The sequence below is a fragment of the Cupriavidus sp. BIS7 genome, assembly GCF_000292345.1.
Taxonomy (GTDB): domain Bacteria; phylum Pseudomonadota; class Gammaproteobacteria; order Burkholderiales; family Burkholderiaceae; genus Cupriavidus.
Window position 1 is genome coordinate 57672 of the sequence record NZ_ALOU01000010.1, and the last position, 57008, is coordinate 114679.

The following is a 57008-nucleotide window of genomic DNA, read 5'->3' on the forward strand; positions in this document are numbered from 1 at the left end:
ACGCATGGGCAGCAGCCAGAATCCGGGCGATCTTCTGATGGCTCTGCCACTTTGGGATCTCATCCTGGTTGCGCCGGCGGAATGCCTGGTCCCAGACAACGGGTGCCGGCACCGGCAGCAGCGACTGCGTGGCCGGCGTGCCAGCCATGCGCGCGGTGGCCTCGCACAGCCAGACCGGTGCCGCAGGATTTCCCTGCATGCCGGCATAGGAAGCAAGGAATGCGTCCAGGCTTGGTCGAGCATCGGCAGCCGGAGCCGCGCGATCCGCCTCCCCGGTTGACGCCGATCCCATGAACGCGGGGTGCTGGCCCCAATTCGCACTACCATCCACTGCACTGACTCCCTGACTTCCTGCTACTGCTTAGTTGAAACCGTTATAAAAAGTATAACGGTCAGACTGGCAAGGTGTCTTGCATGGTTGCATCGCCGTGCCCGATGTCGGCTGCCTGCAACAGGCGCTGGTGCGTGCCACTGGCCGCTGATGGCCGCTGCTGCGGTATATTCCGACGACCACACCTGCGCCTGCATGCACCAACGCTCATGATCACGCGGCCTCAACTGCATTGGTTCCGCATGCTGTTCGTCCTGCGCGGATCCGTTCTACCTGCGATCGCGCCGCAACTGCTCGGCGTCACGGCCTTCTCCGCCATCATCACCGCCCTGCATGGACGGATATGGGAGTGGAAGGTGTCGCTGAACTTCGTCCCGTTCTCGCTGATCGGGCTGACGCTGGCAATCTTCCTGGGCTTCCGCAACAGCACCAGCTACGCGCGCTACTGGGAAGCCAGGACGCTCTGGGGCAGCGTGCTCATAGAGTCACGCTCGCTAGTACGGCAGGCGCTGACGCTGGTTGCCGACGCAGACGCCGCCCGGCAACTTGCCCACCGGCTCTGCGTGTTCGCACATACGCTTCGTCATCAGTTGCGCGGGACCGATCCTGCGTCCGATATCGCGCCGTTCGTGGACGCCGCCACCGCCCGGCGCCTTGCGGCCGCCAGGTTCAAGCCGGCCATCGCGCTGCTGATCGCCAGCGAATGGGTGGGCGATCAGCTACGCCTAGGGAAACTGTCACCGTCACTGGCATTACCGATGGAATCCGCACTGAGCCATCTCGGCAGTGCGCTGGGCGGGTGCGAACGCATCGCCAGCACGCCGATCCCGTTCACCTACTCGGTCATCATTCACCGCTGCATCTATCTGTACTGCGTGCTGCTGCCGTTCGGCCTGCTCGACACGATCGGCCTGATGACACCGGTGATCGTCTGCTTCATCGCCTACACGTTCTTCGCGCTTGAAGCGCTCAGCGCGGAGATCGAGGAGCCGTTCGGCGAAGAACCCAACGACCTGGCGCTGACCGCCATGTCCTACACGATCGAATCGACCCTGCTGGAAATGGTCGGCGAGCAGCCGTTGAGCCCCCGCCCCGCCGATAACGGCTATATCCAGACGTAAGTGGGTGGCACCCGGGGGCGACTGCCCTTAGCGTGCGTCCTTGGGCTTGTCGCCCTTCGGCCAGTCCTTGGCGCGCGCCGCGTAGTCCGGGCGCGGTTGCGCGGTGAAATAGGCCGCCACGTCCACCGATTCCTGCGCCGACAGCGTGCCGCCCTGTCCCAGCGGCATGTTGTGCTTCACGAAAGCGGCGGCGGTGTAAGTGCGCGCCATGCCCGCGCCGATGTTGAAGGAGTCCTTGCCCCAGACCGGCGGGAACACGTAGCCGCCTTGCGGATTCTTCATGCCCTGCCCGTCGGCGCCATGGCAGGACGCACACTTGGATGCGTAGACGGCCTTGCCGTTATCGCGGTTCGGCACGAGCGCGGTATCGATCTTCTCGAAGCCCCGGCCGGTCACGTTGCTGCCGGTAGGCACGCCGGTGGACAGCCACTTCATGTAGGCCATGATGGCGTTCATTTCCGCCGAGTCGAACGCCAGCGGCTTGCCATTCATCGATCGCTGGAAGCAGTCGTTGACACGCTCCTGCAGCGAAATCAGCTTGCCGCTGCGCGACCGGTACTCGGGAAACGCAGCCGTAAGCCCAACCCACGGCGACGCAAACGGCGTGGTGCCGCCGCTGAGGTGGCAGTTCGTGCAGTTCAGGCCATTGCCGACGTTGCGCGGCAACTGGTTATGGGTGTCCGTCAGCAACTGCTTGCCACGGCGAATGGCATCGCCCATGGGCCCGCCTGGAATCGACGCCTCGTTGGGCACTGTCATGGCCACGCCCTGTGCATGACCCAGTGCCGGCATGCAGGCTGCTGCCACGAATGCCAGGGCGCTCAGTTTTGTCCGGTTCACGTTTTTCTCCTAGGTTTATGTGTGAACGATGTGAAATGACTTGTTGGCTTGGGCTTGCCTATGTCGACGTCATGCCAGCGCAACCTTCGCCACCATCCCGATGGCGATCAGGCCCGCGACCAGCGCAAAGCCTTGCTGAAGTTTCTGGCCGCTCAGGCGGCTGGCGAAAACCCGCCCGCCGAGCATGCCGAGCATCGCGCCCACCGCGAACGGCGCGGCAACATGCCAGTTCATATGGCCGGCAATTGCGGTCGAAATGACGCCGGACGCGGATACCAGCGTGATCACGGCCAGCGAGGTGGCGACGATGGTCTTAACGGGCGCATCCGTGGCCTTGCGCAACGCGGGAACGATGACGAAGCCACCGCCCACGCCAAGCAAACCCGAGAGAAAGCCCGCGCCAACACCCGCCGCGGCCAGCGCACGCGTGCATGACGCTGTCCAGACAAAGCGTCCTGTCGCGTTATCGAGCTGGCACGGCGCCAGCGTGCCCTGCTGCGTCGGCGCTGCGGCAGCAGCCTGCGGCGCATGGGCCTGCCTGTACATCCGCACGGCCACCCAGGCCAGCACGATTGCAAACAGCACGGTCAGCGGCCCGTTGGGCACCCGATGCGCGAGCCACAGGCCAGCAGGCGACGCGAGCACGCCGGTAGTGGCCATCATCGCGGCCGCGCGATAGCGCACGATCCCTGCCCGCAGGCCGATCAGTGCGCCAACGGCTGCCGATACGCCCACAGCCAGCAGCGCGATAGGCGCGGCTTCGGCCATGCGCAGGTGCAGGCCGAATACCAGCAGCGGCACGGCAAGAATGGCGCCGCCGGCACCGGTCAGGGCCAGGATCAGACCTACGATGGCGCCAAGCGAGGCGCCGACGGCATATATCGAATCGATCACGAAAAAGAAGGTACGGTGACCTGAAAGAGATTCAAAAGGCGCAAAGACGTACAAGTTCCGTGCCACCCCGGCCAACAACCGGAAAACATAGGCGGAACAAGGCTTTGCGAGGAATGACCTGCCAGCATCGGCAGGTTTGGCGCTGCCAGCGCGCGGCAGCGCTGCCATGACTGGCAGCACATGGCAGTCCGCTGGCAGCCCGGGTCATGCGATGCCGAGCGCCTTCAGCCGACGGTAGAGCGTACGCTCACTCATGCCCAGCGACTGCGCGAGCGCGCGTCGTGTGCCATGAAAATTGCGCACCTGGGCGCGCAAGGTTTCATCGTCGGGCGGCGGTGCCGACGCGGGATGAATGGCGATCGACCCGATCGCCCCGATCGCCCCAATCGACTGGAAGGCCGGCGCCCCGCCAGCTTCGCCCATCCCCGGAGGCAGGTCCTTCGCGCGGATCACACCGTCATCGGCATACAGGCGGGCGCGCTCGAGCACGTTACGCAGTTCACGGATATTGCCCGGCCAGTGGTAGGCGCGCATCCGTGCCAGCGCTTCCGCGCTCAGGTGAAGCGGATGCCTGGCGCGGCCGCCTCTTGCCAGGATGGACTCGGCCAGCAGCGCAATGTCGTCCAGCCGGTTGCGCAGCGGCGGCAGATGAATTGGAAACGCCGCAATGCGGAAATACAGGTCCTGGCGGAACAATCCCTGCCCGACCATCTGTTCGAGTGGCTTGTGCGTGGCGGCCACCAGCCGGAAGTTTGCCTGCCGCGTTTCCACACTGCCCACGCGACGGTAGGTGCCGGACTCGATCAGGCGCAGCAGCTTGACCTGCATGGCCAGCGGCACGTCGCCCATCTCATCCAGGAACAGCGTCCCGCCTTCGGCCGTCTCCACAAGGCCGGGCTTGCGCGCCAGCGCGCCCGTGAACGCGCCCTTCTCATAGCCAAACAGCTCGCTCTCGAACAGGCTTTCCGTCAGGCCCGAGCAATCGACCACCACGAACGGCCCGCTGGCGCGATCGCTAGCCTCGTGCACGGCGCGCGCAAACATCTCCTTGCCCGTGCCCGATTCTCCAAGCAGCAGCACCGGCAACGAGGACGGCGCCACGCGCTGCACGGCCTCAAGCGCATGGTTGAAGGACTCCGAGCGCCCTACCAGCCCTTCCGCGCTGGGCCGCGCCGACGCACTGCGCACGGTGCTCAGGCGCTCGACGTAGGCAACCACCTGTTGGTTGTCATCGAGGATCGGGCGCAATTCCACGTTCACATGCTCCGGACCGCGCGGCGTGTGATGGATATGGAGAACGCGATCGGGGCCGCGCGTCTCGAACGCCTTGCGCATCGGGCAATGCTCGCCGGCCTGGTCGCACGGCACGTCATAGCCGTGCGAGATGCGATAGCACGGCTGCCCCAGATAGGGCCGCTCCACGGCGCCGAACTGGCGTCTGTAGGCGGTATTGGCGGCAAGGATGTGGTAGTCGATATCCAGCACGATCATCGGCTGGCTTTCCTGTTCCAGATAGGACAACAGGCCCTGGAGTGTTTCGGGGGGATTCATGCGGGGGCGCGGTAAGTCGGATTGGGGCGGGTAAATCTTTGGGCGCCATTCTGCCAAGTTCTGCCAACACTGCCAAGGTGGCAGTGCCCGGGAGCGGCTGACAGTCCGCCTGACAGCGCACCTGCGCCGCCCACTGCGCGAAATCCCTTGCGAAACATGGCCTTGTCGGTGCGAAGCCAACATGGCACGGGTTTTGAGTCACAGGCCCGATCAACGACGCCAAACATGCCTACGCCCATGACGCAGATGGAAATCGAATCCTTTTTTGACCCCGACACGTGGACCCTCAGTTACCTGGTGCTGGACCGCGCCAGCCTGCAGTGCGCGCTGATCGATAGCGTGCTGGACTATGACCCGAAGTCGGGCCGCACCCGCACCACCAGCGCAGACCGCATGATCGAGCGCGTGCAGGCGCTGGGCGCCACCGTGCAATGGATCCTGGAGACCCACGTGCACGCCGATCACCTGTCCGCTGCGCCCTATCTCAAGGCCCGGCTCGGCGGACAGACCGCCATCGGCAGCCATATCACCACGGTGCAAAAGGTATTCGGCACGCTATTCAACAGCGGTGCCGAGTTTGCGCACGATGGCCGCCAGTTCGACCGCCTGCTGCACGACGGCGACACGATCGAGATCGGTGGCCTGCAGGCGCGTGCGATGCACACGCCCGGGCACACGCCGGCCTGCATGACCTACGTCATCGCCGATGGCAAGGACACCGCCGCGTTTGTCGGCGATACGCTGTTCATGCCTGACTACGGCACCGCACGATGCGACTTCCCCGGTGGCGATGCACGCACGCTGTACCGATCGATCAACAAGGTGCTGAGCCTGCCCGCCGACACGCGCCTGTACATGTGCCACGACTACCAGCCCGGTGGGCGGGAACTGCAGTTCATGTCCACCGTGGCGGACGAGCGCGCGAGCAACATCCATGTTCGCGACGGCATCAGCGAAGAAGAATTCGTGGCGATGCGCCAGGCGCGCGACGCCACGCTGGCCATGCCCACGCTGATCCTGCCTTCCGTTCAGGTCAATATGCGCGCGGGGGACATGCCGCCGCCGGAGGCCAACGGCACGCGCTATCTGAAGATCCCCATCAACGCCCTCTGATTCCCCAAAAAAAACATCATGCAACCGCGCCCCTTCCCTAACGAAACCCTTCAGGCCCAGGCCGACGCCAGCCACGCCGTCGTCATCATCGGCGGCGGTGCCGCGGGCATTGCCGTTGCGTCCAGCCTGCTGGCGCGCAAGCCCGGCCTGGACATCGCCATCATCGATCCGGCCGATATCCACTACTACCAGCCCGGCTGGACGCTGGTGGGCGGCGGCGTGTTCGAACCCGCGCACACCGCGCGCACCATGGCATCGGTGCTGCCGCGCGGTGTGTCGTGGATCAAGGCCGCGGTCAAGTCGTTCGAGCCCGAACAGAATGCCGTGATCGTCGATGGCGGTCGCGTGGTGCAGTACGAGCATCTGGTGGTGTGCCCCGGGCTCAAGCTGGACTGGGATGCCATCGACGGACTGCCGCAGACGCTGGGCCGCAACGGTGTCACGTCGAACTATCGTTATGACCTTGCGCCCTATACCTGGAAGCTCGTGCAGGAACTGGAGCACAAGCAGGGCGGCCGCGCGCTGTTCTCGCAGCCGCCAATGCCGATCAAGTGCGCTGGCGCGCCGCAGAAGGCCATGTACCTGTCTGCGGATGCGTGGCGCCGTGCCGGTGTGCTCGATCGCGTGGACATCCAGTTCTGCAACGCGGGCAATGTGCTGTTTGGCGTTGCCGACTATGTGCCCGCGCTGATGGAGTATGTCGAGCGCTACGCCATCGACCTGAACTTCGGCGAGACGCTGATTGCCGTGGATGGCCCCGCACGCCAGGCCACGTTCCGGCGCACAAGCGCAAACGGCGCCACGGAACTGGTGGTTCGCGAATTCGACATGCTGCATGCGGTGCCGCCGCAGAAGGCGCCCGACTTCATTCGCGAGAGCCCGCTGGCCGACGCCGCCGGCTGGATCGACGTGGACCCGGCCACGCTGCGCCACAAGCGCTTTGCCAATGTCTTTGGCCTTGGGGACGCCGGCAATACCACCAACGCCAAGACCGCTGCGGCCGCACGCAAGCAGGCGCCCGTGGTTGCGCACAACGTGCTTGCCGAGCGCGGTGCGGCACGTGGAGAAGCCCGCTATGACGGCTATGGTTCGTGCCCGCTGACCGTCGAGCGCGGCAAGATCGTGCTGGCCGAGTTCACGTATGGCGGCAAGGTTGCCCCGAGCTTCCCGAGCTGGTTCATCGACGGCACGCGGCCCTCGCGGCTGGCCTGGTGGCTCAAGGAACGGATTCTGCCGCCGCTTTACTGGCAAGGCATGCTCAAGGGCCGCGAATGGCTTGCGAATCCGCAATTGCAGGGCCAGTAATCACACCATCGCGCACGATCGTTGGCGGGCCGGATGCGTGCCCGCCGACACGCCGATGCAGCGGCTTTCCTCCAATAACCTTCTCCTGCCTGTAGCCGCCTTCTAGTATGAATGCGGGCATTGCGTGCGCCCAACGTCGCCATCCACAACGACCATGGCCATGAACGTCCCCGCCAGCACCCTGCGGCAAATCCCCTCCGGCATCTGGATGCTCGGCTGTGTCAGCCTGCTGATGGATATCTCCTCGGAGATCATTCACAGCCTGCTGCCGGTCTTCCTGGTCACCACGCTGGGCGCCAGCGCGCTGGCGGTCGGGCTGATCGAAGGCGCGGCGGAGGCCACCGCGCTGATCGTGAAGGTGTTCTCCGGTGTCGTCAGCGACTACCTTGGCAAGCGCAAGGCGCTGGCCGTGCTTGGCTACTCGCTCGGTGCGCTGTCGAAGCCGCTGTTTGCGATCGCGCCGGGCGTCGGCATGGTGATGACCGCGCGACTGTCCGACCGTATCGGCAAGGGCATACGCGGCGCGCCGCGCGATGCGCTGGTGGCCGATATCGCGCCCGCGCACCTTCGCGGCGCCGCCTTCGGGCTGCGGCAGGCGCTGGACACGGTTGGCGCATTCCTCGGTCCGCTGATCGCCATCGCGTTGATGTACCTCTGGGCAAATGACTTCCGGGCAATCTTCTGGGTGGCCGTCATACCGGGCATCCTGTCGGTTGCGGTGCTCGTGTTCGGCGTACAGGAACCGGAACCGCAAGCCGTGGCAAAACGCGCAAACCCGATCCGGCGCGCCAGCCTTGCTCGATTGAGCCCGGCCTATTGGAGCGTGGTTGCCGTGGGTACCGCGTTCGCGCTGGCAAGGTTCAGCGAAGCGTTCCTGATCCTGCGCGTGCAGCAGACCGGCCTGCCTGTGTTCATGGCGCCATTGGTACTGGTGGCGATGAACGTGGTCTACGCGATTGCGGCCTACCCCTTCGGGAAGCTGGCGGACAACCACAGCCACGCCAGGCTGCTGGTAGCGGGGCTGGTGGTACTGATCGCCGCGGACATCGTGCTGGCGGTGGGCACGCATTGGGCAGTCTCGCTTGCGGGCGTGGCGCTCTGGGGGCTGCATATGGGCATGACCCAGGGCCTGCTGGCCACGATGGTTGCAGACACCGCACCGCCCGACCTCCGAGGCACCGCGTTCGGCGTATTCAACCTGGCCAGCGGCGTGGCACTGCTGGTTGCCAGCGCCATGGCGGGCTGGTTATGGGACCGCTTCGGCGCCGCTGCCACGTTCCAGGCGGGCGCGGGCTTCTGCGCGCTGACGATTGCGCTGCTGCTTTACCGTCTTCGCGCGGGCCGGCGATAGCACCGATCGTACCGAGGGACCGGGCGCGCCCGCCCCGTCATGTTGCACAACTTACGGATTGTCACGACTTCCGCGTCAACTGCGACGCCTTGCCTGCCGTTTTTTCCGGTAAGCACGACGCATCGTCGAGCCCAAAAAATCTCCCAGGAGTTGACATCATGAAGAAGCTGTTCGCTGCTCTCGCATCCGTAGCCCTCGTTGGCACCGCTCTGGCCCAGACTGGCGTGCCGGCTTCCGCAACCCCGTCGAAGAGCGAGCCGACGCAGGAAAAGGCCCAGGCAAGCGCCCACAAGGACAAGACCGACGTCCACGCCGGCGCGCACAAGTCCGCTGCCAAGGGCACCGCCCACAAGGCAAAGACCACGCCGGATACCGCGAAGCCGGAAGCCGCCAAGCCAGACGCCGCCAAGACCACGAAGGCGTCGACCGTAGACAACACGAAGAAGCAGTAAGCCCGTCCATCGAGCCGCCCGGGGGTCCGCCGCACGGCCAAGGCGAAGGCCGACGCGGCGGCGCTCGAATCATGGGCCTTGCGGAGAGCGCAAGCAGGCTGAAAAGGCCTGTACTTGCCTCTCCGCCTTGTCATAATCGGGGAGTCATCGTCACGCTGTGAGGACCCGCCCATGCATGCCGATATCAACCTTCAGGTCTGGCTTGACGTCAATGCCGCCGGCGGCCAGACAATGGTGGCGCCCTACGTTTCCACCGCCATCGACGTGGATCTGCAGTACGAACTCCGGCTGGAGAACGCCGGATCGATGGGAAGCTCCTCGGTGGCGCAGAGCGGCAGCCTGCATGTTTTCGCGCACAGCCCGAAGCGCATCTCGACCATCCGCGTGACGCCGCAGCCGGGAGGCATCTGCAAGGTGGGCCTGATCCTGCGCGATCACGGCCAGGAAGTTGGCAGCTATGCGCTGGATTGCAGCGTGAAATAACATATCGCTGCTCTCTTCGCCATGGCACAGGGTCATGATGCTCACCGAACAAGCCATCCATCTGCTGCACGAAGCCGCCTTCGGCACGCTGGCCACCCACTCGGCAACGCTGCCCGGGTACCCATATGCAACCGTGGTGCCGTACGTGCCGGACCACAACCACCATCCAGTCATCTGCATCAGCGCACTGGCCGAACACACGCGGAACCTGCTTGCGGATGCGCGGACTAGCCTGTCCGTGCTGCAGCCCGGCGTCACCGACGTACAGTCCTTCAGCCGCATGACGCTGGTGGCCGATGCGGAACGGTTCGAACCGGATGCCGCGCTGCTCGATCGCTACCTGCGCTATGAACCGGGCGCCGAGCGGCTTCTGGCGCTGGACTTCGCGTTCTTCCGCCTGAAGCCGGTGAAGATCCGCTTTATCGCCGGGGTTGGCCGCATGGGCTGGGTGGAACGCGCGGATCTCGACGCCGCGCCCCCGCTGCCCGCGCAGCAGGAATCCAGACTGGTCAACGATATGTCACGTATGGTCCCCACGGGCGTGCGTGTACTGGGCATCGACCGGCTCGGCGTCGACTACGAGACCGAAGGAACCCGAAGACGGCAGCGCTTTGCGGGTTCGGCCATGCCCGAGGAAGCTGCCGGAATCACCGAAGCCGTCGAAATGGCCGCGCAGGCCATTGCACGCGAGCACGGCTGACGACGTAGCGCTCGGCCGCGACTGTGCGACGACTGTGCGCAGTTCTGGCAACGTGCCCGTGCCAAATGCACTGGCAGGCACCCGCGCATTTCCGTGCTTGGACTTTTCGCCCATGTGCTCTATGACATAGCAGCGAGGGTGATCGATACGGCCATCAATCGGTATCAATCGGGACTGCCAGACCATGATCCAGCACTGGGTTAAACGCTTGCCTCACACTTTCGGTGCCGCACTGCTGACGGGGCTGTTCTCGGGACTGCTTCTTGTGGCACAGGGTGCGATGGCCCAGGACAAGCCGCCTGCGCCCGCGCCATACAAGGCCGAGGAAATCGAGGCGATGGTGGCACCGATCGCGCTTTATCCCGACGACGTGCTGTCGCAGGTGCTGATGGCATCGACCTATCCGCTGGAAATTGTCTTTGCGGCGCGCTGGTCGAAGGCGCACCCGGACCTCAAGGGCGATGCGGCGGTAAAGGCCGTGCAGAACGAGTCGTGGGATGTCAGCGTGAAGTCGCTGGTGGCGTTTCCGCAGATCCTTGAGCCGATGAATGACAAGATCGACTGGACACAGAAGCTCGGCGATGCGTTCCTGGCGCAGGAAAAGGATGTGCTTGCGGCGATACAGCGGCTGCGTGCGCGCGCCAAGGATACCGGCCATCTGGAATCGAATGAGCAACAGCATGTGATCGTCGAGCAGGCCACCTCGCCGCAGGCGGTGTCACAGCAGATCGTGCGCATCGAGCCGGCCAACCCGCAGGTCATCTACGTGCCCGCCTACGACCCGGCGGTGGTCTACGGCGGCTGGGCCTATCCCGCATACCCGTATTACTCATGGCCACCGTATCCGGCGTATTACCCCGGCTATGCGTTCTTCAGCGGCATGGCCTGGGGATTCGGGCTTGCCGCCGCCGGGGCCATTTTTGGCAACTGCAACTGGGGCGGCGGCGACGTCAATATCAACGTGGACCGCGCCGCCAATATCGACCGGAACTTCGACCGCAACCGAAACCAGGGCGGGCGCTGGCAACATAACGTGGACCACCGCAAGGGCGTGGCCTACCGCGACAACGCCACGCGCGAGCGCTTTGGCCGCGAGCAGGCTGGCGCCGCCGACAGGCGTTCGAACTTCCGTGGCCGCGAACCGGGCGGCGCTGGGGATCGCGCAGGGGTCTCGAACCGGATGTCGAACGGCAATCTGTCCGCTTCGGACAGGATGAACGCCGGCAATCGCGCCGAAAATCGCGCCGGCACATCCGACCGGCCCGGCGCATCGAACCGCGCAAACAACGCGAACGCCGGCAACCGGGTGGGCACTACAGATCGCGCTCGCGCCGCGGATCGCTACAGCGCGGGTTTTGGCGGGCGCGACAACGGCTTTCAGGGCGTCGGGAACGGCAGCGGCACGCAGCGTAACTACAGCCGTGGCAGTTCCAGCATGCAGTCGTCGGGGTTCAACCGTGGCGGAGGCGGATTCTCGGGCGGCGGACGCGGTGGTGGCGGCGGTGGACGTGGCGGCGGCGGGCGCCGCTGAGTGGGGACGATCATGACACTGACGATGCGAACCCGCGTGGCGGCACGGCACATGGTGCTGCCATTGCTGCTGATGCTGCTGCTTCCGGGCATCGGCCTGATTTCGGCCGCGCATGCCAACGAGCTGTTCGCCACGCCCGATGCCGCCATGTCGGCATTCGGCAACGCCGTCATCAATGACGACGAGGCCGAACTGCAGAAGCTGTTCGGCGGCAAGTTCCGCGACATCATTCCGCCGGTGGGCGCCGAGGTCCGCGACAAGTTCCTGACCGCCTGGGGCAAGACCCACACCGTGCAACAGAAGGAAGATCGCGCCTATATCGACGTGGGCGACGACGGATGGACGTTCCCCATCCCGCTGGTGAAGGGTCAGAAAGGCTGGCAGTTCGATACACATGCCGGCGTGGAGGAAATGCGCGTGCGGCGCGTGGGCCGCAACGAGCTTTCCGTGATCCAGACCATGCTGGCCATCACCGATGCGCAGGCGGAGTACGCGCGGTCCCTCCATGACGGCGGCACGGCGCTGGTCTACGCGTCGAAGCTGTCGAGCACCCCCGGCAAGCAGGACGGCCTCTTCTGGCCCACGGCGGCCGGCCAACCGCCGAGCCCGCTCGGCCCGGCATTCAGCGGCGCGGGCACCACCCACGCCAGCAAGGATGGCTACTACGGGTACCACTACAAGCTGCTCGATGCACAGGGGCCCAATGCGCCCGGTGGCGCCTACAGCTATGTGGTCAACGGCAGGCTGTTTGGCGGCTTTGCCGTGCTGGCCTGGCCAGTGCGCTACCAGGATACGGGCGTCATGAGCTTCATGGTCAGCCACGACGGCCAGGTCTACGAACGCGACCTTGGCGCCGACAGCGCGGTCAAGGCACGCGAGATCAAGCTTTTCGATCCGGACCCTGGCTGGCGGAAGGTTTCTCCGTAAGCGACGGCCGATCCACACTTTCCCTCGCACGAATATTTTGCGCGGGCTGTAACCGCCCGCCGCACCCTGGCGAATTAACTGACACGACCACGATGCAAGGCTACGGCCCGGGACGGGCAACGGCAAACCAGCAGACTGGCCGACTGTAGTTGTCACCAGGAGATGGAAAATGCTGAAGAAGATCTTGCTGCTCGCCGTAGCAGGCGCTGCCATCGGTAGCGCAGCGGCACATGCTGGCGTCATGGGTACGCGCGACGCCTTTACCGATGGCGCGAAAATCGCCGCAACCGCTGACGCTTCGATTCATTCCGCCGGCGCAAGAGCCGCGGAGCGGCGCGATGTGTTCACCGATGGCGCGCGGATCACCAACCGCGACGGACTCGTCGACGACAGCGCGCAACGGTAACTGACGATCTGCCCGATCGGATGGTGGGCGTCCCGCGCTGGCGCCCCCCGCCGTAACACACCGGTCCGGTGCATTGCGCGCGGCACAACATGCCGGATGCGGTGAAGCGATTCCTGTGGCAAGATCGCCGGCATCGCCGCAAAAGCGTTGCACACCGGGGTGTCAGTCGAAATGATCGAGCGTTTGGCCGAGGAAGCAGTGCTCACGCTGGCAAACAGCTTGCCGGAGATGGTTTTCCTGGTCGACAAGACCGGGAAGATCCGATACGCCAATGCCGTGTGCAACGATACGCTGGGCCTCTCCCAGCGCGACATCATTGGTCAGGCGATGCTCGAACTCGTCGTGCCGCGTGACCGCGACAGAACCATCAGCGAAGCCACGATGGTCATGGCCGGAAACAAGCGGGCGGGGTTCGAGAACCGGTACCAGCACCGCGATGGCAGCGACATCCACCTGTCTTGGTCGGCGCATTGGCTCGGGCGGCATCAGTTGCGCCTTGGCGTCGCGCGCGACGTCACGGCCCTGCGGCAACCGGCCTGCAACCACCTCATTCCGGCCGCGCTGCTGGACCTGCTCGATCCCATCGAACAGCAGGTACTGCTGTTGCTGCTGACCACTGCCTCCGAGAACCAGATCGCCGGACGCCTGGGCCTGTCCGCGCCCACCACGCATGCCTGCATCGCCAGCATCTTTCGCAAGCTTGGCGTGCGCGGGCGATTCGGGCTGATGAGCCTGTGCCTGGGCAGCATTGAGACGATATAAGCACTCTGCCGCGACCCACGAACTGCGCCCCGGTTCCTTGCATTCCTACGCGGCGATCATCTACAACGAGACAAGATTGGCGATCCGACTCAAGACACGAGCGTCGCAGCAATGCGCGCTCTCACGAACGGAGGAACGCGATGACCACTCGGCGAACTTTCTTGCGCGGGGGCGTATCGGGCGTGGTGGCGATTGCCATCGCACGATATGACAGTCCAGCGCATGCCCAGGGGGCAAAGGTCAGTGAAACCGACCCGCAAGCTCAGGCACTTGGATACAGGCAGGACACCACCAAGGTAGACAAGGCCAAATACCCGAACCATGATGCCGCCCAGAAGTGCGCCACTTGCCAACTGTTCCAGGGCAAGGCCGGCGATGCGTGGGGCGGGTGCCCGCTCTTCGCAGGAAAGCAGGTTTCGGCCAACGGCTGGTGCAGCTCCTATGTGAAGAAGGCCTGACGGGCTTGGGGGCCTGAGGGCCCTGCCTGGAAACGGCCTCTAATGCATGTGGATACCTGCGCGGTGCGCCGCAGCCTGAACGCCATAGACCGCGGCCGCCGTCACGAGTCCCGTAATCAGGACGCCCTGGAACCCAAGCAACACCGCGATGAGGCGGCCCACGTCCGTGGTGGGTACCACATCGCCGTACCCGATCGTCAACGCGGTGATCGCGCAAAAATAGGCCACTTGCCCTGGTGTGGCCGGCGCGCGCGAGGCGGCATCCACGGCACCGCCCAAGTAGTACATGACGATCGAAAACACGATGAAGATCGTCAACAGAATGAACAGCAGGCCTCGCAAATGTGAAAGCACTCTTGCGAATTCGCCAATCGCGTGGCGTGGCTGGATACGTGCGTTGGGATTAGGGGCACCAGGGGCATTGGGGTCTTGGCTGGAATTTTCCATATCGGCCTCCTCGGAAGGTTCTTTTTCTTGAGTTCTGACAGTGATCTGGGAAGACTGACCGGGCCCACCGTCAGTTTCCGCCAGCGCTGGCAGCACTGGCAGTACTGATCGCACGCGTGCGGTATCTCAGCAGGTGATCGGTGCCCGATTCGGACAGCCAGACCTCCCCCGGACGGCCCATCATCTGGCGTACGTTCGCATGTGCGCGCGGCAGTGCAAGCACTTCGAACCGCTCGGTGCGCGGATCGAACCGTACCAGCGCGTTGGCGCTCCATTCGCTGAGCCAGACGATGTCCTGATCGTCGACGAATATCGCGTACGCGTGCGGTTCGCGGCCGGGCAGGCGCCATTCTCGCCATTGGCGCGTTGCCGGGTCGAACACGCCAACCTTCCCTGCGCTCCACTCGCTGACCCAGACGCGCCCTTTCGAATCGCCCCAGACGCGCCGTGCACCCTGATCGCGTGTTGGCGGCTCGATGACCTGCGCCGCGCCGCTGGCGGGATCGATGCGGCCAAGATAGTTGCCGGCCAGCGACGCGAAGTACAGGCTGCCGTCAGGCGTCACGCAGATGCCATAGGGGCCGGGGCCGCGCGGTGCGTCGAATACGCGGATGCTGGATCGCGCCGGGTCAAGCTCGCCGTAGATGCCGCCTTGTCCGGTAAACCACAGGTGCCCGCGCTTGTCGAAGACCGCTGTATTCAGATTGGTGTTTGGCCGGTCCTTGGGCAGTGGAAAGCGCGTCACCGCAAGTGTCTTTGGATCGACACGCACGATTGCATTCTGGCCGCCGTCCGTGATCCACGCGGCGCCATCGGGGCCGACGATCACGCCATGCGGCGCCGACCCCGCGCCAAGTGGAACCCTGTCAGCCTTGCCGCTGCGCGGGTCCAGGCGTCCCACCGCGCCCTGCGCCTGCGCGGTGTACCAGACGGTTCCGTCGGGCGCCGGCGCGACGTCGTGCGGCGCGCTGCCAGCGGGAACGGTGAACGTGTCGAACGACGGCGGCTGTGCCTGCGCCGCACTGATGGCGAGTAGGACACTCGCAGCCGTCGCGGCGGCCAACGAAAATGACCGGGCCAGCATCGATGCCTGCATGTCCGTCTCCTGCGATCCACACCTTAGGCATGATAGACACGGAAGACACGGAAGACGCCGATGATGCCGAAGACGCCGAAGACGCAAGCGGCCCGGCAGGCTGCTACTGCCGTCGGCACATACATCAGGAAGCGATCCATTGGCGCTTCGGGCAATGGATAGGCTCCTCCAGTTCGATCGGGTTCTGCATCGTCATGACGCGCCACTGGCGCCGCACCACGCTCTGCCAGCACTCGATCATGTGGGCGCCTTGCCGCCTACCCTCACCACGGCTCAAGCCGCCAGCCCTGCCCTGTCACCAGCAGGCGGTTCGTCAACGCAAGGTTGTCCATGAACACATCGTCGTGCGACACGACAACCAGAACACCCTGGTAGCTCAGCAGCATGCCCTCCAGTGCCTCCAGCGATGGAAGGTCGAGGTGATTGCCCGGTTCGTCGAGCAACAGCAGGTGCGGCGCCGGATCGGCGTAAAGCACGCAGGCCAGCGCCGCTTTCAGGCGCTCCCCGCCGCTGAGCGAGCCGCTCGGCATCACGACCTTCCGCGCATCGAGCCCGAGTTGTGCAAGGCGCATGCGCAGGTCGGCTTCCGGGGCGATGCGGTTGGCCGCCTGCATCTGCTCAAGCACCGTGCGCTCGGGGTCCAGGTTTGTCAGCCTCTGGTCCAGGTAGACGTTCGCGCCCGTGGCCTTGCAGGTTCCCGCAAGCGGCTGTAGCTGCCCGGCCAGCACCTTGAGCAAGGTGGACTTGCCACACCCGTTGGGGCCGACCACGCCTACGCGTTGCTGCCTGGTCAGCGTCAGGCTGATGTCACGCGTGGCCGCTGGCACAAACGGCAATGCCACGGCATCGAGCTCCGCCACGCGTTGCGCGGCATTGGCCACCGGCATTGCGGCAAAGGCGATCGGCGCGTCGTTTGCCACCTGGCTGGCGGCCTCTCGCACTAGTTGGTCGAGTTCCACCTTGGCGGCGGCATGCTGCTGGCGCAGCTTGCCTGCCGTATTCTCGGCGCGCGCCTTCTGCCCGCCCAGCAGGATCTTTGCCTGGTTCGCTTCGTGGCCATGCCGCCTGCCGCGCGCCTGGCGCCGGGCCTGCTGCTCGTTCTGCTCGCGCATGGCCTGTTCCTTGCGCTTGCGTTCCAGCTTGCGCTGTTCGAGCTGATCGATGGCATTCTGCCGGTCCTGCGCCCTGCTGTGCGCGTAGAACGTGTAGTCACCGCCGTAGCTGCGCAGGCCCAGCGAGGAAAGCTCGACAATGCGCTCCATTGCCTCCAGCAATTGCCGGTCATGACTGATCACGAGCAACCCTCGCGGCCAACGCCGCAGTTGCTCTATCAGTGCCTGCCGGCCTGGCCGGTCCAGATGGTTGCTGGGTTCGTCCAGGATCAGGAAATCCACGTCCGCAAGCATCGCGCCGATCAGCGCGACGCGCATGGCTTCGCCGCCGCTCAGTCTGCTTGCCGGCGTCGAGGCATCGACATGAGCGAGCCCATTGCTTTCCAGCGCCTGACGCAGCCGCTGACCGATGTCCCATCTATCGCCCAGCGTGTTGAAGTCCTCAATGTCGACGCTGCCTGCCTCGATGCGTGCCAGTGCATCCAGGATGTGCTGCACGCCCGCCAGACTGGCCACTGATGCACCCGCTGGCGGCGCCACCTGCTGGGCCAGATAGTGCACGCTGCCCGGGCGTACGCAGCGTCCGGCAGTCGGCTGCAATTGCCCGGCCAGAATCTGGGCCAGCAGCGTCTTTCCGGCGCCATTGCGCCCCACCAGCCCTGTGCGCCGCTGGTCAAACTGCTCGTCGAGATTGGAGAAAAGTGTTCTGCCGTCCGGCAGTACGAAAGACACGCCTTCCAGCGCGATGTAAGGATTCGTCATAGGTATTCCAAAGATGCCCGGACCTCCCCCTTGGCTCATGGGGAACTGGTGGAGACTGGCCGTCATGCAGACGGCGGCATCAATGGCGCATGGGACGAATACCTCGGGGATGTGATGAAGAAGCCGTAGTGTAGTCGCTTGCGGCGCGAATGAACATGGACCAACGTCCCCAAATTGCCACAGACGGGCCGCACCACCTTGTATCCACATATTCGGCAATCGAGGGCAGATACACGGCGATACAAAACCCCCTGAAGTCGGACACATGCCACTTGCCAGCGGCTCCTAGACTCGCTCCCAGGTTGATCACACACACGGGAGTGGAACATGTCGGAAACAGTGAGTTTGCCTCGTCGAGGCTTTCTGGGCGTGGCAGCAGCAACGCTGGCCGCATCGCAATTTGGCCTGTCGCAGACCGCACGGGCCCAGACCGCGCGGCCGAAAGCGGCGTCCGTGCCCTCGACCACGCCGGGCACCCATACAACCTTTGCACCGATCAAGCACATCAACGCCGGTGCGCTCAACGTCGGCTATGCCGAGGCCGGCCCCGCCAACGGGCCCGTCGCGCTGCTGCTGCACGGCTGGCCTTACGACATCTACAGCTTTGTTGACGTAGCACCGCTGCTGGCGGCTCGCGGCTATCGCGTGATCATTCCCTACCTGCGTGGCTACGGATCGACGACGTTCCTGTCCCCCGACGCCATGCGCAACGGCCAGCCCTCGGCCATTGCCGCGGACATGATTGCGCTAATGGACGCGCTGCATATCCAGAACGCCGTGGTGGCCGGCTTTGACTGGGGCGCACGCACCGCCGACATCATGGCCGCGTTGTGGCCAGACCGCTGCAAGGGGCTGGTCTCCGTCAGCGGCTACCTGATCGGCAGCCAGGCGGCCGGCAAGCAGCCACTGCCGCCCGAAGCCGAACTCCAGTGGTGGTACCAGTTCTATTTCGCCACGGACCGTGGCCGCGCCGGCTATCAGAAGTACACGCATGACTTTGCGAAGCTGATCTGGAAACTGGCGTCGCCGAAATGGAATTTTGACGATGCAACGTTCAACCGCAGCGCCGCCGCGTTCGACAACCCTGACCACGTGGAGATCACGGTCCACAACTACCGCTGGCGGCAAGGCCTGGCCACCGGCGACGCCCGGTTCGACGATATCGAAAAGCGGCTCGCCACCGCGCCCACCATCAGCGTGCCCACCATCACGATGGAAGGCGACGCCAACGGCGCGCCGCACCCCGCGCCAAGCGCCTACGCCAGCAAGTTCACTGGCTGGTATGAGCACCGGGACGTGACCGGCGGGATCGGCCACAACCTGCCGCAGGAAGCGCCAGCGGCGTTCGCACAGGCCGTGCTCGACGTCGACAGGCACTGACGCGCGGGAGGCACACGATGAGCAGGCTTCTGGTCCTGGTTGCCATGACGCTCTCGGCGCTTGCGTCGGAGCTCGGCAGCCAGGTGCATCGATGCGTATGGAATGGCATGCCCAGGCAGGTGCGCATGGAGAAGAAGGAGGGGGAGAAGCGGTGATTGGGCTGCCGGCGCGTTGATATTCCCTTGCGCGCGGGTGAAGGCACCAACCCGCCTTGCCTTGCGTGCCGCGCCGATCGCGCGTCTAATGAATCGACGCGGGTGATGCGGACAGGAGGCGGTATGCATTGCACCGAATGCGGCTTCGAGAACCTCGCGGGGGCCAAATTTTGCGAGGCGTGCGGAGCCCGGCTTGGACGACGGTGCCCGCAGTGTGGCGAAGAAGCCAGCCCCACCGCGAAGTTCTGCCGCGCTTGCGGCGCCCCGCTGGCTGACGCCGATGCAGCGCCCGCCACACCTGCCACTGCCACCACGCCCGCCGGTGCCGCCACGCTTGCCAGTGCCGCCAGTACCGCTGGCCTGACCCCCATTCACTACACGCCGCCTCATCTGGCGGAGCGCATCCTTGCCGAGCAGGCGGCCATGGAGGCCAGGGGCGGAACCGGCGGGGAACGCAAGACCATCACCGCGCTGTTTGCCGACATGGCCGGCTCCACGGCGTTGATTCAAGACCTGGACCCCGAGGAGGCGCGCCGGCTGATCGACCCCGTGGTGTCGCTGATGATGGAAGCCGTGCACCACTACGAAGGCTACGTGGCCAAATTTCTTGGCGACGGCATCCTGGCATTGTTCGGTGCACCTATTGCGCATGAGGACCATGCGCTGCGTGCCTTGTACGCAGCACTGCGCATGCAGCAGGCAGTGCGCCAGCACAGCGATCGGGTGCGGCTTGAACAGGGTGTTCCGCTGCAGATTCGCGTAGGGATTCACACTGGCGAGGTGGTGGTGCGCTCGATCCGCAAGGACAGCCTGCATACCGACTACGACCCCGTGGGGCATACGATTCATATCGCGTCGCGGATGGAAGGCATCGCCACGCCGGCTTCGATTTTGATCAGCGCGTCCACGTACAAGCTCGCGGAAGGGTATTTCGAGTTCAAGGCGCTTGGCACCACGCAGGTCAAGGGCGTACGCACACCGCTTGGCGTCTACGAAGTGCAGGGTCTTGGCGCACTGCGCACGCGGCTGCAGGTTGCGGCGCACCGTGGCCTGGCGCGGTTTGTCGGCCGTGAGGACGAGATCCGGCAACTGCACGAAGCGCTTGAACTGGGCAAGTCCGGGCGCGGGCAGATCGTCGGCGTGCGCGGCGAGGCCGGGGTTGGAAAATCACGCCTGTTCTATGAGTTCAAGGCGCGGTCGCAGCAGGGCTGCCGTGTGCTGGAGACGTTCTCGGTCTCGCACGGCAAGGCGTTCGCCTATCTGCCGCTGATCGAACTCCTGAAGAACTACTTCCAGATCACCGCGCAGGACGGCGAGCGAAGCTGCCGCGAGAAAGTGACCGGCAGGCTGCTCACGCTGGATCGCTCGCTGGAACAGCATCTGCCCTACCTGCTCTATCTGCTCGGCGGGAGCGACCAGGAGTCCGCGCTGCCCACCATGGACCCGGCGATCCGGCGCCAGCGAACGTTTGAAGCCATTGCGCACCTGCTGGTCCGCGAAAGCGTCAACGAGCCGCTTCTGCTTCTTTTCGAAGACCTGCAGTGGCTGGACAGCGAAACCGAGACCTTCCTTAATCTGCTGATCGATCATGTGCCCGGTGCAAAGATCGTACTTCTGGTCAACTACCGCCCCGAGTACGCGCATGACTGGGGCACCAGACCGTTCTACACGCAGCTGCATCTGGAACCACTGGGCCCGGCTGAAGCCCAGGGGCTGCTCACCGCGCTGCTGGGGGACGACCGCAGCCTTGAGCCGCTGAAGCGACTTGTTCTCGACAAGACCGAAGGGAACCCGTTCTTCATGGAGGAGGTGGTCCAGACCCTGGTCGAGGAAGGTACCTTGCTTGGCCACCCTGGCTGCTATCACATCGAGCAGGCCCCCACGCTGTTGCATATTCCAACCACAGTCCAGGGCGTGCTTGCCGCCCGTATCGACAGGCTCCCCATCGCCCAGAAGGAACTGCTGCAGATGCTGGCGATCATCGGCAAGGAGTTTCCGCTGAGTCTCGTCAGGCTCGTCAGCGGGTTCGACGAAGACAAGCTGCGCCCGCTGCTGGCGGACTTGCAGGCTGCGGACTTCATCCACGAGCGCCCGGCCCTCCCGGAGGTGGAGTTCGTCTTCAAGCACGGCCTTACGCAGGAAGTTGCCGCCAACTCGCTGCTGATCGAGCGACGTAGCGAACTGCACGAGCGCACGGCCCGCGCGATCGAGACGCTGTTCCCTGAGCGGCTCAAAGACTACTGTGGCGAACTGGCCCACCACTACAGCCTCAGCGGCAATGTTCCAAAGGCTGTCGAATACCTGCACAGTGCCGGCCAGCAAGCGCTGCAACGTTGCGCCCAGCTTGAGGCGATCCGCCATCTCAAGGCCGCGCTCGACTTGCTCAAGCAACTGCCCGATACACCCGAGCGGACCCGTCAGGAACTCACGCTGCTGCTCACGTTGGGCCCCACCCTGATGGCGACCCGTGGCCAGGCATCCCAGGAGGTTGAAGCCACCTACCGTCGCGCGCTGGCGTTGTGCGAGCAGGGCGAGCAGACGTCGTACTTTTTCTCGGCGCAGCTTGGGCTGTGGGCGTTCTATCAGCTTGGCGCGCAGTACAGGGTGTCGTCGCCGCTGGGCAAGCGGCTGCTTGGCATGGCGCTGCGATCGCAGGACCCGGATCAGTTGGCGGAAGCGCATCGCGTCTCTGGCGCCACCACGTTCCGGCTGGGCCAGCTCGAAGTTGCGCATTCCCACATGGAACGGGTGCTGGCATTGAAGCGCCTGGACCCGCCCCGGTACGACTATCTGATGGGTTACGGACGAGATCCGGCCGTCCATGCAATGAGTACGCTGGGCTGGATCATGTGGTACGAGGGCCTGCCCGATTCTGCGCGCGCACGCTGCCACGAGGCACTGGCCATGGCACGGCAGCGCCCCGACACCGTGAATCTTGCGGTGTGCCTGGTCTTTGCGGCGGAAGTCCATCGGCGCCGCCGTGAGCCACAGGAAGCCAGCGAGTACGCCAAGGCCGCCATCGCCGTATCGGGCGAACAGGAATTACCAATCTATCTGGCATGGGGAACCGTGCTGCAGGGATGGGTATTGGCCGAACAGGGCAATGCCGAAGAGGGGATCGTCTGGATACGCCAGGGCTTGGCGGCCTACGCCGCAACCGGCGCATCGCTGGGCCGACCGAATCTTCTGGCCATCCTGGCCGAAACGTGTGGCAAGGCAAGGCAGATCGACGAGGGCCTGGCTACGCTGGCCGAGGCACTGGCCCTGGTGGCAGACACCGGAGAGCTGCTCGATGAATCCACGCTGCACCGCCTGAACGGTGAACTGCTGCTCCAGTTGCCGGACAGGGAGGCCGAAGCCGAAGCGTGTTTCAAGACGGCGATTGCGGTGGCACACGGTCAGGGCGCCAGGGCGCTGGAGTTGCAAGCCGCACTGTGCCTGGCTCAACTGTTGCGGCAGCAGGGCAAGCCGGACGCTGCACGTGAAATCCTGGCCCCGATCCACGGCACATTTACCGAAGGCTTCGGCCTTGCCGACTGGAAGCAGGGCAAGATCGAGCTTGATCTGCTGGACGCATAGCAACATGCCACAGCCCACCGGCCCGGCGCCGGAAAACCCCAAGGCAAACCCCGAGTCAGACGCGACAGCGAACGCTTTGCGCGCCCGGTTTCTGGCGCTGTGGTCGCGCTGCGGTGGCACCTGCGCCGAGCAGGTCTATTCGGCCCTGGCCAACCGCTATGCAGAGCCGGCGCGGCACTATCACACGTTGCAGCATGTCCGGCGCTGCCTGCGCGATCTGGACTGGGCGCGCAGGGCCATCCCCGACAGCGATGCCGACGTGGTGGAGCTGGCGCTGTGGTGCCACGACGTGGTCTACACGCCCGGTGCCAAGGACAACGAACAACGCAGCGCCGAGTGGTTTCGGAACTGGGCTGGGGCCGGGAACGACGGCATTGCGGCCGTGGAGCGCGTCACCGGCCTGATCCTGGACACGTCGCACACCGGCCCTCCTGCCGATGGCGCAGGCTGCTTCGCCGTCGACATCGACCTTGCGGTCCTGGGGTATCCGCGCACGTGGTTTTGCGGCGACGCCGTGCATCTGCGCGCCGAGCGGCCCGATCTTGACGATCCCACCTATGACAGCGCCGAACGGGCTTTCCTCGGCACGCTTCTGGCCCGCCCGCATATCTATCTCACCGAGCCATTCCAGACTCGCTACGAAGCCCGTGCGCGCCGCAACCTGGCATGGCGGCTCGCGCAACCGACACCACCGTGGCTATCGCCGCTCAGAGAAACTCCGCCTTGATATCGACGCTCGATCTCTCCCCGACGTTCTCGTAGTTCCGCGCGAGCCAGGCTTCGGCCTGCGCCCTGCCCTGATCGCGCAGATGGCAAAGGAACGACCAGTCCGCGTTGTACTTGCTCGATACATCCAGCGCGGCCATCGTATCGTCGGAGCGGACCGAGTGGATCAGCATCTCCTTCATGTCGCCGCGCTCCACCCTGCCCTGCTGAATCAACGCGGTCACGAAGGCAATCGCGCGCATCTCGCGCATCAGGGACGAATTAAAGCTGACTTCATTGAGGCGGTTGAGGATATCCGCAGCCGTGGTGGGCACCCCCCGCCGTACGATCGGATTGATATGCACGATCACGACATCACGCGTGGCGCATTCATAGATCAGCGGGAAGATGGCCGGATTGCCGACATAGCCGCCATCCCAGTAGTACTGCCCTTCGATTGCCACCGCCTGGAACAGCGTTGGCAGGCACGCTGACGCCAGCACCGCCTCCGCGCACAGGTCCGCGCCCGAGAAGAGACGAATCCTGCCGGTCTCGACATTCGTCGCACACAGGAACAGGCGGATCGGGCACTGCTTGCGCAATGCGTCGAAATCGACCTGCCGCTCCAGTACGTCCCGCAGCGGGTTCATGTTGTAGGGATTGAACTGGTACGGGGAAAGCACGCGCAGGGCCATGTCGGCCATCGCATACAACGGCGAATAGTTCAGGCCGAAGCTATGCGTCCCCTTCAGCCATGGCATCCAGCGGAAAGGGCTGTACCGCTCCGCCGACTGGGCGATGGCAAACCAGAAGTCGTGCAGCGCCTGCCGCGCGCCTGCCTCTCCGCCCCGCAACAGGCCATTGGCCAGCACGACAGCGTTCATGGCACCCGCGCTTGTGGCGCTGACGCCTTCGATGGCGAGCCTGCCGTCTTCCAGCAGGCGGTCTATGACACCCCACGTGAAGGCGCCGTGCATGCCGCCACCCTGCAACGCCAGGGCCACGGGCTTCGCATTCTTGTCGTCCATAGCTGCCTCCCGCCGGGGGGCGCGTCATGCCCACACCCGCCTTCGCCCGCCCTCACCCGCTATTGCGCCCCGGCGTTGCATCTTGTACTGCACTTGCCGAATCCTTGCCGACCATGCACCGGGCGCGCTACTTGGCAGTGTAGTGAAGAAGCGGCACGCAAGCGCAGGCCATTCGGTCCATTCGGCGCCTGCCATCTCCAAATCAACCGAACGTAAAGGCGTAGGCGTGGGTGCCGGCGTCCAGGAAGCGGATCTCGAACGTGTGTTCGCCAATCGTGCCGGCCTGCCTCACCAGCTGGTAGAGCCGCGTCTGGGTAACGGCACCATTGCCGGCGGCGTCGGTATCCGCACCGTGGCTGTCGCCAGGGGCCTTGCCGTCGACCTTCACCACGAAGCGCACGGCGCGGCCATCGGCGGCGGGCCCGAGCACAAGGTGCAGGTCGCGTGCGTGGAAGCGATACACGATGCTGCCATCGGCACGGTCAAGCGTGGCCTGCTCGGCGCCCACGGTCCACTGGCCTTGCAGGCCCCAGCCGTTCAGATGCAGCGCGCCAACGGCGTAGGCGCGCGACCCATCCTCCTGGATACCGCCCGGCGACGCGAAGTTGGTCGCCTGGTCGTAGCCAATGTAGGTCTCGCCGGAGCGCACGTTACGCAGGTCCGGAGCCGCTTGCGCGCCCTGTGCGTCCGGTACCACCACATCGTGCGATGCGGATGGACGGCCCGCTTCGGCCAGCAGCGTCTGAATCACGCGCTCCGAGTTCGCATAGTCGCCTTCGCCGAACTGGTGATGGCGGATATTGCCGCGCGCATCCACGAAATACGCGGCGGGCCAGTAATTGTTGTTGAATGCGCGCCAGATGTGGTAATCGCTATCGACAGCCACCGGGAAGCCGATCTTGAAGTCGCCGACTGCGCGGCGCACGTTCTCCGGATTCTTCTCGAATGCGAACTCGGGCGTGTGCACGCCAACCACGGTCAGCCCCTGGTCCTTGTACTTGTCTGCCCATGCGCGCAGGTACGGCAGCGTGCGGATGCAGTTGATGCACGAATATGTCCAGAAATAGACCAGCGTGACCTTGCCCTGCAGCTGGTCGCGCGAAACCGGGGCGGCGTTGGGGCCCGTGTTGAACCACTTCACGGCGCCGTCCAGCGGCGGCAACTGGCCTTCCACGGGCAAGCGGATCGGAAAGCCGACGCTGGTGTCATTGGCTGCCAGCAGCATCGGCGCCTCGGCCGGTTGAGCATTGTTGGCGGCCTGCATGGCGGGCGCGGGCTTGTGCAGCCGATCGATCAGCGCCTGTTCCAGCCGCGCCGGGCCGCCCGTGGACAGGCGTGCCAGCAAGCCGACGTCGGCGCCGACGGCGATTGCAGCCGCGCCGCCGAGCACGCCCACCCCCAGTCCGCGGCGCAGCCATTCGCCCGCGCCCATCGAACGCTTCATCGCCGCGAACACGCGGCCGCCGATACCCAGCGCCGCCGCCAGAGACGTGGCCGCGCCCGCGGCATAGGCCACCAGCAGCAGCGAGCCCTGCACACTGGCGCCTTGCAGTGCGGCCGTGGTCAGCACGATACCGAGGATCGGGCCCGCGCACGGGGCCCACAACATGCCAGTGGCCACCCCCAGCAACAGCGATGCCCACGGCGAAGCGTCCGCGCCGCCGCCGTTTCCGTTTCCAGCCAGCCGGTTGCCCAGCGCCACCACCGGGCGCGTCAGCGTATCGGCCAGCTTTGGCACCAGCAGCGACAACCCGAACACCGCCAGCAGCGCCAGTGCGGCGTAGCGGCCATATTCATTGGCGCGCACGGCCCAGGCGCCGCCGACGGACGCCAGCGTGGCCACGACGGCAAATGTCAGCGCCATGCCGGCCAGCATCGGCAGCCGGCCGCGCAGGAATGGCTGGCCGCTGCGGCTGAGCACGAACGGCAGCACGGGCAGGATGCAGGGGCTCAGGATGGTGAGTGCGCCACCCAGGTAGGCGAGGATCAGCAGTGTCATGATCGGGGTCCTTTTGGTCGTCTTTTGGTCGACAGGCTGGCCAACAGGCTGGCCAGCGTTCTTGGATGCCCCCGATTTGGCGCCCGGCATCTACCGTGAATATGTCGTAGAGGCGGTAGAGTTGTACCGCTCTGTCGGCCAGACGCGGCCAGATACATTGCGATACACGGAGACGCGCCAACCCCCATACAATCCCATCAACAGCCGGATCATCCACTTTCCGACAACTACTATTTTCCAGGGGTGACACTGATGGAAGCGCATGTAGACCATGTCCTGATCGTCGACGACGACCGGGAGATCCGAGAGCTTGTCTCGTCATACCTGACCAAGAACGGTCTGCGCGTGACCATGGCACCCGACGGCCGCCATATGCGCCAGTTCCTGGAAGCCAATACCGTTGACCTGATCGTGCTGGACATCATGATGCCCGGCGACGACGGCCTGGTACTGTGCCGCGAACTGCGCGCCGGCAAGCACAAGGCCACGCCTGTCCTGATGCTGACCGCGCGCGACGACGAGACCGACCGCATCATCGGCCTGGAAATGGGTGCCGACGACTACCTGACCAAGCCGTTCGCCGCCCGCGAGTTGCTGGCTCGCATCAAGGCCGTGCTGCGCCGCACGCGCATGCTCCCGCCCAATCTGCAGATCACCGAAGCGGGCCAGATCCTGGCGTTTGGCGACTGGCAACTGGACACCACCGCGCGCCACCTGATCGACCGGGAAGGCACCATCTCCGCGCTGAGCGGCGCGGAATACCGGCTGCTTCGCGTGTTTGTCGATCATCCGCAACGCGTGCTTAATCGCGACCAGTTGCTCAACCTGACACAAGGCCGCGAGGCGGAAATATTCGAGCGCTCGGTCGATCTGCTGGTCAGCCGCCTGCGCCAGCGCCTGAATGACGATGCGCGCGAGCCAGCGTATATCAAGACCGTGCGCAATGAGGGGTATGTGTTCGCAATGCCCGTGGAGATCAGGGAGGCGCGGTTGTGAGCACTCGGCACTGGCGCTGGCAATGGCCGCACACGCTCGGGTCAAGGCTGTTGCTGATCCTGCTGGGCGGCATGATCGTCGCCCATCTGATGTCGTTCGCGGTGCTGTTCTCGGAACGCTATATGTCGGCCCGGCAGGTGATGCTGGGTACGCTGGAAACGGACGTGTCCACCTCGGTGGCGATCCTGGACCGGGTGCCCGCCGCCGAACGGCCGCAGTGGCTGCCGCGCGTGAATCGCGGCAACTACCAGTACATCCTGGGGCCGGGCTTGCCGGGCGTGCCTGAAATGAGCGAGCGCGGCAGGGACATCGCGGACCGCATCATGGAAGCCAGTGGCGGCCGGTTTCCAGTCACGGTGGAGTCGATCCCCGGCGACGGCAAGCGCGTGCAGGCCCACCTGACGCTGAGCGACGGCAGCCCGCTGACCATCGACGTGCATCCACGCATGACGCCAATCGCACAGTGGCTGCCCTATGTGCTCGTACTGCAGTTGCTGATGCTGATCGTGTGCTGCTGGCTTGCCGTGCGGCTGGCCATCCGTCCGCTGGTGGCGCTTGCCGATGCTGCCGAAGCGCTCAACCCGAACGCCAAATCGCCGCCGCTCGACGAAAACGGGCCGACCGAACTGGCACGCGCGGCACGGGCCTTCAATGCAATGAGCGACCGGATCGCGCATTTCGTCGCGGAGCGCGTGCAGATCCTGGCGGCCATCTCCCACGACTTGCAGACGCCGATCACGCGGATGAAGCTGCGCGCCGAGCTGGCCGAGGATTCCGAGGAAAGGCGCAAGATGGTGAGCGACCTGACCGAAATCCAGACACTGGTGAAGGAAGGGTTGGCCTACGCGCGCACCGCGAGCGGAGAGGGCGAGAAGGCATCCCGGATCGACCTCGGGTCTTTGATCGAAAGCCTGGTCTACGACTACCAGGACACCGGCAAGAACGTATCGATCGTGGAGAACGCCGGCGGCGCGCTTGTCACGCAGCCCAATGCGTTACGGCGCGTACTGACCAACCTGATCGACAACGCCATCAAGTACGGCGGAGGCGCCGCCGAGCTGAGCGTGCGCCGCGATCGGAACGTCGTGGTCATCGATGTGATGGACCGTGGCGCCGGCATCCCAGAAGACAAGCTCGAAGCCGTACTGCAGCCGTTTGTCAGGCTGGAAGAGTCGCGCAACCGCGAAACCGGCGGCACGGGCCTGGGCCTGGCCATCGCACATCAGCTTGCCCTGACCGTGGGTGGCACGCTGAAGCTGCGAAATCGCGAAGGCGGCGGGCTGGTGGCCGAGATCCGCATCGGCTGACCACCCGATATCCTCCCGGCCACATTTGGCCGCTGCGGCTCCTGCTGATCGGTCTCTGCTGACCGGTCCTTGATGTTGTTCCCCTGATGGCCGCGCCGCTTCTGGTGCGGCCATTTCGTTTTTGGCGCCGCCGCGCGCTGCCCTTCCCGCACTCCCTGACCTCCGGCCCCAAAGCGGCTTCGCCGCCACCTCCTTCCCCTTTTTGTATGCCTGTGTATCAGGCCATCGCGCCGATACGTGGCCTGACATAAGCACCCCAAACGTGCTACGGGCGCGATACGTCGGACGCCTTAAATACGTTCCGTGGCAGCGCAACGCACAACAGACAACGCGAAAACGCTGCTTCAGCTTCCTGGCAACACAAACCGCAAACCACGCAACGTCATTCAACGCAAAGGAAATCGATCATGTCCAAGACCTTCACCACCCGCCTCGTCCTCGCCGTCGCCCTCGCTGCCGCCGCTGTTGGCGCGCAAGCTTCCGTGCTCGGTGCCCGTGACCCGTATGCGGATGGCGCCCGCACCGTCCAGGACTCCCGCGACGTATTCAGCGAAGGTGCCCGCTCGGTTCAGGATTCCCGCGATGTGTTCAGCGAAGCCGCCCGTTCCGTACAGGACCAGCGCAGCTCGTACCTCGATGGCGCCCACACCGTCGCAGGCATGGACCGCACCGGCGTGTCGGCCGAACCGTCCCGCTCGGTCGATCCGTACCTCGATGGCGCCTACGCCTGAGAACGGAGCCTCGCCCAGGCATCGCAATTCTGCAGTCGAACACCAATCGTCAAACACCAATCAAACTTGAAAAGAAAAGCATCATGACCCGCATCGAAAAAGTCCTCTACACCGGCAAGGTCCATATCACGTCTGGCGGCCGTAATGGCTCGGCGCGCAGCGACGACGGCAGGCTCGATATCGCGCTGTCGTCACCGGGCAGCAACGGGCAAGGTACCAACCCGGAACAGCTGCTGGCCGCTGGCTGGTCCGCCTGTTTCATCGGCGCCATCGGGCTGGCCGCGGGCAAGCAGAAAATCAAGCTGCCGGACGACCTGTCGGTGAATGCGGAAGTGGACCTTGGCACGGCCGGCATCGAGTACTTCCTGCAGGCACGGCTGCGCGTGCATATCCCTGGCATCGACCGTGAAGTGGCCCAGTCGCTGGTGGACAGCGCGCACCGTACGTGTCCGTATTCGAAGGCACTGCACGGCAACATCGATATCGAAACCGTGCTGGTCTGAACCCGACGTCCCTCGTCCGCCATGGCGAACGAGGGACACTTCCTCCAACTTCGCTTCCTCGCTGACTCTCCATCATGCGCTACCTCATTCGCGGCGTCCTGGCGGCCGCAGGCATCGCTGCCATCTATACCTTCGGCACGGGTGCCTTCGCCGATAGCTCCAAGGTGGGCGATCAGGGCAAGGCACCGGAATTCACGAACATCGAACGCTGGCTGAACTCCGAGCCGCTTACGATGCAGCAACTGCGCGGCAAGGTGGTGTTGGTGGATTTCTGGACGTACTCGTGCATCAATTGCGTGAACACGCTGCCGTACGTAAAGCAGTGGTACGAAAAATACAAGGACCAGGGCCTTGTAGTGGTAGGCGTGCATACACCCGAATTCCCGTTCGAGAAATCGACGGCCAATGTGCAGGCCGCGCTCAAGCGGTTCGATATCCGGTATCCGGTGGCGCAGGACAACATGTACGGCACATGGTCAGCGTTTCGAAACCAGTACTGGCCCGCCACATACCTGATCGACGCCGACGGCCGCATCGTCTACCAGCACTATGGCGAGGGTCGGTACGAGGAAACGGAAGCCGAAATCCAGAAGTTGCTGGCGGCACGCAAGGCCGCGCCTGCGCAGTAGCTTCCGACCCAAGTGTCACGTCCCCACGACAGACCTGCTCCAGCGCCACTACGTCCTGATTCCACGGCAGCCATATGAACACTGGGGGATAGCTGTACCGCTTCGGGCCCTCGCCAACCCCTGCCGAGGGCCCGCTCTTCGCTCGCCTTGCTCACGTTGCCCGCCGCAGAACACGGTGTGACCAGTTCGCAGGATCGTTCGCACGAAGGTAGGAGGCTGCCCGACATCGCAATTGAATGCCGTCGCCTAGACTATGGTTCTCTTCATTGGACCCCTGCCACGTACGTCCGGCAACCCCGATGCCGGTAAGGAGAAGCGGCCATGCGTGGATTCCATCACAAGGTATGTGCGGCAGTTTCCGCCGTGCTGATTGCGTTGCTTTCCGCATGCGGCGGTGGTGGCGGCGGCGGCGAGGGTAGCGGAGGCGGCACACCCGCACCCGCAGGCGGCATCCATCTGCAAGTGGTCTCGTTTGGCGACAGCCTGTCTGACGTCGGAACCTTCGCGCCGATTGCGAGTGCAGTGGGCGGCGGACGTTTCACGACCAATCCCGGGCAGGTGTGGACGCAGGACGTCGCCCAGTACTACGGCGATACGCTAAGTGCGGCGTTCACAATCGACATCACACACAAGTTGAGCGCGCAAGGCGGCCTTGGCTATGCCGAGGGCGGCGCCACGGTCGCGACACCGGCCAACCTGTACGACTTCCTTACCGATGTGATCGGCAATGTCGAAATGCCCGTCAATCAGCAGGTATCCAGCTACCTGGGCACTCACGGGAGCTTCAACGCCGGTCAACTGGTATTGGTCTGGGCGGGCGCCAACGACGTGCTTCGCGCCGGTGCCCTGCCTGCCGCCGCGCCGATCGTGCAGACCGCTGCAACCACCTTGGCGCAGATCGTCGCACAAATTGTGCAGAACGGCGCCACCCATGTCGTGCTGGTCAACGTTCCGAATATCGGCTTGTCGCCCAAGGGCATCAACTCGTCCGATGGCGGGGCAAACCTGACCCAGCTATCGCAGCTGTTCAACAATAGTCTTAACGCCGCCTTGCAGGCCAACGGCGTGCAAGGCAAGGTCATCCAGATCGATTCCTACACCTGGGAGAACCAGATCATCGCCAACTTTGGCGCCAATGGCTTCGTCGTGTCCAACACTGCCGCGGCGTGTGATCCCGCGAAAACGCCCGATGACACGGCATTGCTATGCTCGCCGCCTACCTATGTGACGAGCAATGCCGACCAGACGTACATCTTTGCTGACGATCTTCATCCAACCACGCGTCTGCACGCGCTATTCGCCCAGTTCGTGGAGCAGCAGATCGCCAAAAGTGGCCTCGGTCAATGACGTGACGTGAGAATTACTTGCGCCTTGCTCATCCAAATGGTGGATGTGCATTCGCCGGGCGGCATGGCAGAAAGCGAATAACTGGTGGCACATGCCAGAAAATTCCAATTGACGGGTCAAAACACGGAAATTCGGGCATTCAAACGGGGGCAGGAAAATGACAACAGCACGGGCTACGACCAAAGGCGAAGCAATTCATCTTCTCAAGGCCGCCGGCGTTGGACTGATAGAGCTCGACTACGAAACCGCCTGGCAGGACGCCCCCGAGCTAGGGCGCCTTGGCGAAGAGGCTGGCGTCCGGGTGGCGTATCGCGGACATGAAAGCATTGCCGTCAGATCGCCTGCCGCGCTCGCTGCCGGTTTGAAGCGGCAGAAGATGACGACCCGCCAGCGCAACCTGTTCTGCCAGTTTGAATTGGGCAACATGCCGGCACGCGAACTTGAGGCGCTCGAAGCGAAAGCCGCCAGGCTCGGTGACTACATCCTCAGTGGTCATCTGCTGCGGGAAGTCGACTCTACCTGGTCGGAATAAATCGGACGATAGAGCGCCCTGCCAACGGACATTTGCGGTGGGCGCGATCCGCACGCGCCCACCGCCTGAAGTACGTCTTCGGTCCACTCCGTTTCCCCGCAAGCAGTTCCTCTTGCGACTTCATTCGCGCCTCCACCCACGCGCGTCCATTCTGTGAATCTACTGCCCGCCGCCCCAAGAATAGGAAAACGTCCTACATCGCACTCGCCTGATCGCGCATAGAACAGAGGCATACATCCTCGCTCACTCGCTGCGTAAGTCACCAGTGAGACACCAGGACACAGGGGATAAGACGAAAATCAAGTGGACTCCTTTCGTATATCCCCCCATTCGCCGCGACCATCAGGCCGCGGCTCTTTTTCGCAGGTACCTATCGGTTAAGACTGCGCATGGCTTCGCAGAATAGGAGATCGTCCGACATCTGGATCAATGCCGTCGACCTACAACACAAGAAGAACGACTCCATAGAGGAGAGTGGGAGAGCGCCATGCGAACGACCCGCAAGACCTTGCATGCTGTCCGGAAGGCCTTCCTGGCTGCAACGCTGACAGTGGCAACCGGCGGAGTGCTTGCACTGGGTGGCGGAGGCGTTGTGCGCGTTGCCGCGAACGACAACCCGACCAACGCGCCGGCAAAATCGGCCACGAGCATGCGTGCTGAGAACGCTACAGAAGCCGTGAGCGATAGCGCCATCACCACCACGATCAAGACCAAGTTGCTGCTGTCCATGAAGGACTTGAAGTCCACGGAAGACGTCCACGTCAAGACCAGGGACGGCATTGTCAATGTCAGTGGCACAGTGCCCAGCAAGCAGCAACACGACGTTGCGCTCGAGACGATACGCAGTGTGGACGGCGTGCGCTCGATCCATGACAGTCTGAAGGTCTCCTCGCGCTGACGCGTGCCGCGGCCCGCCTGCACGCCCATGACGCATAGGGGGCGAATGCGCCCCCTTCCCTCGCATCATCCAGCTCCGCCATAGCAGAAATCTTCATTGCCAAACGCACAACAGTTCTGCCGTTGTGTGTTCTAGCGCACGATGCGAATTTGCACTTTTTGGCGACTCTCGCAAAATCTTGCCAAAGGCGTGGCTTTGATGAAGATGCGCGCCTGCAGCAATCCAGCAATCCAGCAATCCAGCAATCGCAGATCCGTCCGAATGTCTTTCAGGGAGACAACGCGATGTTCCTTCGCACACTCAAGAAGGCATTTGGTGCCATTGCTGCGGCAGGGCTGATGAGCCTTGCGCTGGCCGGCCCGGCACAGGCCGCGGACTTCAAGATGGCCATGAGTACGGCGCCGACCTCCATGGACCCGCACTTCTACCTCGCTTATGCGAACTACAACGTGGCCCAGCATATGTTCGATACGCTGACGATGCGGGACGCGGACAGCCGCGTCATCCCGGGTCTTGCCGAGTCCTGGAAGCAGGTCAACGACCTGACATGGGAATTCAGGCTCCGCAAGGGCGTGAAGTTCCATGATGGCTCGGAGCTGACTACCGAGGACGTTGTCTGGTCGCTGGACCGACCCGCCACCATCCAGAACAGCCCCGGCAAGTACGACGTCTATACCAAGTCGATTGTCAGCAAGAAGGTGATCGACAAATACACCATCCAGCTCACCACCGCCCAGCCGTACCCGCTGATGTTGAGCGACCTCGCAGCGATCTTTATTGTGGAGAAGAAGGCCACACAAGGACTTGCCTCTGACGATTTTGCACAGGGCAAGGGGATGATCGGCACGGGACCGTACAAGTTCGTCAGCTATGCACGCGACGACCGGGTCGAGATGGTGCGCAACAACGACTACTGGGGGCCCAAGCCGCCGTGGGAAAAAGTCACGATACGCTTCATTCCGAATCCGGCCACGCGGCTGGCCGCGCTGCTCTCTGGCGACGTGCAGGCCATCGAGAACGTGCCTCCGCCCGACCTGCCCAAGGTGCGCAGCGATCCCAGGCTGTCGTTCTTCTCCAAGATCTCGCACCGCGTGATCTATCTGTTCTTCGATGCCAAGCGTGACAAGTCGCCCTACGTGACCACCCGGGACGGCCAGCCGATGGACAAGAACCCGCTGAAGGACCCGCGCGTGCGCAATGCCATCAGCATGGCCATCAACCGGGAGGGCATCAAGGACCGCCTGATGGACGGTTTGTCGGAGCCGACCAACAACCTGGTGCCGTCCACGCTGTTCGGCTATGACCCGAACCTGAAAACGGTCAAGTATGACCCGGAGGGAGCCAGGAAACTGCTGGCCGAGGCGGGGTACCCCAACGGCTTCGGCCTGACGCTCCATACGCCGAACAACCGCTATATCAACGACGAGAAGATTGCCGAGACCATTGCGCAGAACCTCACGCGTGTCGGCCTGGCCACCAAGGTCGTGGCGCTGCCGATGGCCACCTATTCGTCCAAGGGCATCAAGCACGAATGGTCGTTCGGGCTATCCGGCTGGGGCGCGCAGACCGGAGAAGTCAGCTCGCCGCTGCGCGCGTTGCTGGCCTGCGAAGACAACAAGAAAGGCTTCGGGACCTACAACTGGGGCGAATACTGCAATCCCAAGATGGATGTGGTGCTGGAGAAAGCGCTCGGCACCGTGGATGACAACGAGCGCTCCAGGCTGCTTCAGGAGGCGACCGAGATTGCCGTCAACGATGGCGGCGTGGTCCCGATCCATATGCAGGTGACCACCTGGGCCACGCAGAAGGGCATTGTCTATGTGCCCCGCACTGACGAGCGCACCCTCGCCATGTTCTTCAAGCCGCAGTAGTGGCCGCTAGATCAGTTCGCGGTACAGCGCCGACAGCGAATCGCTGCCGGAAGTACCGTCGCGCCACATGCGCGCGGCAAACGCGTCCTCGAACTCCTCGCTGCCTTCCTCGAACATGTCATACACGTTGTCGTGCGACAGCCGCCCCTCCAGAACCATCAGCGCGGCGTCAATTGCCTGACGGGCGCGCAGCGGGAGTTTTGGTTGCAGTTCCTTCAACGCGTTGATCTCGGCCTGCACCTCTTCATCGGTCTTCATGGTCATGAACGCACTTCCATTCCGTTGGATTCGAGGAGGATTATGCAACGTCGCGAGGCTCTGGAGATGAAACGGCTCGCCGGGGACTGACGGCGAGCCGTTTCAGAGTGATTCTCCCGGCCCCCGGCCGGGATAGGTGACGGCAAGGTGACAGCGTGGAAGCCACACCGCAGCGGCGGTCAGTCGGTTTGGCGAAGCGAGCGCCGAAGGATCTTGCCGACGGCAGACTTTGGCAGCGCATCGACGAAGCTGATGATCCTGGGCACCTTGTAGGCTGCCATGCCGGCTCGACAGTGAGCCATCAGCGCTTCCTCGGTCACGTCGGCGCCGGGTACCTTGACCACATACAGCCTGACCGCTTCGCCGGTCCGTTCATCTGGCACCCCAACGCACGCGCACTCGGCCACACCGGGGCAGGTGCTGGCAAACGCCTCCACCTCATTCGGGTAGACGTTGAAGCCGGAGACGATGATCATGTCCTTCTTGCGGTCGACGATCCGCAACAAGCCTTGCGCGTCGAAGACGCCGACATCGCCAGTGCGGAAGTAGCCGTCCGCGGTGAACGCCTTCGCATTGGCCTCCGGCTTGTTCCAGTATCCGACCATCACCTGCGGCCCCTTGACGCAGATTTCACCGGACGCCCCGATGCCGACTTCGTTGTCCTGATCGTCAAGCAGTTTCACATCGGTCGACGGCACGGGCAGGCCGGTGGTCCCGGTAAAGACGCTGGTGAACTGCGGGTTGAACGACACGACGGGGGACGTTTCCGACAACCCGTAGCCCTCGCGAATAAAACTGCCCGTCACGGCCTTCCATCGCTCGGAGACCACGTCGATCACTGCCGCGCCGCCGCCGGCCGACAGCTTCAGCCGCGACCAGTCCACCTCCGTCAGGCGGGGGTGCGCGGCCAGGCCGGCGTACAGCGTGTTGACGCCAGCGAAGATCGTCGGCCGTGCCGCCTTCAGTGTGTCAATGAGTCCGTCCATGTCCCGCGGATTCGCTACCAGCCAGTTCTCGGCGCCGGCGGAAAATCCGGTGAGGAAGTTCACCATCAGCGCAAAGATGTGATACAGCGGGATCGCGGTAACGATGACATCCTCACCCGGCCGCAGTGCGTCCGGCATGAAGGCCTTGAACTGCTCGACATTGGCGACAAGATTGCGGTGTGTCAGCGCGGCGCCCTTGGAGAGGCCAGTTGTTCCACCCGTGTATTGCAGGCACAGCAGGTCCGTGCCGCTCACGGCCACGGGATCGAAGGTGAGCGTCGCGCCTTGCGCGATGGCCGCCGGCAGCGTCGTTGCATGACGCAGCGACTCACAGACTGCGGGCCCCGGGAGCGTTTCGCCACCGCCATCGCCAACGTTGACCGTGATCACCGTCCTGACGCTCGTCTTGCCCAGCACCTCCGCCAGCGTGGGCGTAGCGCCGTTGTAGACCACGATTGTCTCGACACCCGCGTCGTTAAGCTGGTGCTCAAGTTCCCGGGCGGTGTACTGTGGATTGACGTTCACCAGCACGCCGCCGGCTTTCGTGGCGGCGATGAAGGCAAGCGGAAACGCCAGCAGGTTGGGCAGCATTACCGCGACACGGTCGCCTTTCCTGACGCCTGCCACCTGCTGCAGATAGGCCGCCAGCGCGGACGACTGGCGATCGACATCGGCGTACGTCAGCGTCTGCCCGAAAGAATGGAAGGCTGGCTTGTCTGCGAACTGCCGCATGGCGGCTTCCAGTATCGCGTTCACGGACGGGTAGCGATCGGCATCGATCTCTACCGGGATCGAGCCATACGATAGTGTCCAGTGCCTGTTGCTCATTTGGGGTCTCCGATAACGAATGGCGTCAGGGCACAGGCAACCTCCCAGGACGGCTCGGCGACACGTGCTGACGCAGATTTTGTCGCGAGACTATGAATGACAGGCCCGGGCTTGCAAATGATCGGCGCGGTCGAAACCATGATCAAAACGGACAAGTGATTCCTGAGACAGCGGGTATATAAGACCCGTTGCCAAGGTTCGATCCGCGCGGCGCCGCGCGCGTGACCGAGTATCGCCAGCCTGGCGCCAGGCTTGATATGGGTGGCGGCAACCGGGCGTCCGGGGCAAAATCGGTATCTTTTCGGACAAAGGGCAGTGCCATGCGGCAGGGCGATATGACGGAAGAATCATCGGCCCGACACCTGGGCAATCGGCTCGCGCACGCCTCGGCAGCCATCGACTTGCAGGAAAGGCGCTTTTCACCGGCCAAGCTGGCCGCCCTGCTGGCGGTAAGTTCCGAAGCGGGGCTGGAGCCTGCCGCAGTACTGGCGGGGACCGGCCTTGACGTTGCTGCCATTGCCAACCCCTTTACCCTGACATCGCCGCATCAGTTCCTGACCGCAGCGCGCAACGTGATCCAGCTGCGCGGCAAGCCGGACCTCGGCGTAAAGGTCGGGAGCCGGCTGCATGTGTCGAGCTATGGCATGTACGGCTACGCGCTGCTGTGTTCGGAGGCCATGGCGCAAGCGTTCGACGCGGCGGTCAAGTACCACCAGCTTGCCAATGGCATGCTCGAAATCCGCTGGATCGAGCAGGACGGCATGGCTTCATGGGTATTTCCGGGCCATGCTGCGAGTTCGCGGCCAGGCGTGGACGAATCGCTGTACCACTTTCTGATCGAGATGCAGTTCGCCGTGCACGTCACCATGATCAAGGATGTGATGGGCGCCTGGTGTGTACCGGCCAGCGCCATGTTCACGCGGGCCGAGCCGCCTCACGCGGCTGCACTGGCGGAGGCGCTTGAATGCCCGCTCGCGTTCGGGCAGCCGCAGAACGCGTTGAGCTACCCCGCAGCCTGGCTGTCTCGGGCGCCGCAACTGGCCAATCCGATCACGGCAGCGCAAATGTCCGCGCATTGCTCTCGCCTGCTGGAGTCGTTCCGCTGGCAGGCGGGAATCACCCGCCGGGTCTTTCAGGAACTCACCCGCACGCCCGGGCGATTCCCCGAGATCGAGCAGATTGCCGAAAGCCTGGGCATGACCTCCCGCACGCTTCGTCGCAAGCTGGAGGGCGAAGGCACTTCGTATAGCGATTTGCTGACCAGCGTCAGAAAGGCGCTCGCCGTTGATTACCTGACCACCACTTCGCTCAGCACCGAGGACATTGGCCTGGCGTTGGGCTTCAGTGACGCGGTGGGATTCCGGCACGCGTTCAAACGCTGGACCGGGCGAACGCCCAATGAGGTTCGACGCGATGGAGGCTTCCCGCCGTTGGCCACGTGATGGCGATTCACTGGCAGGGGAATGCCGACTGCAATTCCTTCAGGAGGATGATGCCAATGTCATCAGACTCCTTGGCACTCCCATTTTTAAGTGCGGTTTTTACAGCATTTCGCGCATTGTCGCCGCCCAGTGTGATCGTGCCTGGCGGGCAAAAGAAAGCCGCCTGCCCCCGGAAACGCAGGGTCCCGTTTGCCACGGTAAGGGCCTGCATGTAGGCGTCGATGTACAGGGCAGCGTATGGCCTGGATTGCGGGTCTTTCTCCATTTCCAGGAAGTCGCCAACCTTCATCGAGGCGTTGGCAGATCCGGCCCATGACAAGGCCGCCGCAATGGCGATGTATCGGAGCTTGATGGACATGCGCCTACCCCCCGGTGGTTATTGTGGAGTGCACGAAGATTGTGGCACGCGCCGGCGTTGGTGTTGGCCAATTCATCCGGGGAACTGAGACCTATCGCACCAGCAGATGGGGCGATGGCTCGGCCGGCGCCAACCGACGCCGGCGTCCGTTAGCCGACACCTCACGGGCTCGTCGCCAGTGCGGCGGCTTCTGCGGCGCAGTCCCGATTCGGCGGCAGCCCTTGGGCGCGAACCTTGGCCAACTCGTCGCGTGCTGCCGCCAGATCGGCCTCGAAAACCGTGTCGGCATGCAGCCGGGCCACAGTGGCCGCCGCCACCATGCGGCCTTCATTGACGTCGCTCTGCCAGTGCACGTTGCAGGCCACGCGGCTTTGCCCGAAGGCACGGCCGCGTTTCAGGATGGCGTCTGTGCGATCGGGAGCGATCTCGGTCAACACCAGTGCCCATGCCCACCCGGCGGCGCTATGGCCGGACGGGTAGGACCCGTCCTTGGCCAGCTTGGCTTCTTCGGCCGGCGTGCACGACGACGTGTGCGTGACTACAAACGGGCGAGTGCGGTTGTAGCGGTCCTTTGCGCGGTAGGTCGCCAGGCCCGCATCTACCAGCGTCCGCCGCAGCAGCATGTACAAACGCGGCGTCTGCGCTTCGTTGATGGGTGCATTCAGCGCGCAGGAGAAGGTGCCTGCCGCTGCCGGGAAGCTAAGGTCCGCGTCCAATTGCGCCTGCTTCCAGCGCGCCGAGCCGGACTTCGCCCACTGCGTCTGGGCCAGCTTTGCCGTGTCCTTGTCCAACGCGAAGGCCGCCGAATCGGCCGCCGGCGGTTGCGGCAACAGCGCCAGGCTGTCGGGGCGGGCTTCCGGGGACAGGTAGCCAGCGGGAACGCCGGGGCGCAGTTCAGGCACCTTGGCCGACTGGCCGGGCGGGTTGGCTGCGCAAGCCACGAGCAAACCTGTCGTGACGGAGATCGCCAGAGCAAGCACGGCGGGGTGTGACAAGCGTGGTGATTTCAGAAGACGGTCAGGCATTGGGGATTTTCTCGCGTGTGGTGTATCAAAAGCTTAGCGCCCGTGCGGACATTGGAGAAGCAGGCACAACCCCAACTCATGATGAGTTCGCCTGGTTTTCACCTATTCTTAGGCGTCATCCCGCTCGTCGGTCCTTTGGGAGGCGGGGGCGCCGGCCGACGATGCGCAGCGCCCATTCGCAAGTCGAGCCGAGCGAACGACTTGACTGGAGAATCGTCATGCGAATCCCGCTTCGTACCTTGCCGCCAATCCTGACCATCGTCACAGCGAGTTCGGCGCTTTGCTTTTCGCCCGTCCTGGCTGCGGGTTCGCAAACCGCCGTTGCCGACGAAGGGCCATTCATGGCGGAGAACGACGCCGCCATGACAAAGATGATGAAGGGCATGTCCGTGAAGCCAACGGGCGATGTCGATCGCGATTTCGTTGCGATGATGGTGCCTCATCATCAAGGCGCGATCGACATGGCACTGGCTGAACTGCGCTATGGACACGACGAACGATTGCGCCGCATCGCACAAGAGATCGTGGTTGAACAGCAGCAGGAAATCGCTGCCATGCGTCTCGCGCTTGGGCAGCCTTTGCCGCCGCCAACGCCCGCTCCCACCCAGCAACAGCCGGGAATGCAGATGGATATGCGCCACCACACGCAGGAGAACCAGCGATGACACGCACAACGGCTTTGATCCTCGCGTTATCAACGGCTACGCTGGCCGCAGCGCAACTTGCCTGGGCCGGACAGGCACCGGGATCGCTATCCGACCCCGATGTCCCGGTTAGCCACCACGATCGAGTCTACGCTGCCGAGCAGTTCTCGAACACGGTGTCGGTGATCGATCCCGCCGACAACAAGCTGGTTGGCCTGATTCGTCTTGGCGACCCGACACCGGCCAATTTCAGTCCGCTATACAAGGGCCAGTTGCTCGTGCACGGCATGGGCTTCTCGCCGGATCATCGCACCATGGCGGTCGTTTCTATCGGATCGAACTCCGTCACGTTTATCGATACCCAGACGAACACCGTCAAGCATGTCAGCTACGTGGGCCGCTCGCCTCACGAGGCTTTCTTCACGCCTGATGGCAAGGAAGTCTGGGTAACCGTGCGCGGCGAAAACTACGTTGCCGTACTCGACGCGAAGACGTATGAGGAGAAAACTCGCATGACAGTCCCGGCCGGTCCGGGCATGCAGATCTTCTCGCCGGACGGGAAATACGGCTACGTATGCTCGTCCTTCAACCCGGAGACCGAGGTGATTTCCGTGGCCGACCACAAGATCGTCGGCACGGTCAAGCAGGCCAGCCCGTTCTGTCCGGACCTTGCCGCAACGCCGGACGGCAAGCAAGTCTGGTTCACGCTCAAGGACGTAGGCAAGGTCCAGGTGTTCGATGCAAGACCGCCATTCGCGTTGCTCAAGACGCTGGACACGGGCCCGATCACCAACCATGTCAACATCGCGCATAACGCCAAGGGCACGTTCGCGTACGTGACAATCGGAGGTCTTAACGTAGTCAAGGTCTTCCGCACCGATGACTTTTCGCAGGTCGCAACGATTCCTGTGGGCAACCTGCCGCACGGACTCTGGCCGTCGGGGGATGGAAGCCGCATCTATGTCGGCCTTGAGAATGCCGATGCAATGGCCGCGATCGATACGATGACCAACACCGTCATCGCCACCGTGCCCATTGGCCAGGCGCCACAGGCTGTCGCCTATGTACCGAATGCCGTGCCGCAGGGCGACGGCACGCAGAACCTGCAGCCGCTCGGCCTGGCAGGACAGAGTGCCCATGTAGCACTCTTGCCTGTGGGATCGGGCAGGTCGACGGACGCCGCAAATGCGCCTACCAATGTCGCGTTGTTCGACCAGGGACTGGTTCAGGTTCTTCAGGCCTCAGTGACCGGCCTGCAACCAAAACAGGCATACGTGCTTGGACTGGCCGATAACGCAGACGGCACTGGCAACGTGCAAGTCCTCGCAAACTTCATGTCAAACCCGGCCGGCGCTGCGATCGTCAATGCACTAGGCCAGATTCGTCAACTGGTCACTCCGGGTGCGAGCATGGCGGGAGACAAGCGTCGGTATCTCGTTGTCGCCCCGCAGGTGTCAGGCAAGCCGGGAGCCCCGGTGCAGGTGCAGTCGCCTTAAGCCAGTGAAGGCCGCGGCTACTTAGCTACCTTTTCCGCTACGAAAATCGGATGGGCTAACGCCGTTGGCCTGCCGAAATGCCCGGCAGAAGTTTGCAACGTCGGTGAAGCCAAGCCGGTAGGCGATCTGCGATATCGGAAGCGTTCCTTCGAGCAGCAGCTTGCTTGCGCGGCTGTTGCGTACTTGAATGGCAAGGTCGCGGAAACTGCTTTCCTCCTTCTTCAGGTAGCGGTCAAGCGTACGCGAGGAAATGCCAAGGATTCGGGCCAGTTCTTCCAGCGTCGGCTGGCAGTCCTCTGCCTCGTTCAGCATCATGACCACCCATTCGGTCCAGTTTCCTTGCTCGCTGTGCCGCAGCAGCAGCGCCCTGCAGCGCTCCTCCGCCACCCGCACCGCGTGCTTGTCGGCCATCGGCAGTGGTGCGTCCAGGCTCCAGGTCTCTGCCACCATGCGGACTTCCGGCAACGACGACGCTCCAAAATGCACGCGTGCGGGCGCGAGTTCCCGGTAGCGGGCCGCATGCGGCGGCGCCTCCATCGACATGTAGATGTCGTAGACCGATGACGAATGCTGCAGCAACGATTTGCATTGCAGATGCGTCGATACAGTAATCACCTCCTGAAGCAGATCCAGCGTTCCCGGGGACATCGGTAGTGCCGGCCGGTAGATGATTTCCGCGCGATTGCCGGTCCGTTGGTACTGCATCCTGAACATGGGGGTCAGGAGCCGGTAGTAGCGGGAACACAGTCGCAGCAGTTGATCGATGTTTGGGCACGAGAGCATTGCGTACCCGAGGATATCGTGCGAATTCAGTTTGAAGCGCCGCCCCCACTCGAACCCGATATCGCTACGCCCCGTCAGGCGTAGCGCCTCCGCCAGCAGGCGATCCACCTGCTGCGTGTTGAGGCCGAAATCCGTCTCGTTGATCCGGTCCGACGCAATCCCCGCGGCATCGAACAGCTCGTTCAGCGACGTGCCGGCCGACTTCAGGTAGTCGCCCAGCAGCAGGAAATAGCGTGCCGGCACGTGCGGACTGATGGCTGCTTTCAATGGTTGACCTTGGGAAATGGGGCTGTGCGGAAGCGAGAGATCGTTGTCGGAAAATGATAGCGCGCTGTCCGAAAATGACAAGCCTTGCGCAAGCACACCCAACAGAATGGCAACCAGCAAGAGCCCATCCATCCCGGGTGAGGCAACACAAAAGGAGACAGGCCATGCTGTTCGAATCCATCAACACCGGTTGCCTGGATGGCAACGACACCCCGTGGATGCCGTTTGCGCCATACAGCAACGATGTGATGATCAAGTACTTCAAGATCGACCCGGTAAAAGGGGAAACCATTACGCTGCTGAAGGCGCCCTGCAACATGGAGATGCCGCGTCACCATCACAGCGGCACGGTCATCGTCTACACCGTGCAGGGTAGCTGGCGGTACAAGGAACACGACTGGGTTGCCCATGCCGGTAGCGTCGTCTACGAGACCGCATCCACTCGACACACGCCCCAGGCCGCGTATGCGGAAGGCCCGGACATCATCACCTTCAACATCGTCGTGGGCGAACTGCTGTACCTCGACGACAAGGACAACATCATCGCGGTCGAGAACTGGAAGACTTCGATGGATCGTTACCTGAACTACTGCAAGGCCAACGGCATCACGCCGAAGGACCTGTCTTCGTTCGGGGGCTGATTCAACCTCGTGCATGTTCGCGGCGCACGACCGGGCGCAGCGAACACGGGCATGACCACATGTGAGGGAGACAGCCAGTGGCAGTTCCACATTTGAAAGGCAAGCAGGTGCTGGTGACCGGCGCAGCCTCCGGCATTGGCCGTGCAACGGCGCTGGCGTTCGCGCGCCAGGGCGCCAACCTGGTGATATCCGACATCAATCCTGCCTTGCTGGAAAGCACGGCGGACGCGGCACGCGCGCTTGGCGTGCAATGCCTGACCTATGCCGTCGATGTCGCCGATGAAGCCGCAATGCGTGACTTTGCCGCTTCGGTGCACGCGAAAACCGGCCCCGTCGATGTGCTGGTCAACAACGCTGGAATCGGCTACATCGGGCCATTCCTGCGGAGTCCGGTGAATTCGTGGCGACGCGTTCTAGACATCAACGTGATGGGTGTCGTGCATGGTTGCCACTTCTTTGGCGAACGGATGGTAGAAGCGGGTGGTGCTCGCCAGATCATCAATGTCGCATCGCTGGCCGGCATTGCGCCGGCACCGAACATGAGTGCCTACGCAGCATCGAAGCATGCCGTAATGGGGCTGTGCGATGTGCTGGCGATGGAACTGGCTGACACGGATGTTGGTGTCACAGCCATATGCCCAGGCATCATCAATACGCCCATCACGAATGCAAGAGGGTCCGTGTCCGAAGCCATCACGCCGACGCAAATCGAAAGACTGCGCGCCTACTACGAAGCGAATGGCGTTTCCCCGGACGTTGTGGCGGCAGCCATTGTCGATGCGACGCGGCACGGACGACCGTTGGTGCTGGTTGGCCCTTATGCCAGGCCCATGTATCACCTGAAGCGGATCTCCCGCAAGCTGGTGAAATCCATGACGCTTAGCGACGCCAGGAAGAACGGTTATCTCGAAACAATGAAGTAGTACCAAAATCGAGAATATAAAAAGGAGTAGACATGATTGGACTGATTCGCTCACCGTGGCTTCGGCGCGTCCTGGTAGGGATGCTCGGTGCGACCGCATTGCAGGCAGGGGCCGCGCCATCAGCGCTCAGCCCCGCGGATGCACAGGAGATTGCGGCGGAAGCCTACATCTATGCGTATCCGATGGTGTTGATGGAGGTGACACGGCGCGTGTCGACCAATGTCGCGTCAGGAGGTCCAGGCAGCGACTTTCGTGCGCCGATGAATCAGTTTGCGCATGCACCCGTGTTCCCTGACGACAAATTCGACCGGGTGGTCCGCCCGAACGCTGACACGCTGTATTCGTCCCTGTGGTTCGACGTGAGCCGGGAGCCGATCGTCATTTCCGTGCCGGATTCCGGCGGACGCTACTACTTGCTGCCCGCGCTCGATATGTGGACTGACGTCTTCATGTCGCCGGGCACGCGCACTTCCGGCAATGGCGCCCAGCAGTTCGCCATCGTCGGCCCGAACTGGCGGGGCAAGCTTCCTGCTGGAATGCGCGCCTACGTCTCGCCGACCTCGGTGGGCTGGATGATTGGCCGGACGCAGACCAACGGCGTCGCCGACTATGCATCGGTTCGAAAATTCCAGTCCGGGCTCAAGGCCGTCCCCCTCAGCGCCTTGGGAAATCCGTCATACGTGCCGCCGAAGGCTGCGTTCGACCCCAAGCTGGACATGAGCGCGCCGGTGGAGCAGGTTGCACGGATGGATGCGGCGACTTACTTTGCAACGTTTGCACGCTTCCTGAAGGACAATCCGCCGCATGCCAACGACTATCCGATCCTCGACCGTATCGCCCGAATCGGACTGGTGCCAGGAGAGCCGTTTGAAATGAGCCGCTTGCCCGCAGAGGTGCAGGCTGCAGTCCGCGCAGCCCCTGCTGCCGGTCAGAAGCAGATTGGCAAAGCGCTGTCACATTCCGGCTCAGTGGCCAACGGCTGGCGAATGATCAGCAATCCAATCGGCACCTATGGCACCGACTACCTGCGTCGGGCCGTGATCGCCTACGCGGGCCTGGGCGCCAATACCGTGGAGGATGCGTTCTATCCTCTGGCCCTGACCGACGCAGACGGCAAGCCGCTGGACAGCGCCGCAAAGTACGTGATTCATTTCGACAAGGAACAGTTGCCTCCGGCGCGTGCATTCTGGTCCCTGACGATGTACAACGACCGCCAGTTCTTTGCCGCCAACTCGATCCACCGCTTCGCCATCGGCGATCGGGATGCACTGAAGTTCAATCCCGATGGATCGCTGGATCTGACCATTCAACGCGATCCGCCCAACGACGCCGCCGTCAACTGGTTGCCGGCGCCTGCCGCGGGTATTTTCACGATGAACCTTCGCCTGTACCTGCCGGGGACCACCGTGCTGGATGGCACGTGGAAGCCGCCTGTGATCCGGCGCGTGGCGGCTTGATAGCTGAGCGCCCGCGCCAGCTATCGGACCTGCGGGACCTGCGCCCATTGGGCCTTGCGTTGCGTGGGGCACCCACGTTTGGAGCCCACGTTACGCAAGGCGATTGACCCTGACATCGGCGCTCCTGAGCGGAAGCCACTGGCATCGATTTGTGTCGCGGCGCACCATTCCCCGTGGCCGGCCGGCACTAAGATCCAGTTATGACGCCCGGACGAGAAGGAGAGTCGCCATGGACCAGGAAGCCTTCAATATGAGCATCCGCAAGTTCCTCAAGGTAGTGGGCGTCAGTTCACAGCGTGAGATCGAGCAGGCGGTCGCTGCCGCGCTGCAGACCGGCCTCCTCGCCGGCAATGAAACGCTGCCAGTTACCATGACACTGGAGTTGGGCGCGCTCAAGCTGAGCACAAAGTTCGAGGGCGAGATCCAGCTCGCGTAGGGAATGGTATTGCCGCCTTTATTGCCGCCTGTTCCAGCAGCGCTACGTACCGTTAGAACCACGTCTCAATAGCTGACGGGTGGTCTATGGTCCTGACACTTCGCTATTTGGAAGTCCTGGGAATCTGCGCTTTGGTCACTGCTTGCGGACAGATCCCGCCCAGGCATGCTGCGTGCGGAGCCGATTCCTGTCACCCCCGGCACGAACACGAGATGTTGCAGTCCGGTGAGGCGTCATGGTATTCGTCATCGTTCCAGGGGCGCCTGACCGCAAATGGAGAACGCTACGATAGCGGCGCCTTGACTGCCGCCCATCGAACATTACCGCTTGGCAGCTATGTGCGCGTCAGATCGCTGGCTACTGGAAAGTCGGTTGTCGTGCGCATCAACGATCGCGGACCATATGTCAAAGGCCGGATTATCGATCTCTCCTACGGTGCGGCGGAAGCCTTAGGCTTGACAGAAGCGCGGTCGATGCGCGTGCAGATTGAGCGCTGATGGGGTTGCTTGCGGGCTTCCTGCGCCGCAACGCCAAGCACATTCTCGGCAAGCAATGCCGCCCCAGCGAGATTGCTGTTGCAACCATGCGATTCGAGTAACCCGGATTTGCTAACCGCAAGGCACTTGTTGCACCAACTCCGGCGCCGTCAGGTGCTGCTGACAAGACGTTTGTCGACCGTCATCAGGAACGCCCGCAACTCTCGACGAAGACATCGCCATCGCGTATTGCACCGCACAACGTCATCCAGTATCATGTCCGGTTCCCCATTTTGCGCACAGCGGATTCCGCAAGAGGCGTTCCGGCCTCGACTATCCGTGCGTCACTCCACGATTCAGTTCGCACCCCGACAGGCTTGACGAGCCGTCATGCTTGCGACGATCGTCGGCCAACCTGTCGAGGAGAATGTATTGGCTAATCCGGTTCGCGACGATTCGACGTCCCGCATGATTGAAGTCACCGCAAAGTCAGGCCGCCGCAGGCCAGCGGGAAAGGCCCAGGCGGTCACAACACCGCTGGACACCGCGTCCATGGCGCGGCAGGACGAAGAGCGTCAACGCCAGATGCGTGCGCTGATTGCGCTTGGCCGTGAACGCGGCTATCTCACCCACGCAGACATCAACGATCACCTGCCCGACAACTTCACGCAAACGGCTGCGATGGAGACGATCGTCAGTACGTTCAGCGACATGGGGGTAGCCGTGTACGAGCAGGCGCCTGACGCGGAGACGCTCCTGTTAAGCGACGCCGCGCCTGCCGCAGCATCCGACGAACAGGCAGACGAGGAAGCGGAAGCTGCCCTGTCGACCGTCGATTCCGAATTCGGCCGCACGACGGATCCGGTCCGGATGTACATGCGCGAAATGGGCGCAAGTGAACTACTGACCCGCGCCGGCGAAATCGAGATCGCAAAGCGCATCGAGGGCGGCCTGCAGGACATGATTCAGGCCATCGCCGCGTGTCCGTCGGTTGTGTCCATGATTCTCGCCGATGTGGACCGCATCGTCGCTGGCGAACTGCGTATCGACGAACTGGTCGACGGCATCAGCGACGGCGTGGACGAAAGCGACGTGACGCTGGAGTCCGATGACGCTCCGATCGAAGCAGACGCCTCCGACGACGACCCTGATGATGGAGACGCCGAAACGGAGGTCGAGGATTCCGACAAGGCGAACGCCGTCCGTCTCGAACAACTCACGACCGACAGTCTTGCGATTTTCGCGCGCGTGCGTGTCCTGTTCGGGCAGTTGCCGGACGCACTCGTGACTGGGAAAGCCCGTACCGCAGCCGTGGCGCAAGTACGCGCGGAGATCCAGCGCGAACTGGCGCCGATACGCTTCACGGCCAAAATGATCGACCGCCTGTGTGCCAGTGTGCGCGAACAGGTTGCCGAGGTGCGTACGATCGAGCGCAGCATCCTGGAGATCGCCGTCGAACGTTGCGGCATGCCACGTGAAGCGTTTGTTGAGTCTTTCCCCGGCCACGAGGCCGACCTTGAATGGACTCGCCGCACGGCGGCGACCTCGCAGCAGTTTGGCGCGGCGCTCGAGCGACACCTGCCAGCCATTCAGGCCAGCCAGCAAAAACTCATCGACATCCAGGCGAGGGTCGCGCTGCCGCTCCAGCAGCTCAAGCAGATCAACCGCCAGATGAGTGCCGCGGAGTTGAAAATGCGGCAGGCCAAGCGAGAAATGATCGAAGCCAACCTTCGACTTGTCATTTCTATCGCCAAGAAATATGTGAACCGTGGCATGCAGTTCCTGGACCTGATCCAGGAAGGCAACATCGGCCTGATGAAGGCGGTGGACAAGTTCGAATACCGGCGCGGCTGGAAGTTTTCAACCTATGCGACCTGGTGGGTCCGACAGGCCGTCACACGGGCACTTGCCGATCAGGCGCGGACCATTCGTGTGCCTGTGCACATGATCGAGACGATCAACAAGCTGAACCGGATTTCGCGCGAAATCCTGCAACAGACGGGACAGGAAGCGCATCCCGCCGTCCTTGCCGAGCGCATGGGGATGACCGAGGAAAAAGTGCGCGGGATTCTCAAGATCGCGAGGCAGCCCGTATCGCTCGAAACCCCAGTGGGCGACGACGCCGACGCAACGCTCGGTGACATGATTGAGGACGTCTCAGCCAGTTCGCCGGCTGAGGCTGCGATTCAGGCGAATCTGCGCACCGTACTGGATGAGGCGCTCGATGGGCTGACGCCGCGCGAGGCCAAGGTCCTGCGGATGCGATTCGGGCTCGATACCATCTCTGACCACACGCTTGAAGAGGTCGGCAAGCAGTTTGACGTGACCCGCGAGCGAATCCGTCAGATTGAGGCAAAGGCGATGCGCAAGCTCAAGCATCCCAGTCGCGCTGACAAGCTGAAGCCATTTCTCGAGCGTTGACCAAAGGGGCTCAAAGGAGGGCGCGCGCCCTCCTTTGACGCCCTCGTCCAGCGTCCAGCGCATCCCCACCCCGTACCGCGAGAACCCACCCCATGACCGAAGCCACCGCCCTGACGCCCGACGAACTCCAGGAGCTTGACGATCTGCTGGACGACCTGCGCCAGCGCGCTGAGGAAATCCCGCAATGGGAGTTCTGCGACGGCTTTCTCACGGCCCTGGTCTGCACGCGCCGGCGCATCCCCGCTTCCGACTACCTGCCCATGCTGCTGGGCGATGGCGCGGCGCTCGACGTGGCTGAGGGCAGCCCGCTGCCGTTGCTGCCTGCGTTCCATGAAGCGGCCCAGCAGGCCCGCTTCATGGAACTGTGGCAGCGCCGATGGAACGAGGTGGAGCACCAGCTCGACCAGCCCGTGGAGACGCTGGACGACGAACGCACCTTCCAGCCCGAGGCCATGGACATGCGCGGGGCCATCTTGAGCCTGCCCCAGGAAGAGCGCGCCGAGATGGATGGGCGGGAAATCCCCTCGTTTGGCCAGGTGTGGGCGCTGGGGTTCATGTTCGTGGTGGAGAACTGGCCCGAGGAATGGGCCGCCCCGCGCGACAAGGAGGCTGCCCAGTGGCTGGACGACGCGCTCGACGGCATCGTCGCCCTGACCGAGGACGACACCGGCCAGCCCGAGGTCTGCATGTACAGCGAGGATGGCCCGCCCAGCACCAGCCGGGCGCGCGTGGAAACCTTCGGCGAGGCGATCTGGGCTGTCTACGACCTGCGCCAGATCTGGAAGAGCCTGGGCCCGCGCGTGGAGGCCGTGGTGAAGGGCGACCAGCCCGGCCGCAACGACCCGTGCCCTTGCGGCAGCGGCAAGAAGTTCAAGAAGTGCCACGGGAGATAAGGGCAAGGCGCTTTCTCGCAGTTTATAGCTGCATGCACCTTGCCTTTCGACTGGCGGGCCGCCCGAATTGCTCTGGCGAGTCGGGTGAGGCTGGCTGGTCGTCGCCGCCCTAAGTCGAGCGACCAGCGGCCAGCCGGCGACTTGCTCGCGGGGGCCGTGTCCGGCCACGAAGGGACGGTCAATCTGTGAAACTGAACGTCCGCAGGTCTGCGTTCAAGGACCAGTCCGCCGCCGTGGCAGGTTTGCAGTATTGCCTGCGCCAACTGGCCTCAGTTCGCCATCCCATGGCGACGCCGCCAGATCCAGCACATAGTCTCCCTGGCAGGCCTTGTCGTAGAGACAATCGCGCACGACCTGGCCGACCGCGATCCGGCACAGCACTTCGAAACTCTGGGCGATTGCCCCCTCCAAATCACAATCGGCAGTTTGCACGGCAAATGAACGTCTTCCGTCGCCGACGAAGCTAGTGAATCGGACGCCAGCCGGATGCCGGTTGGCGCCAAAACTAACGGTGACATGATAGGCCAGGCCCTTGCCATCGGCGGGTAACGTGCAGAGGAAACTGGAAGGCGTGGCGGGGCTTTGCATGGCGGAAATGGATGACTGGTAATTGGGGAATTTTGATCACTTTCCCGACTCTACTCCTGTCGCGTCGCTGGCAGTAAGCTTATTTCGTCCGTGATGAAATGAAAAAACCCGCAGAATTGCGGGTTTTTTCACGTGTGTCGCGAGACTCAGATCGGCTCGATCTTGGTCGCTGCCGGACCCTTCTTGCCTACCCCGGAGACATAGCGCACTTTCTGGCCTTCCTGGAGCGACTTGAAACCGCCGCCCTGAATTTCGGAGAAGTGAGCGAACAGGTCGTCACCACCTGCGTCAGGCGTGATGAAGCCAAAACCTTTGGAGTCGTTGAACCACTTTACAGTACCGGTTTCCATCTGTGGATTCCTTAAAAGATAGATTCTCGCCGAGCCGAAAACGTGGCGAGGCATGACGATCAAGGAAGGAACATAGAGAGAAAGTGGCGCCGCGGGGGCGAACACCTAGTGCTTCGAAGTTGCTGCTTGAAGATCCTGCGCGGCATATTCTACACGCTGCGTCGGTGTCAATGAGCGTGTCTTAGTGTATGTATGCAGTGGCTCTTCGGCTGCATATGCACAGCAATCCTTCCGCGCCAAGAGCACAACGGGCTGATCAGGGATGCGTGCTACAGTGAGTGCGGCCTGCCGCCGCGCTGTTCCGCTCAATGCGTGTTTTGGCGTCGCCGCACGGATGGTCTTGCAAATACACCCGCCGGTAGCGAATCACCGATCATGGTATGATCCGGCCTCCTTGCCACTCGTCGACATCGGTCGACCACAGTGCGCCGGCCGCAAGACATCATCATTAAAAGAGCATCAGCGGCCTGTCGGGCGTACACCCGATTCTTCAGGGCGACAGTCGCCCACAACACATTCGACCCGCGGCACGCCCGCTCCGCAACTATCGCGCATGTACTGGCGCGTCGGCTTGCGCAAGCACGGTCCATCCCACGTGTATTCCCGCTCGCGCCACTGCGCGTGGGAGATAACACCGATTTTTTGCAATGGCGACCGTTCCCCAGGCAAGCGCGTAGCTCACAACTTTGTATGTGCCAGACGCTGCCTCCCGAATCGGAGCGCCTTCTTATGGGCAACAATTTGAATCACAGCATCAATCCGTTCACCGTTTCGGTACATCCCATCCAACAGCAGCCGGGCGTATGGTTTGCGAACTATATGATCGCTGAGTACCAGAACGGTGCCGAACGCATCGTCGCCAACGTCTCGATGCGGCATGCCACACATGGCACCGAAGCCGAGGCCAAGCTGGCCGCCCGTTGCGCGGGCGAAAGTGCCGCCGCACGCATGCGCCTGCAACAGCGGCCGCCTCGTCACACACGGTGACTCAACTTACCGCGTAGCACTTGCTGCTACCACAGGGAGCAACTTTGGCTAAAGAAGAACTGGTGGAATTTGGCGGCAAGGTATCGGAAGTGCTTCCGGACAACCGCTTTCGCGTCATCCTGGAGAATGGCTTCGAAGTTTGGGCCTATTCGTCGGGGCGCTTGAAGAAGAATCGCATACGGGTTCTCGCGGGCGATCGCGTCACGCTCGAAATGTCGCCATACGACCTCACAAAGGGCCGCATCAATTATCGCCACAAGGCGTAAATGGCCGCGACGCCGCAGCGTTGCCTCATAAGGGCATCATCGCTGCACACTATCGGATCAGACCACACGGAGAAAGCAGGAAATGTCGAACAGTGAAGAATGGGAAGAATTGCATCTGACCCCGGCCGGCTGGATTGCCGGCAGCTACCGACACACACCGTGGCCCGAGGTCGACGTGGCACCACCCGAATCTGGCGTGCTGACAGTACGCCGCCACGTGACGGCCATCTACGGCGGTCCGTCGCGTGCTGTCGAAGACCGTACTCCGCAAACGCAGGACATGGGCCTGATCGAGTCGTTGTTGGCACGCTATGGCGGCCCCGAGTTCGGCATCTAGGGGACAGGGCTGCAGGGGGCTTCAGATAGTCTCCAGAAGAAGAGCAACGGAAGTCTACTCTCACCGGTGCCTTGATACCTGCTACTGGCTCGCTAGGGCGGCGCCCCAATTTGACTGGGAAGCGCGCTTTCGGCCAGTAATGAGGATCGAACCCGTTACAGCAAGGTGTTTAGCTCCACCCGGTTGTCCACGGTCGCACTGCCATCAGCGGCAGCAGCTTTGGCCTGAGTGCCGCGAGAATCGTTCCAGGTGACGATTACCTTCACGAGTTTCGTAATCGGATCACAGGTCCATGTCATCGCATAGGTCGTGGAAGCCTGGGCATTCGCGGTGCTGTCAAGCGTTGAGGCCCCGTTTGCACAAGGACCCCCGCCCCGAAGCATCTCAATTTGCGACGTTGCCAGAATCACAGCCTCGGTGCGTTGCCGCGACAGATCTGTCGCGAATCTGGCGTTGGACTGCATCTTTGTCACGGCAATCAGACCAAAGCCGAGAATGACCGTTGCAATCATCGCTTCGATGATGCTGAAACCTTCCTGCAGGTTCTTCATGGCAAGACCTCAGTTCATGTCCGACCAGCCATTGGACACTGTTGTCACTGCGGCAGGACTCCCCTGTAGTTGCGAGACGCTACCGGAGTCCTTGACCAGATTGATGCCCCCTGTGGTGGAAAAATTTCCTGAAGTGAGGGCAGCACCCTGAATGAGAGCATTGCCGCCGCCACTGTTGTTCCAGGTACCCAGGACGTCGATGGTGACGGGCGTATTGTTTGTGCCAGAGACTGCAGTTGCCGTATAGGAACAGGTGGAGGTATCGCCAACCGCCGTCGTAGCCGTCACGGCATTGGCAGGCGTGCATTTGGTGGCTGCGATCGTGCACGCGTTGACGGTACATGCCGGGGCCTGATTCGCGTTCAGGCCATAGACCGGTGGTGAACTCCAGGTGGCACCCGTGGTGGTGTAGCCGATGGTCACAGTCTTCTGCTGATAGCCGACGATTTTCTGCTGATAGGTGATCGTGTAGCGATCGCCTTTCTGGATAGTTGTACCTTTTGAATCCGTACAACCGCCATTGCTGGTGCACTTTGTACCCGTCGTAGCCTGCGTATAGATCGGCTTGGTAGTGTCATCGCCGAGGATTGGCTTGGAGGTATCGTCGACCTGTCCATAGACGGGACTTGTTGTGATACCTGTTGCGCTATCCTGGGCGTAACAACTGCAGTTCATCGTGGTCTGCGTATCGGGAACGTCCACATAGACCACGCCATATACGGTGGATGTGCCATTGATCTGGACCGAACCGCCGTTCATCACAAGGATCAGCACCGGATCGGATGAAGTGCCCAGGGTCACGTTCGCATTGATCTTCATGCCGCCTTGCTCGAGCCACATGACGCGCTTGCCAGCCTGGTACTGCGCCAGCAGGTCAGCATTGTTGCAAGCCGTACTGCAGAAATAGCCAGTGGCGCTGGCAGTGACCGTCGCCTTCGCCTCTGCCTTGCAGCCCGGGGCGTTGCCTGCGGACTTGGCAGTCGGACACAAGACCCCGAAGTAGTACATGAAGTACTCGTCGGTCGTCATCGCACGCGTCACGGGATTTCCATCGGCGCCGATCAGGGCCCGGCCGGAATTATCGAGCAAGGCCACCCTGAAATCCGACGCATTCTGCGCGACGTTCGGATTGTTCGTCACACTCTTGGATCCCCCAACCGCCCCGCTCCCGCTCGTTGAGACGGCGCCGCCTGACTTGACCGAATCGATATTGGCGCTGCCGCCAATCGATATGTTGCCCAACGCTGTCAGCGCCGCATTGATCGGCGCGCTGATTGACCCGTTCTTTGCCGGTGTGAAGACCACACGTTGCGTCACCGTCCGGGTGGCGCCGCCAGACCCCATACCCACGCTCGTGATGATCGGGTTGGCCCCATATGCGTAGGAGACTGTGTAAACCCCAGCCACAGCAGGCAGCGAGAAATTGGCCGCACCATTGGCAGGCGACGCGGCCAACGCCGCAATCATCGCGCGAAGTCCCTGTTCCGCGTTCGCAAAGGCTTCTTCGGTCCGATAGTGATTATTCGCCGATTTCTGCTCAATGGCCGAACCTCTTACCGCGAGGAAAACGGCAAGAGTGACGACGAACAGGAGCATGACGGATGAAAGCAGTGTCGCGATGCCTTTGGCCCGTTTCTTCATCATGATTTACGAGTTACGGATCTGGACGGTGGTCGTCATATTGCGTTTCACGGACGTGGTGCCGTCCGTCAGCGTCAGCCCGACGGCCGACGCGGCGAACGTAATCGTGACGACTTGCGCGGCTGCGAACGACAGACTGGTTACCTGGATATAGCTGGTGTCCGTGACGGCAGTCCAGCCGGTCAGGTTGGCGCAACTGGCATTACCTGCCGTAGAGTCATACGCATATACAAGCTTGGTAGCAGGATCGAACTTGTACCCGTAAAAGCGTTCACTATCGGTGGGCGTCGAGTGGGAAAAGGTGATGCAACTTCCACCTCCCTGCACGTAGTAATACGAACCATTGGCCTGCTTGGTCAGCGTAACCCCGACGTTCGCATATCCGGCCCGCCTGATTTCGGCTGTCATGCTGCTCATCAGGATCTGGATCGCCTGCTCGAACTGCTGTTGCTTTGTCCCTGCGGAATTGGCGCTCAGCACGCTCGAGAAGAAGACGCCCGCCCCGGCCAGCACCACCATGCCAATGGTCATGCCAACCATCAACTCCACCAGGGTGTAGCCTTTTTGCGTCTTCAAGTCAGCCCCCTATTGTCACGAGACCAAGCATGTTGAGATTCACGGTCTTTCTGTACGTGCCATTGACTACCGTGAACGTGGTCGCCGTAGCCGGCACGCCATAGATCCGGTCGAACTTTATTTCGGCGACAGGCAGGCTGACCGTGGTCCCCGCGCTGATCAGATCGCTGCGGATGTCACAGGTATGCCCACCGCTGGAAACCGAGGTGGTACTGAGGCAGAAGCTGGCTGCAGGCACGGTCTGAATCGACAGGTAGACATCGGTGTTTCTGTTCAGCGCTTCAGACCTGGCCGTATTGGTAAGTTGCGTGATGAAGTCAGTCGTTTTCTTTACCTTGCTGTTTTGGATGACACTGGCAAAGTTCGGGGCGGCTACCGTGGCGAGGATCGCTACCACCGCCACCACAACAAGCAGTTCCGGAAGCGTGAAGCCATTGCGGGATTTCATTGCAGCCCCCAGCAGGAAGCCGTTGCATCCACCACGAAGCCTGCCTGGGTAACAGAGAGGGATGGGCACGAAGCGGCATCGCGAGCCTGCGCACTCGCGGCGTTCACCGCCGCATTCGCCGTATAGCCTGTTCCAGTCGCTGCGGAAATGGTGACGCTGTAATAGCCCTGCGGAGAGGTTGTGCTCAGCCCCAATGCGGTCAGGCTGGTGGAGTAGGTCGGGTTGTTGCCCCGATATTTTTCCTGCGCCAGTTGCAGTGCGGACAGTGCATTCTTGGCATCTACCCGTCGCCCTTTCCTGACATAGCTCTCGTAGGAGGGAATTGCGATCGCAGCAAGAATCCCGATGATGACGAGAGAAATGACGAGCTCAACTAATGTGAATCCATTTGTCCGCACGGTACTCATCGCATCGAATAGAAGAAAACGCGCTTCTTGTGGGCGCTGGTATCCAGCGTGGACGACAAACCAGTGCAGATAATTCGTACAGGCGTGCCACCGGTTCTTTTATGTCCAAAAACTTACACAATCGTACTAATGCCACAAGTGGCTTTGTTGCATTCGAAGTACACCCAGACAAACCGGTGGTTGCGGTTCATTTCATTTCAACATCCACTTAAATCCTTGGT

General features: G+C 62.9%; 57 protein-coding genes and 2 pseudogenes (1 of these 59 only partly in view). 38 read left to right on the forward strand and 21 right to left on the reverse strand.

The annotated features are described in order from the left end of the window. Positions 1-292, reverse strand: the 5' end (the start) of a protein-coding gene (locus B552_RS0104135) for a hypothetical protein (RefSeq protein ID WP_019447748.1). The gene continues 491 nt to the left of window position 1, outside the view; 292 of the gene's 783 nt are visible here — the first part of the coding sequence; it begins with the start codon at positions 290-292; the stop codon falls past the left edge of the window. 248 nt (positions 293-540) lie between these two features. Here B552_RS0104135 and B552_RS0104140 point away from each other — a divergent pair, with 248 nt between their 5' ends. Continuing rightward, positions 541-1452: a bestrophin family ion channel gene (locus B552_RS0104140; RefSeq protein WP_019447749.1), complete on the forward strand. Its 912-nt coding sequence runs from the start codon at positions 541-543 to the stop codon at positions 1450-1452. Between the two features lie 27 nt (positions 1453-1479). Here B552_RS0104140 and B552_RS0104145 read toward each other — a convergent pair whose 3' ends face one another. The 3 genes from B552_RS0104145 to fisR form a co-directional block, all read right to left on the reverse strand. Then, positions 1480-2292, reverse strand: coding sequence for a c-type cytochrome (locus B552_RS0104145; RefSeq protein ID WP_019447750.1), 813 nt, complete (start codon positions 2290-2292; stop codon positions 1480-1482). Between the two features lie 69 nt (positions 2293-2361). After that, positions 2362-3183: a sulfite exporter TauE/SafE family protein gene (locus B552_RS0104150; protein WP_026035307.1), complete on the reverse strand. Its 822-nt coding sequence runs from the start codon at positions 3181-3183 to the stop codon at positions 2362-2364. A gap of 207 nt (positions 3184-3390) precedes the next feature. Then, positions 3391-4737 carry a sigma 54-dependent transcription regulator FisR gene (gene fisR / locus B552_RS0104155; protein ID WP_019447752.1) on the reverse strand — a complete coding sequence of 449 codons (1347 nt, stop codon included), beginning with the start codon at positions 4735-4737 and terminating at the stop codon, positions 3391-3393. Between the two features lie 225 nt (positions 4738-4962). On the opposite strand from fisR, the gene B552_RS0104160 reads away from it, so the two are divergent. From B552_RS0104160 to B552_RS0104210, 11 genes and pseudogenes are all read left to right on the forward strand, one after another. Continuing rightward, a complete protein-coding gene (locus B552_RS0104160) occupies positions 4963-5850 on the forward strand; it encodes an MBL fold metallo-hydrolase (protein WP_237718161.1) in 888 nt (295 codons plus the stop codon). Between the two features lie 63 nt (positions 5851-5913). Continuing rightward, positions 5914-7155: pseudogene (locus B552_RS0104165) on the forward strand (FAD/NAD(P)-binding oxidoreductase); the annotation flags it as partial. Between the two features lie 154 nt (positions 7156-7309). After that, complete coding sequence (locus B552_RS0104170; RefSeq protein WP_019447755.1) at positions 7310-8506, forward strand: MFS transporter; 1197 nt, start codon at positions 7310-7312, stop codon at positions 8504-8506. A 158-nt stretch (positions 8507-8664) separates the two neighbouring features. Beyond that, positions 8665-8958, forward strand: coding sequence for a hypothetical protein (locus B552_RS0104175; protein WP_019447756.1), 294 nt, complete (start codon positions 8665-8667; stop codon positions 8956-8958). A gap of 171 nt (positions 8959-9129) precedes the next feature. After that, a complete protein-coding gene (csgH, locus tag B552_RS0104180) occupies positions 9130-9441 on the forward strand; it encodes a curli-like amyloid fiber formation chaperone CsgH (protein ID WP_019447757.1) in 312 nt (103 codons plus the stop codon). A 34-nt stretch (positions 9442-9475) separates the two neighbouring features. Continuing rightward, complete coding sequence (locus tag B552_RS0104185; protein ID WP_019447758.1) at positions 9476-10141, forward strand: pyridoxamine 5'-phosphate oxidase family protein; 666 nt, start codon at positions 9476-9478, stop codon at positions 10139-10141. Positions 10142-10325: 184 nt separating this feature from the next. Beyond that, on the forward strand, positions 10326-11672 hold the full coding sequence (locus B552_RS0104190) for a DUF3300 domain-containing protein (RefSeq protein WP_051003525.1): 1347 nt from the start codon (positions 10326-10328) through the stop codon (positions 11670-11672). A 72-nt stretch (positions 11673-11744) separates the two neighbouring features. After that, positions 11745-12599, forward strand: coding sequence for a DUF2950 domain-containing protein (locus B552_RS0104195; protein ID WP_237718165.1), 855 nt, complete (start codon positions 11745-11747; stop codon positions 12597-12599). 169 nt (positions 12600-12768) lie between these two features. Further along, positions 12769-13005 (forward strand): hypothetical protein, encoded by a 237-nt coding sequence (locus B552_RS0104200; protein WP_019447761.1) that lies wholly within the window; start codon positions 12769-12771, stop codon positions 13003-13005. Between the two features lie 171 nt (positions 13006-13176). Continuing rightward, a complete protein-coding gene (locus B552_RS0104205) occupies positions 13177-13767 on the forward strand; it encodes a PAS domain-containing protein (protein WP_193352169.1) in 591 nt (196 codons plus the stop codon). Between the two features lie 140 nt (positions 13768-13907). Then, positions 13908-14225 carry a high-potential iron-sulfur protein gene (locus B552_RS0104210; RefSeq protein ID WP_035879404.1) on the forward strand — a complete coding sequence of 106 codons (318 nt, stop codon included), beginning with the start codon at positions 13908-13910 and terminating at the stop codon, positions 14223-14225. A gap of 39 nt (positions 14226-14264) precedes the next feature. Here B552_RS0104210 and B552_RS0104215 read toward each other — a convergent pair whose 3' ends face one another. From B552_RS0104215 to B552_RS0104235, 3 genes are all read right to left on the reverse strand, one after another. Next, entirely contained in the window at positions 14265-14768 is a 504-nt protein-coding gene (locus B552_RS0104215) for a potassium channel family protein (protein WP_348599262.1), read from the reverse strand. Beyond that, entirely contained in the window at positions 14743-15768 is a 1026-nt protein-coding gene (locus B552_RS0104220; RefSeq protein WP_019447764.1) for a membrane protein, read from the reverse strand. Before B552_RS0104220 ends, B552_RS0104215 begins: the two co-directional genes overlap by 26 nt. Before the next feature lie 263 nt (positions 15769-16031). After that, the gene (locus tag B552_RS0104235; protein WP_019447767.1) at positions 16032-17642 is read right to left on the reverse strand and encodes an ABC-F family ATP-binding cassette domain-containing protein; all 1611 of its coding nucleotides are present in this window, start codon (positions 17640-17642) and stop codon (positions 16032-16034) included. Positions 17643-17969: 327 nt separating this feature from the next. On the opposite strand from B552_RS0104235, the gene B552_RS0104240 reads away from it, so the two are divergent. The 4 genes from B552_RS0104240 to B552_RS27130 all read left to right on the forward strand — a co-directional run bounded on the left by B552_RS0104240 (position 17970) and on the right by B552_RS27130 (position 23483). Further along, entirely contained in the window at positions 17970-19022 is a 1053-nt protein-coding gene (locus tag B552_RS0104240) for an alpha/beta hydrolase (protein ID WP_026035312.1), read from the forward strand. A 17-nt stretch (positions 19023-19039) separates the two neighbouring features. Continuing rightward, positions 19040-19177 (forward strand): hypothetical protein, encoded by a 138-nt coding sequence (locus B552_RS0104245; RefSeq protein WP_019447769.1) that lies wholly within the window; start codon positions 19040-19042, stop codon positions 19175-19177. Positions 19178-19300: 123 nt separating this feature from the next. Beyond that, positions 19301-22756 carry an adenylate/guanylate cyclase domain-containing protein gene (locus tag B552_RS0104250; protein ID WP_019447770.1) on the forward strand — a complete coding sequence of 1152 codons (3456 nt, stop codon included), beginning with the start codon at positions 19301-19303 and terminating at the stop codon, positions 22754-22756. A gap of 4 nt (positions 22757-22760) precedes the next feature. Then, positions 22761-23483 carry a hypothetical protein gene (locus B552_RS27130; protein WP_237718162.1) on the forward strand — a complete coding sequence of 241 codons (723 nt, stop codon included), beginning with the start codon at positions 22761-22763 and terminating at the stop codon, positions 23481-23483. On the opposite strand, the gene B552_RS0104260 is transcribed toward B552_RS27130, so the two are convergent. Then, entirely contained in the window at positions 23464-24489 is a 1026-nt protein-coding gene (locus B552_RS0104260; protein WP_019447772.1) for a patatin-like phospholipase family protein, read from the reverse strand. The genes B552_RS27130 and B552_RS0104260 overlap by 20 nt on opposite strands. Positions 24490-24691: 202 nt before the next feature. Beyond that, the gene (locus B552_RS0104265; protein ID WP_019447773.1) at positions 24692-26488 is read right to left on the reverse strand and encodes a cytochrome c biogenesis protein DipZ; all 1797 of its coding nucleotides are present in this window, start codon (positions 26486-26488) and stop codon (positions 24692-24694) included. 252 nt (positions 26489-26740) lie between these two features. On the opposite strand from B552_RS0104265, the gene B552_RS0104275 reads away from it, so the two are divergent. From B552_RS0104275 to B552_RS0104315, 9 genes are all read left to right on the forward strand, one after another. After that, entirely contained in the window at positions 26741-27484 is a 744-nt protein-coding gene (locus B552_RS0104275) for a response regulator (protein ID WP_019447774.1), read from the forward strand. A gap of 71 nt (positions 27485-27555) precedes the next feature. Beyond that, entirely contained in the window at positions 27556-28791 is a 1236-nt protein-coding gene (locus B552_RS0104280) for an ATP-binding protein (RefSeq protein ID WP_083860231.1), read from the forward strand. A 407-nt stretch (positions 28792-29198) separates the two neighbouring features. Continuing rightward, positions 29199-29522, forward strand: coding sequence for a hypothetical protein (locus tag B552_RS0104285; RefSeq protein WP_019447776.1), 324 nt, complete (start codon positions 29199-29201; stop codon positions 29520-29522). A gap of 83 nt (positions 29523-29605) precedes the next feature. Further along, entirely contained in the window at positions 29606-30025 is a 420-nt protein-coding gene (locus tag B552_RS0104290; protein WP_019447777.1) for an organic hydroperoxide resistance protein, read from the forward strand. Positions 30026-30099: 74 nt separating this feature from the next. Then, positions 30100-30654, forward strand: coding sequence for a thioredoxin family protein (locus B552_RS0104295; protein WP_019447778.1), 555 nt, complete (start codon positions 30100-30102; stop codon positions 30652-30654). A 321-nt stretch (positions 30655-30975) separates the two neighbouring features. Further along, entirely contained in the window at positions 30976-32001 is a 1026-nt protein-coding gene (locus B552_RS0104300; RefSeq protein WP_019447779.1) for an SGNH/GDSL hydrolase family protein, read from the forward strand. A 157-nt stretch (positions 32002-32158) separates the two neighbouring features. Continuing rightward, a complete protein-coding gene (locus B552_RS0104305) occupies positions 32159-32533 on the forward strand; it encodes a hypothetical protein (protein ID WP_019447780.1) in 375 nt (124 codons plus the stop codon). A gap of 487 nt (positions 32534-33020) precedes the next feature. After that, positions 33021-33431, forward strand: coding sequence for a BON domain-containing protein (locus B552_RS0104310; protein WP_019447781.1), 411 nt, complete (start codon positions 33021-33023; stop codon positions 33429-33431). A gap of 284 nt (positions 33432-33715) precedes the next feature. Then, a complete protein-coding gene (locus B552_RS0104315; RefSeq protein ID WP_019447782.1) occupies positions 33716-35302 on the forward strand; it encodes an ABC transporter substrate-binding protein in 1587 nt (528 codons plus the stop codon). A gap of 6 nt (positions 35303-35308) precedes the next feature. Here B552_RS0104315 and B552_RS0104320 read toward each other — a convergent pair whose 3' ends face one another. Beyond that, positions 35309-35566 (reverse strand): hypothetical protein, encoded by a 258-nt coding sequence (locus B552_RS0104320; RefSeq protein ID WP_019447783.1) that lies wholly within the window; start codon positions 35564-35566, stop codon positions 35309-35311. Positions 35567-35739: 173 nt separating this feature from the next. Next, positions 35740-37374, reverse strand: coding sequence for an AMP-binding protein (locus B552_RS0104325; protein WP_019447784.1), 1635 nt, complete (start codon positions 37372-37374; stop codon positions 35740-35742). A gap of 335 nt (positions 37375-37709) precedes the next feature. On the opposite strand from B552_RS0104325, the gene B552_RS0104330 reads away from it, so the two are divergent. Further along, positions 37710-38816, forward strand: a complete 1107-nt coding sequence (locus B552_RS0104330) for an AraC family transcriptional regulator (RefSeq protein ID WP_237718163.1) — start codon at positions 37710-37712, stop codon at positions 38814-38816. Between the two features lie 7 nt (positions 38817-38823). On the opposite strand, the gene B552_RS0104335 is transcribed toward B552_RS0104330, so the two are convergent. Both B552_RS0104335 and B552_RS0104340 read right to left on the reverse strand, forming a co-directional pair. After that, positions 38824-39174, reverse strand: a complete 351-nt coding sequence (locus tag B552_RS0104335; protein ID WP_019447786.1) for a hypothetical protein — start codon at positions 39172-39174, stop codon at positions 38824-38826. Positions 39175-39335: 161 nt separating this feature from the next. Continuing rightward, positions 39336-40199, reverse strand: coding sequence for a phosphatase PAP2 family protein (locus tag B552_RS0104340; RefSeq protein ID WP_051003526.1), 864 nt, complete (start codon positions 40197-40199; stop codon positions 39336-39338). A gap of 218 nt (positions 40200-40417) precedes the next feature. On the opposite strand from B552_RS0104340, the gene B552_RS0104345 reads away from it, so the two are divergent. Then, positions 40418-40864, forward strand: coding sequence for a DUF305 domain-containing protein (locus B552_RS0104345; RefSeq protein WP_019447788.1), 447 nt, complete (start codon positions 40418-40420; stop codon positions 40862-40864). Continuing rightward, positions 40861-42339, forward strand: coding sequence for a YncE family protein (locus B552_RS0104350; RefSeq protein ID WP_019447789.1), 1479 nt, complete (start codon positions 40861-40863; stop codon positions 42337-42339). The genes B552_RS0104345 and B552_RS0104350 overlap by 4 nt, the downstream gene beginning before the upstream one ends. A 21-nt stretch (positions 42340-42360) precedes the next feature. Here B552_RS0104350 and B552_RS0104355 read toward each other — a convergent pair whose 3' ends face one another. Then, positions 42361-43389, reverse strand: coding sequence for an AraC family transcriptional regulator (locus B552_RS0104355; protein ID WP_026035316.1), 1029 nt, complete (start codon positions 43387-43389; stop codon positions 42361-42363). A gap of 164 nt (positions 43390-43553) precedes the next feature. Here B552_RS0104355 and B552_RS0104360 point away from each other — a divergent pair, with 164 nt between their 5' ends. The 7 genes and pseudogenes from B552_RS0104360 (at position 43554) to B552_RS0104395 (ending at position 50636) form a co-directional block, all read left to right on the forward strand. Next, positions 43554-44030: a 2,4'-dihydroxyacetophenone dioxygenase family protein gene (locus B552_RS0104360; RefSeq protein ID WP_019447791.1), complete on the forward strand. Its 477-nt coding sequence runs from the start codon at positions 43554-43556 to the stop codon at positions 44028-44030. A 77-nt stretch (positions 44031-44107) separates the two neighbouring features. Further along, positions 44108-44953 carry an SDR family NAD(P)-dependent oxidoreductase gene (locus B552_RS0104365; RefSeq protein ID WP_026035317.1) on the forward strand — a complete coding sequence of 282 codons (846 nt, stop codon included), beginning with the start codon at positions 44108-44110 and terminating at the stop codon, positions 44951-44953. A 32-nt stretch (positions 44954-44985) separates the two neighbouring features. Continuing rightward, positions 44986-46410 carry a DUF1254 domain-containing protein gene (locus B552_RS0104370; protein WP_019447793.1) on the forward strand — a complete coding sequence of 475 codons (1425 nt, stop codon included), beginning with the start codon at positions 44986-44988 and terminating at the stop codon, positions 46408-46410. A 229-nt stretch (positions 46411-46639) separates the two neighbouring features. Further along, the gene (locus B552_RS0104375; RefSeq protein WP_019447794.1) at positions 46640-46846 is read left to right on the forward strand and encodes a DUF6494 family protein; all 207 of its coding nucleotides are present in this window, start codon (positions 46640-46642) and stop codon (positions 46844-46846) included. A 218-nt stretch (positions 46847-47064) separates the two neighbouring features. Then, a pseudogene (locus tag B552_RS28210) lies at positions 47065-47343 on the forward strand (septal ring lytic transglycosylase RlpA family protein); the annotation flags it as partial. A 369-nt stretch (positions 47344-47712) separates the two neighbouring features. Further along, positions 47713-49743 carry an RNA polymerase sigma factor RpoD gene (rpoD, locus tag B552_RS0104390; RefSeq protein ID WP_019447797.1) on the forward strand — a complete coding sequence of 677 codons (2031 nt, stop codon included), beginning with the start codon at positions 47713-47715 and terminating at the stop codon, positions 49741-49743. Between the two features lie 92 nt (positions 49744-49835). Continuing rightward, positions 49836-50636, forward strand: coding sequence for a YecA family protein (locus B552_RS0104395; RefSeq protein WP_019447798.1), 801 nt, complete (start codon positions 49836-49838; stop codon positions 50634-50636). A 213-nt stretch (positions 50637-50849) separates the two neighbouring features. Here B552_RS0104395 and B552_RS28215 read toward each other — a convergent pair whose 3' ends face one another. Beyond that, on the reverse strand, positions 50850-51224 hold the full coding sequence (locus tag B552_RS28215) for a hypothetical protein (protein WP_083860221.1): 375 nt from the start codon (positions 51222-51224) through the stop codon (positions 50850-50852). Between the two features lie 146 nt (positions 51225-51370). Further along, positions 51371-51574 carry a cold-shock protein gene (locus tag B552_RS0104400; protein WP_019447799.1) on the reverse strand — a complete coding sequence of 68 codons (204 nt, stop codon included), beginning with the start codon at positions 51572-51574 and terminating at the stop codon, positions 51371-51373. Positions 51575-52303: 729 nt separating this feature from the next. Here B552_RS0104400 and B552_RS0104405 point away from each other — a divergent pair. The 3 genes from B552_RS0104405 (at position 52304) to B552_RS0104415 (ending at position 53164) form a co-directional block, all read left to right on the forward strand. Next, positions 52304-52561 carry a hypothetical protein gene (locus B552_RS0104405; protein WP_019447800.1) on the forward strand — a complete coding sequence of 86 codons (258 nt, stop codon included), beginning with the start codon at positions 52304-52306 and terminating at the stop codon, positions 52559-52561. 44 nt (positions 52562-52605) lie between these two features. Next, positions 52606-52827: a translation initiation factor IF-1 gene (gene infA / locus B552_RS0104410; protein ID WP_019447801.1), complete on the forward strand. Its 222-nt coding sequence runs from the start codon at positions 52606-52608 to the stop codon at positions 52825-52827. Positions 52828-52909: 82 nt separating this feature from the next. Then, entirely contained in the window at positions 52910-53164 is a 255-nt protein-coding gene (locus B552_RS0104415; RefSeq protein ID WP_019447802.1) for a hypothetical protein, read from the forward strand. A 155-nt stretch (positions 53165-53319) separates the two neighbouring features. On the opposite strand, the gene B552_RS0104420 is transcribed toward B552_RS0104415, so the two are convergent. The 5 genes from B552_RS0104420 to B552_RS28220 are packed head-to-tail and all read right to left on the reverse strand — an operon-like array spanning position 53320 to position 56787. Further along, positions 53320-53715: a prepilin-type N-terminal cleavage/methylation domain-containing protein gene (locus B552_RS0104420; protein ID WP_019447803.1), complete on the reverse strand. Its 396-nt coding sequence runs from the start codon at positions 53713-53715 to the stop codon at positions 53320-53322. A gap of 9 nt (positions 53716-53724) precedes the next feature. Continuing rightward, positions 53725-55359, reverse strand: a complete 1635-nt coding sequence (locus B552_RS28060) for a hypothetical protein (RefSeq protein ID WP_019447804.1) — start codon at positions 55357-55359, stop codon at positions 53725-53727. Positions 55360-55362: 3 nt separating this feature from the next. Further along, a complete protein-coding gene (locus B552_RS0104430; RefSeq protein ID WP_035879408.1) occupies positions 55363-55932 on the reverse strand; it encodes a prepilin-type N-terminal cleavage/methylation domain-containing protein in 570 nt (189 codons plus the stop codon). 1 nt (position 55933) lies between these two features. Beyond that, the gene (locus B552_RS28065; RefSeq protein ID WP_019447806.1) at positions 55934-56380 is read right to left on the reverse strand and encodes a GspH/FimT family protein; all 447 of its coding nucleotides are present in this window, start codon (positions 56378-56380) and stop codon (positions 55934-55936) included. Next, positions 56377-56787 carry a type IV pilin protein gene (locus B552_RS28220; RefSeq protein ID WP_083860222.1) on the reverse strand — a complete coding sequence of 137 codons (411 nt, stop codon included), beginning with the start codon at positions 56785-56787 and terminating at the stop codon, positions 56377-56379. Before B552_RS28220 ends, B552_RS28065 begins: the two co-directional genes overlap by 4 nt. Positions 56788-57008: the final 221 nt, after the last annotated feature.

Bases quoted from the DNA above. Each gene is read 5' to 3' on its own strand.
- B552_RS0104275 (WP_019447774.1), top strand. From the start codon at position 26,741: ATGGAAGCGCATGTAGACCATGTCCTGATCGTCGACGACGACCGGGAG.
- B552_RS0104175 (WP_019447756.1), top strand. From the start codon at position 8,665: ATGAAGAAGCTGTTCGCTGCTCTCGCATCCGTAGCCCTCGTTGGCACC.
- B552_RS0104220 (WP_019447764.1), bottom strand. From the start codon at position 15,768: ATGCAGGCATCGATGCTGGCCCGGTCATTTTCGTTGGCCGCCGCGACG.
- B552_RS0104280 (WP_083860231.1), top strand. From the start codon at position 27,556: ATGATCGTCGCCCATCTGATGTCGTTCGCGGTGCTGTTCTCGGAACGC.
- B552_RS0104370 (WP_019447793.1), top strand. From the start codon at position 44,986: ATGATTGGACTGATTCGCTCACCGTGGCTTCGGCGCGTCCTGGTAGGG.
- B552_RS0104315 (WP_019447782.1), top strand. From the start codon at position 33,716: ATGTTCCTTCGCACACTCAAGAAGGCATTTGGTGCCATTGCTGCGGCA.
- B552_RS0104250 (WP_019447770.1), top strand. From the start codon at position 19,301: ATGCATTGCACCGAATGCGGCTTCGAGAACCTCGCGGGGGCCAAATTT.
- B552_RS0104360 (WP_019447791.1), top strand. From the start codon at position 43,554: ATGCTGTTCGAATCCATCAACACCGGTTGCCTGGATGGCAACGACACC.
- B552_RS0104140 (WP_019447749.1), top strand. From the start codon at position 541: ATGATCACGCGGCCTCAACTGCATTGGTTCCGCATGCTGTTCGTCCTG.
- B552_RS0104300 (WP_019447779.1), top strand. From the start codon at position 30,976: ATGCGTGGATTCCATCACAAGGTATGTGCGGCAGTTTCCGCCGTGCTG.
- B552_RS0104375 (WP_019447794.1), top strand. From the start codon at position 46,640: ATGGACCAGGAAGCCTTCAATATGAGCATCCGCAAGTTCCTCAAGGTA.
- B552_RS0104240 (WP_026035312.1), top strand. From the start codon at position 17,970: ATGTCGGAAACAGTGAGTTTGCCTCGTCGAGGCTTTCTGGGCGTGGCA.
- B552_RS0104190 (WP_051003525.1), top strand. From the start codon at position 10,326: ATGATCCAGCACTGGGTTAAACGCTTGCCTCACACTTTCGGTGCCGCA.
- B552_RS28220 (WP_083860222.1), bottom strand. From the start codon at position 56,787: ATGAGTACCGTGCGGACAAATGGATTCACATTAGTTGAGCTCGTCATT.
- B552_RS0104405 (WP_019447800.1), top strand. From the start codon at position 52,304: ATGGGCAACAATTTGAATCACAGCATCAATCCGTTCACCGTTTCGGTA.
- B552_RS0104395 (WP_019447798.1), top strand. From the start codon at position 49,836: ATGACCGAAGCCACCGCCCTGACGCCCGACGAACTCCAGGAGCTTGAC.
- B552_RS0104295 (WP_019447778.1), top strand. From the start codon at position 30,100: ATGCGCTACCTCATTCGCGGCGTCCTGGCGGCCGCAGGCATCGCTGCC.
- B552_RS0104400 (WP_019447799.1), bottom strand. From the start codon at position 51,574: ATGGAAACCGGTACTGTAAAGTGGTTCAACGACTCCAAAGGTTTTGGC.
- B552_RS28215 (WP_083860221.1), bottom strand. From the start codon at position 51,224: ATGCAAAGCCCCGCCACGCCTTCCAGTTTCCTCTGCACGTTACCCGCC.
- fisR (WP_019447752.1), bottom strand. From the start codon at position 4,737: ATGAATCCCCCCGAAACACTCCAGGGCCTGTTGTCCTATCTGGAACAG.
- B552_RS0104345 (WP_019447788.1), top strand. From the start codon at position 40,418: ATGCGAATCCCGCTTCGTACCTTGCCGCCAATCCTGACCATCGTCACA.
- csgH (WP_019447757.1), top strand. From the start codon at position 9,130: ATGCATGCCGATATCAACCTTCAGGTCTGGCTTGACGTCAATGCCGCC.
- B552_RS0104285 (WP_019447776.1), top strand. From the start codon at position 29,199: ATGTCCAAGACCTTCACCACCCGCCTCGTCCTCGCCGTCGCCCTCGCT.
- B552_RS0104170 (WP_019447755.1), top strand. From the start codon at position 7,310: ATGGCCATGAACGTCCCCGCCAGCACCCTGCGGCAAATCCCCTCCGGC.
- B552_RS0104205 (WP_193352169.1), top strand. From the start codon at position 13,177: ATGATCGAGCGTTTGGCCGAGGAAGCAGTGCTCACGCTGGCAAACAGC.
- B552_RS0104350 (WP_019447789.1), top strand. From the start codon at position 40,861: ATGACACGCACAACGGCTTTGATCCTCGCGTTATCAACGGCTACGCTG.
- B552_RS0104330 (WP_237718163.1), top strand. From the start codon at position 37,710: ATGACGGAAGAATCATCGGCCCGACACCTGGGCAATCGGCTCGCGCAC.
- B552_RS0104290 (WP_019447777.1), top strand. From the start codon at position 29,606: ATGACCCGCATCGAAAAAGTCCTCTACACCGGCAAGGTCCATATCACG.
- B552_RS0104210 (WP_035879404.1), top strand. From the start codon at position 13,908: ATGACCACTCGGCGAACTTTCTTGCGCGGGGGCGTATCGGGCGTGGTG.
- B552_RS28065 (WP_019447806.1), bottom strand. From the start codon at position 56,380: ATGAAATCCCGCAATGGCTTCACGCTTCCGGAACTGCTTGTTGTGGTG.
- B552_RS0104340 (WP_051003526.1), bottom strand. From the start codon at position 40,199: ATGCCTGACCGTCTTCTGAAATCACCACGCTTGTCACACCCCGCCGTG.
- B552_RS0104305 (WP_019447780.1), top strand. From the start codon at position 32,159: ATGACAACAGCACGGGCTACGACCAAAGGCGAAGCAATTCATCTTCTC.
- B552_RS0104260 (WP_019447772.1), bottom strand. From the start codon at position 24,489: ATGGACGACAAGAATGCGAAGCCCGTGGCCCTGGCGTTGCAGGGTGGC.
- B552_RS0104310 (WP_019447781.1), top strand. From the start codon at position 33,021: ATGCGAACGACCCGCAAGACCTTGCATGCTGTCCGGAAGGCCTTCCTG.
- B552_RS28060 (WP_019447804.1), bottom strand. From the start codon at position 55,359: ATGATGAAGAAACGGGCCAAAGGCATCGCGACACTGCTTTCATCCGTC.
- rpoD (WP_019447797.1), top strand. From the start codon at position 47,713: ATGCTTGCGACGATCGTCGGCCAACCTGTCGAGGAGAATGTATTGGCT.
- B552_RS0104325 (WP_019447784.1), bottom strand. From the start codon at position 37,374: ATGAGCAACAGGCACTGGACACTATCGTATGGCTCGATCCCGGTAGAG.
- B552_RS0104200 (WP_019447761.1), top strand. From the start codon at position 12,769: ATGCTGAAGAAGATCTTGCTGCTCGCCGTAGCAGGCGCTGCCATCGGT.
- B552_RS27130 (WP_237718162.1), top strand. From the start codon at position 22,761: ATGCCACAGCCCACCGGCCCGGCGCCGGAAAACCCCAAGGCAAACCCC.
- B552_RS0104195 (WP_237718165.1), top strand. From the start codon at position 11,745: ATGCTGCTGCTTCCGGGCATCGGCCTGATTTCGGCCGCGCATGCCAAC.
- B552_RS0104185 (WP_019447758.1), top strand. From the start codon at position 9,476: ATGATGCTCACCGAACAAGCCATCCATCTGCTGCACGAAGCCGCCTTC.
- B552_RS0104420 (WP_019447803.1), bottom strand. From the start codon at position 53,715: ATGAAGAACCTGCAGGAAGGTTTCAGCATCATCGAAGCGATGATTGCA.
- B552_RS0104320 (WP_019447783.1), bottom strand. From the start codon at position 35,566: ATGACCATGAAGACCGATGAAGAGGTGCAGGCCGAGATCAACGCGTTG.
- B552_RS0104235 (WP_019447767.1), bottom strand. From the start codon at position 17,642: ATGACGAATCCTTACATCGCGCTGGAAGGCGTGTCTTTCGTACTGCCG.
- B552_RS0104160 (WP_237718161.1), top strand. From the start codon at position 4,963: ATGCCTACGCCCATGACGCAGATGGAAATCGAATCCTTTTTTGACCCC.
- B552_RS0104415 (WP_019447802.1), top strand. From the start codon at position 52,910: ATGTCGAACAGTGAAGAATGGGAAGAATTGCATCTGACCCCGGCCGGC.
- B552_RS0104265 (WP_019447773.1), bottom strand. From the start codon at position 26,488: ATGACACTGCTGATCCTCGCCTACCTGGGTGGCGCACTCACCATCCTG.
- B552_RS0104245 (WP_019447769.1), top strand. From the start codon at position 19,040: ATGAGCAGGCTTCTGGTCCTGGTTGCCATGACGCTCTCGGCGCTTGCG.
- B552_RS0104335 (WP_019447786.1), bottom strand. From the start codon at position 39,174: ATGTCCATCAAGCTCCGATACATCGCCATTGCGGCGGCCTTGTCATGG.